52 protein-coding genes and 1 pseudogene are annotated in these 57,671 nt (G+C 54.1%); 20 read left to right on the top strand and 33 right to left on the bottom strand.

Annotated features, from left to right (window positions below; all coding sequences use genetic code 11):
• Positions 1-47: 47 nt before the first annotated feature.
• A complete protein-coding gene (locus ACOTXD_RS17235) occupies positions 48-983 on the top strand; it encodes a LysR family transcriptional regulator (RefSeq protein WP_003861115.1) in 936 nt (311 codons plus the stop codon).
• A 33-nt stretch (positions 984-1,016) separates the two neighbouring features.
• Here ACOTXD_RS17235 and gyrB read toward each other — a convergent pair whose 3' ends face one another.
• The 4 genes from gyrB to dnaA are packed head-to-tail and all read right to left on the bottom strand — an operon-like array spanning position 1,017 to position 7,029.
• Positions 1,017-3,428, bottom strand: a complete 2,412-nt coding sequence (gene gyrB, locus ACOTXD_RS17230) for a DNA topoisomerase (ATP-hydrolyzing) subunit B (RefSeq protein ID WP_003861119.1) — start codon at positions 3,426-3,428, stop codon at positions 1,017-1,019.
• 28 nt (positions 3,429-3,456) lie between these two features.
• The gene (gene recF / locus ACOTXD_RS17225) at positions 3,457-4,530 is read right to left on the bottom strand and encodes a DNA replication/repair protein RecF (protein ID WP_003861121.1); all 1,074 of its coding nucleotides are present in this window, start codon (positions 4,528-4,530) and stop codon (positions 3,457-3,459) included.
• A complete protein-coding gene (gene dnaN / locus ACOTXD_RS17220; RefSeq protein WP_003861122.1) occupies positions 4,530-5,630 on the bottom strand; it encodes a DNA polymerase III subunit beta in 1,101 nt (366 codons plus the stop codon). The genes recF and dnaN overlap by 1 nt, the downstream gene beginning before the upstream one ends.
• 4 nt (positions 5,631-5,634) lie before the next feature.
• Positions 5,635-7,029, bottom strand: a complete 1,395-nt coding sequence (gene dnaA, locus ACOTXD_RS17215) for a chromosomal replication initiator protein DnaA (RefSeq protein ID WP_003861124.1) — start codon at positions 7,027-7,029, stop codon at positions 5,635-5,637.
• A 358-nt stretch (positions 7,030-7,387) separates the two neighbouring features.
• Here dnaA and ACOTXD_RS17210 point away from each other — a divergent pair.
• The 10 genes and pseudogenes from ACOTXD_RS17210 to ACOTXD_RS17165 all read left to right on the top strand — a co-directional run.
• A pseudogene (locus tag ACOTXD_RS17210) lies at positions 7,388-7,438 on the top strand (hypothetical protein); the annotation flags it as partial.
• 228 nt (positions 7,439-7,666) lie between these two features.
• A complete protein-coding gene (rpmH, locus tag ACOTXD_RS17205; protein WP_000831330.1) occupies positions 7,667-7,807 on the top strand; it encodes a 50S ribosomal protein L34 in 141 nt (46 codons plus the stop codon).
• 16 nt (positions 7,808-7,823) lie between these two features.
• Positions 7,824-8,183, top strand: coding sequence for a ribonuclease P protein component (gene rnpA / locus ACOTXD_RS17200; protein ID WP_003861126.1), 360 nt, complete (start codon positions 7,824-7,826; stop codon positions 8,181-8,183).
• On the top strand, positions 8,147-8,404 hold the full coding sequence (gene yidD, locus ACOTXD_RS17195) for a membrane protein insertion efficiency factor YidD (protein WP_001307474.1): 258 nt from the start codon (positions 8,147-8,149) through the stop codon (positions 8,402-8,404). Before rnpA ends, yidD begins: the two co-directional genes overlap by 37 nt.
• 2 nt (positions 8,405-8,406) lie before the next feature.
• Complete coding sequence (yidC, locus tag ACOTXD_RS17190; protein ID WP_061856899.1) at positions 8,407-10,050, top strand: membrane protein insertase YidC; 1,644 nt, start codon at positions 8,407-8,409, stop codon at positions 10,048-10,050.
• 72 nt (positions 10,051-10,122) lie between these two features.
• On the top strand, positions 10,123-11,487 hold the full coding sequence (mnmE, locus tag ACOTXD_RS17185) for a tRNA uridine-5-carboxymethylaminomethyl(34) synthesis GTPase MnmE (RefSeq protein WP_003861139.1): 1,365 nt from the start codon (positions 10,123-10,125) through the stop codon (positions 11,485-11,487).
• 111 nt (positions 11,488-11,598) lie between these two features.
• Positions 11,599-12,774, top strand: coding sequence for an MFS transporter (locus ACOTXD_RS17180; RefSeq protein WP_047055140.1), 1,176 nt, complete (start codon positions 11,599-11,601; stop codon positions 12,772-12,774).
• On the top strand, positions 12,743-13,714 hold the full coding sequence (gene yidZ, locus ACOTXD_RS17175) for an HTH-type transcriptional regulator YidZ (RefSeq protein ID WP_048209827.1): 972 nt from the start codon (positions 12,743-12,745) through the stop codon (positions 13,712-13,714). Before ACOTXD_RS17180 ends, yidZ begins: the two co-directional genes overlap by 32 nt.
• Before the next feature lie 122 nt (positions 13,715-13,836).
• Positions 13,837-14,583: a 4'-phosphopantetheinyl transferase family protein gene (locus ACOTXD_RS17170; RefSeq protein ID WP_032608136.1), complete on the top strand. Its 747-nt coding sequence runs from the start codon at positions 13,837-13,839 to the stop codon at positions 14,581-14,583.
• Between the two features lie 36 nt (positions 14,584-14,619).
• Positions 14,620-15,186, top strand: a complete 567-nt coding sequence (locus ACOTXD_RS17165; RefSeq protein ID WP_003861147.1) for an NADPH-dependent FMN reductase — start codon at positions 14,620-14,622, stop codon at positions 15,184-15,186.
• A gap of 86 nt (positions 15,187-15,272) precedes the next feature.
• Here the strand turns inward: ACOTXD_RS17165 and adeP are convergent, their stop codons facing one another.
• A complete protein-coding gene (gene adeP / locus ACOTXD_RS17160; RefSeq protein WP_003861149.1) occupies positions 15,273-16,610 on the bottom strand; it encodes an adenine permease AdeP in 1,338 nt (445 codons plus the stop codon).
• A 165-nt stretch (positions 16,611-16,775) separates the two neighbouring features.
• On the opposite strand from adeP, the gene yieH reads away from it, so the two are divergent.
• Positions 16,776-17,441 carry a 6-phosphogluconate phosphatase gene (gene yieH, locus ACOTXD_RS17155; protein WP_003861151.1) on the top strand — a complete coding sequence of 222 codons (666 nt, stop codon included), beginning with the start codon at positions 16,776-16,778 and terminating at the stop codon, positions 17,439-17,441.
• Positions 17,442-17,535: 94 nt separating this feature from the next.
• Here the strand turns inward: yieH and phoU are convergent, their stop codons facing one another.
• The 24 genes from phoU to asnC form a co-directional block, all read right to left on the bottom strand.
• Entirely contained in the window at positions 17,536-18,261 is a 726-nt protein-coding gene (gene phoU, locus ACOTXD_RS17150) for a phosphate signaling complex protein PhoU (RefSeq protein WP_003861153.1), read from the bottom strand.
• A gap of 26 nt (positions 18,262-18,287) precedes the next feature.
• Complete coding sequence (pstB, locus tag ACOTXD_RS17145) at positions 18,288-19,061, bottom strand: phosphate ABC transporter ATP-binding protein PstB (protein WP_003861154.1); 774 nt, start codon at positions 19,059-19,061, stop codon at positions 18,288-18,290.
• A gap of 47 nt (positions 19,062-19,108) precedes the next feature.
• A complete protein-coding gene (pstA, locus tag ACOTXD_RS17140) occupies positions 19,109-19,999 on the bottom strand; it encodes a phosphate ABC transporter permease PstA (RefSeq protein WP_003861156.1) in 891 nt (296 codons plus the stop codon).
• The gene (pstC, locus tag ACOTXD_RS17135) at positions 19,999-20,958 is read right to left on the bottom strand and encodes a phosphate ABC transporter permease PstC (RefSeq protein ID WP_003861158.1); all 960 of its coding nucleotides are present in this window, start codon (positions 20,956-20,958) and stop codon (positions 19,999-20,001) included. Before pstC ends, pstA begins: the two co-directional genes overlap by 1 nt.
• Positions 20,959-21,085: 127 nt before the next feature.
• On the bottom strand, positions 21,086-22,126 hold the full coding sequence (gene pstS / locus ACOTXD_RS17130) for a phosphate ABC transporter substrate-binding protein PstS (RefSeq protein ID WP_022652104.1): 1,041 nt from the start codon (positions 22,124-22,126) through the stop codon (positions 21,086-21,088).
• A 246-nt stretch (positions 22,127-22,372) separates the two neighbouring features.
• Complete coding sequence (locus ACOTXD_RS17125) at positions 22,373-23,416, bottom strand: fimbrial protein (RefSeq protein ID WP_023315074.1); 1,044 nt, start codon at positions 23,414-23,416, stop codon at positions 22,373-22,375.
• Positions 23,413-25,944 (bottom strand): fimbria/pilus outer membrane usher protein, encoded by a 2,532-nt coding sequence (locus ACOTXD_RS17120; RefSeq protein ID WP_421766470.1) that lies wholly within the window; start codon positions 25,942-25,944, stop codon positions 23,413-23,415. The genes ACOTXD_RS17125 and ACOTXD_RS17120 overlap by 4 nt, the downstream gene beginning before the upstream one ends.
• A gap of 21 nt (positions 25,945-25,965) precedes the next feature.
• Positions 25,966-26,658, bottom strand: coding sequence for a fimbrial chaperone (locus ACOTXD_RS17115; RefSeq protein WP_073970499.1), 693 nt, complete (start codon positions 26,656-26,658; stop codon positions 25,966-25,968).
• An 81-nt stretch (positions 26,659-26,739) separates the two neighbouring features.
• The gene (locus ACOTXD_RS17110) at positions 26,740-27,303 is read right to left on the bottom strand and encodes a chaperone-usher fimbrial major subunit (RefSeq protein WP_061856902.1); all 564 of its coding nucleotides are present in this window, start codon (positions 27,301-27,303) and stop codon (positions 26,740-26,742) included.
• A gap of 447 nt (positions 27,304-27,750) precedes the next feature.
• Positions 27,751-29,580 (bottom strand): glutamine--fructose-6-phosphate transaminase (isomerizing), encoded by a 1,830-nt coding sequence (glmS, locus tag ACOTXD_RS17105; protein ID WP_023315070.1) that lies wholly within the window; start codon positions 29,578-29,580, stop codon positions 27,751-27,753.
• Between the two features lie 240 nt (positions 29,581-29,820).
• Positions 29,821-31,191 (bottom strand): bifunctional UDP-N-acetylglucosamine diphosphorylase/glucosamine-1-phosphate N-acetyltransferase GlmU, encoded by a 1,371-nt coding sequence (glmU, locus tag ACOTXD_RS17100; protein WP_023315069.1) that lies wholly within the window; start codon positions 31,189-31,191, stop codon positions 29,821-29,823.
• A gap of 138 nt (positions 31,192-31,329) precedes the next feature.
• Positions 31,330-31,749, bottom strand: coding sequence for a F0F1 ATP synthase subunit epsilon (locus ACOTXD_RS17095; RefSeq protein ID WP_003862360.1), 420 nt, complete (start codon positions 31,747-31,749; stop codon positions 31,330-31,332).
• A 20-nt stretch (positions 31,750-31,769) separates the two neighbouring features.
• The gene (gene atpD, locus ACOTXD_RS17090; protein ID WP_003862362.1) at positions 31,770-33,152 is read right to left on the bottom strand and encodes a F0F1 ATP synthase subunit beta; all 1,383 of its coding nucleotides are present in this window, start codon (positions 33,150-33,152) and stop codon (positions 31,770-31,772) included.
• Between the two features lie 31 nt (positions 33,153-33,183).
• Positions 33,184-34,047, bottom strand: coding sequence for a F0F1 ATP synthase subunit gamma (gene atpG / locus ACOTXD_RS17085; protein ID WP_003862364.1), 864 nt, complete (start codon positions 34,045-34,047; stop codon positions 33,184-33,186).
• Positions 34,048-34,098: 51 nt separating this feature from the next.
• A complete protein-coding gene (atpA, locus tag ACOTXD_RS17080) occupies positions 34,099-35,640 on the bottom strand; it encodes a F0F1 ATP synthase subunit alpha (protein WP_003862367.1) in 1,542 nt (513 codons plus the stop codon).
• A gap of 12 nt (positions 35,641-35,652) precedes the next feature.
• The gene (gene atpH / locus ACOTXD_RS17075; protein ID WP_003862369.1) at positions 35,653-36,186 is read right to left on the bottom strand and encodes a F0F1 ATP synthase subunit delta; all 534 of its coding nucleotides are present in this window, start codon (positions 36,184-36,186) and stop codon (positions 35,653-35,655) included.
• Positions 36,187-36,200: 14 nt separating this feature from the next.
• Positions 36,201-36,671: a F0F1 ATP synthase subunit B gene (gene atpF, locus ACOTXD_RS17070; protein WP_003862370.1), complete on the bottom strand. Its 471-nt coding sequence runs from the start codon at positions 36,669-36,671 to the stop codon at positions 36,201-36,203.
• Between the two features lie 48 nt (positions 36,672-36,719).
• Positions 36,720-36,959, bottom strand: coding sequence for a F0F1 ATP synthase subunit C (gene atpE / locus ACOTXD_RS17065; RefSeq protein WP_000429386.1), 240 nt, complete (start codon positions 36,957-36,959; stop codon positions 36,720-36,722).
• Between the two features lie 49 nt (positions 36,960-37,008).
• The gene (gene atpB, locus ACOTXD_RS17060; protein WP_003862373.1) at positions 37,009-37,824 is read right to left on the bottom strand and encodes a F0F1 ATP synthase subunit A; all 816 of its coding nucleotides are present in this window, start codon (positions 37,822-37,824) and stop codon (positions 37,009-37,011) included.
• Positions 37,825-37,832: 8 nt separating this feature from the next.
• Positions 37,833-38,213, bottom strand: coding sequence for a F0F1 ATP synthase subunit I (atpI, locus tag ACOTXD_RS17055; RefSeq protein ID WP_003862375.1), 381 nt, complete (start codon positions 38,211-38,213; stop codon positions 37,833-37,835).
• Between the two features lie 616 nt (positions 38,214-38,829).
• The gene (gene rsmG / locus ACOTXD_RS17050) at positions 38,830-39,453 is read right to left on the bottom strand and encodes a 16S rRNA (guanine(527)-N(7))-methyltransferase RsmG (protein WP_003862377.1); all 624 of its coding nucleotides are present in this window, start codon (positions 39,451-39,453) and stop codon (positions 38,830-38,832) included.
• A 107-nt stretch (positions 39,454-39,560) separates the two neighbouring features.
• Positions 39,561-41,450, bottom strand: coding sequence for a tRNA uridine-5-carboxymethylaminomethyl(34) synthesis enzyme MnmG (gene mnmG, locus ACOTXD_RS17045; protein WP_003862379.1), 1,890 nt, complete (start codon positions 41,448-41,450; stop codon positions 39,561-39,563).
• Between the two features lie 374 nt (positions 41,451-41,824).
• Positions 41,825-42,274 carry an FMN-binding protein MioC gene (gene mioC / locus ACOTXD_RS17040; RefSeq protein WP_003862381.1) on the bottom strand — a complete coding sequence of 150 codons (450 nt, stop codon included), beginning with the start codon at positions 42,272-42,274 and terminating at the stop codon, positions 41,825-41,827.
• Between the two features lie 90 nt (positions 42,275-42,364).
• Positions 42,365-42,823 carry a transcriptional regulator AsnC gene (gene asnC, locus ACOTXD_RS17035; protein WP_003862383.1) on the bottom strand — a complete coding sequence of 153 codons (459 nt, stop codon included), beginning with the start codon at positions 42,821-42,823 and terminating at the stop codon, positions 42,365-42,367.
• Between the two features lie 151 nt (positions 42,824-42,974).
• Here asnC and asnA point away from each other — a divergent pair, with 151 nt between their 5' ends.
• Entirely contained in the window at positions 42,975-43,967 is a 993-nt protein-coding gene (asnA, locus tag ACOTXD_RS17030) for an aspartate--ammonia ligase (RefSeq protein ID WP_003862385.1), read from the top strand.
• Here the strand turns inward: asnA and viaA are convergent, their stop codons facing one another.
• A complete protein-coding gene (gene viaA / locus ACOTXD_RS17025; protein ID WP_023315068.1) occupies positions 43,968-45,419 on the bottom strand; it encodes an ATPase RavA stimulator ViaA in 1,452 nt (483 codons plus the stop codon).
• The gene (ravA, locus tag ACOTXD_RS17020) at positions 45,413-46,909 is read right to left on the bottom strand and encodes an ATPase RavA (RefSeq protein ID WP_003862389.1); all 1,497 of its coding nucleotides are present in this window, start codon (positions 46,907-46,909) and stop codon (positions 45,413-45,415) included. Before ravA ends, viaA begins: the two co-directional genes overlap by 7 nt.
• A 222-nt stretch (positions 46,910-47,131) precedes the next feature.
• On the opposite strand from ravA, the gene kup reads away from it, so the two are divergent.
• The 7 genes from kup (at position 47,132) to rbsR (ending at position 55,080) form a co-directional block, all read left to right on the top strand.
• Positions 47,132-49,000 (top strand): low affinity potassium transporter Kup, encoded by a 1,869-nt coding sequence (gene kup, locus ACOTXD_RS17015; protein ID WP_003862390.1) that lies wholly within the window; start codon positions 47,132-47,134, stop codon positions 48,998-49,000.
• Between the two features lie 225 nt (positions 49,001-49,225).
• Complete coding sequence (gene rbsD / locus ACOTXD_RS17010; protein WP_003862392.1) at positions 49,226-49,645, top strand: D-ribose pyranase; 420 nt, start codon at positions 49,226-49,228, stop codon at positions 49,643-49,645.
• A gap of 7 nt (positions 49,646-49,652) precedes the next feature.
• Positions 49,653-51,158, top strand: a complete 1,506-nt coding sequence (gene rbsA / locus ACOTXD_RS17005; RefSeq protein ID WP_126501164.1) for a ribose ABC transporter ATP-binding protein RbsA — start codon at positions 49,653-49,655, stop codon at positions 51,156-51,158.
• A gap of 4 nt (positions 51,159-51,162) precedes the next feature.
• Entirely contained in the window at positions 51,163-52,128 is a 966-nt protein-coding gene (gene rbsC, locus ACOTXD_RS17000) for a ribose ABC transporter permease (RefSeq protein ID WP_003862395.1), read from the top strand.
• 27 nt (positions 52,129-52,155) lie between these two features.
• Entirely contained in the window at positions 52,156-53,046 is an 891-nt protein-coding gene (gene rbsB / locus ACOTXD_RS16995; protein ID WP_003862397.1) for a ribose ABC transporter substrate-binding protein RbsB, read from the top strand.
• Between the two features lie 108 nt (positions 53,047-53,154).
• Complete coding sequence (rbsK, locus tag ACOTXD_RS16990) at positions 53,155-54,084, top strand: ribokinase (protein WP_003862399.1); 930 nt, start codon at positions 53,155-53,157, stop codon at positions 54,082-54,084.
• Positions 54,085-54,087: 3 nt separating this feature from the next.
• A complete protein-coding gene (gene rbsR / locus ACOTXD_RS16985) occupies positions 54,088-55,080 on the top strand; it encodes a ribose operon transcriptional repressor RbsR (protein ID WP_072200116.1) in 993 nt (330 codons plus the stop codon).
• Here rbsR and mdtD read toward each other — a convergent pair.
• Positions 55,046-56,479 carry a multidrug transporter subunit MdtD gene (mdtD, locus tag ACOTXD_RS16980; RefSeq protein ID WP_003862403.1) on the bottom strand — a complete coding sequence of 478 codons (1,434 nt, stop codon included), beginning with the start codon at positions 56,477-56,479 and terminating at the stop codon, positions 55,046-55,048. The genes rbsR and mdtD overlap by 35 nt on opposite strands.
• Positions 56,476-57,183, bottom strand: a complete 708-nt coding sequence (locus tag ACOTXD_RS16975) for a FadR/GntR family transcriptional regulator (protein WP_003862405.1) — start codon at positions 57,181-57,183, stop codon at positions 56,476-56,478. The genes mdtD and ACOTXD_RS16975 overlap by 4 nt, the downstream gene beginning before the upstream one ends.
• Between the last annotated feature and the right edge of the window lie 488 nt (positions 57,184-57,671).

Genomic DNA, 57,671 nt, shown 5'->3' with positions numbered 1-57,671 from the left:
CCGATAAGTTTTCCCTTCATTGATGACCAAATTGATACAATTCATCCATGACCGATACGCTGAAAGATATTCCCGTTTTCGTTGCCTCCGTTGAGGCAGGAAGTTTTGCCCAGGCCGCCGTCCGTCTGCATTTGTCGCGCTCGGCGGTAGGAAAAAGCATTGCTCGTCTTGAAGAGAGGCTGGGGGTTCGTCTGTTTCATCGGACCACCCGCAGCCAGAGGCTGACCGATAACGGCGCGCTTTTTTATGAACGCTGCCTGCGCGCGCTGGAAGAGATCCGTGGCGCTGAATCGCAGCTTGAAACCGGAAAACATCAGGTCAGCGGTCGGCTGCGTGTTGCCATGCCGGTGCTGTTTGGTCGCCAGTGTATCGCCCCGCTGCTAATAGAGCTGGCGCAGGAGCATCCCGGGCTTGAGCTTGAAATGTCCTTTAGCGACCGCATCGTGGATCTTGTGGAAGAAGGGTTTGATATGGCGGTGCGCAATGGCACCCTGGCTGACAGCGCCGTGCTGGTCGCCAGAAGGCTGGGGGTGCACCGAATGGTTCTGTGTGCCGCGCCGGATTATCTGATTAAGAATGGCCAGCCGCAAAGCGTTGATGATTTACGCCAGTATACGGCCATTAACTACACGCGTGCGGGCAGAGTCTTACCCTGGCAGCTGATGGATTACGATGGCACGTCGCGCACGTTTATTCCCCGCTCATCCCTCAATATGGATGATTTGCAGGCGATCTGCGACGCGGCGCTGGCCGGCCACGGTATTGCATGGTTACCCTGCTGGATGGTCATCAAAGAAATTCATCAGGGAAATCTTGTCCCGCTCTTTAAGCAGGCCCCGGATGTACGCTTCGACGTTCATGCCGTCTGGCAGCAGACGCCACACCTGCCGCTAAGGGTAAGAATTGCCATAGATATGCTGGTCAAACGTTTACCGGCAGTGATGTCGCTGGAGTTTCCTGCGTCCATAAAAAAGCCGCGCTAAAGCGCGGCCAGTTATGTTGTCGTAAAGCGACGATTAAATATCGATATTCGCCGCCTTCAGGGCGTTCTCTTCGATGAAGGCGCGACGTGGTTCAACCGCATCGCCCATCAGGGTCGTGAACAGCTGATCCGCTGCGATTGCGTCTTTAACGGTGACGCGCAGCATGCGACGGCTTTCCGGATCCATGGTGGTTTCCCACAGCTGATCCGGGTTCATTTCGCCCAGGCCTTTATAACGCTGAATAGAGAGGCCACGACGGGACTCTTTCACCAGCCACTCCAGCGCCTGTTCGAAGCTGGCTACCGGCTGACGACGTTCGCCACGTTCGATAAACGCGTCGTCTTCGATCAGACCACGCAGCTTCTCGCCGAGGGTGCAGATACGGCGGTATTCCGGACCGGTAACAAACTCGTGCTCCAGCGGGTAGTCGGTATCGACGCCGTGGGTACGCACGCGAACAATCGGCTCGAACTGCTGCTCAGCGTTCTGCTGAACGTCGAACTTCCACTGGCTGCCGTGCTGCTCTTTCTCGTTCAGCTCGCTCACCAGGGTGTTCACCCAGCGGGTGACGGTCTGCTCGTTGCTCAGATCGGCTTCGGTCAGGGTCGGCTGATAAATCAGCTCTTTCAGCAGCGCTTTCGGATAGCGACGCTCCATACGGCCAATCATTTTCTGCGTGGCGTTGAACTCGGAGACCAGACGCTCCAGCGGCTCACCGGCCAGCGCTGGCGCGCTGGAGTTTGCGTGCAGGGTCGCACCATCAAGGGCGATCGCGATTTGGTACTGATCCATCGCGTCGTCATCTTTAATGTACTGTTCCTGCTTGCCTTTTTTCACCTTGTACAGCGGTGGCTGCGCAATGTAGACGTGGCCGCGCTCAACGATTTCCGGCATCTGACGATAGAAGAAGGTCAACAGCAGCGTACGGATGTGCGAGCCGTCGACGTCCGCATCGGTCATGATGATGATGCTGTGATAACGCAGTTTGTCCGGGTTGTACTCGTCGCGACCAATGCCGCAGCCGAGCGCGGTGATGAGCGTCGCCACTTCCTGAGAAGAGAGCATCTTGTCGAAGCGCGCTTTCTCAACGTTGAGGATTTTACCCTTCAGCGGCAGAATCGCCTGGTTCTTGCGGTTACGGCCCTGCTTTGCAGAACCGCCCGCGGAGTCCCCTTCCACAAGGTACAGTTCAGACAGCGCCGGGTCGCGTTCCTGACAGTCAGCCAGTTTGCCCGGCAGGCCTGCCAGGTCCAGCGCGCCTTTACGACGGGTCATTTCACGCGCTTTACGCGCCGCTTCACGGGCACGCGCCGCATCGATAATTTTACCCACCACGATTTTCGCGTCGGACGGGTTTTCCAGCAGGTATTCGCTCAGCAGTTCGTTCATCTGCTGTTCAACCGCCGATTTCACCTCAGAAGAGACCAGCTTGTCTTTGGTCTGTGAGGAGAACTTCGGATCCGGCACCTTCACGGAGACCACGGCAATCAGGCCTTCACGGGCATCGTCACCGGTGGCGCTGACTTTCGCTTTTTTACTGTAGCCTTCTTTGTCCATGTAGGCGTTCAGGGTACGGGTCATCGCCGCGCGGAAGCCCGCAAGGTGCGTACCGCCGTCGCGCTGTGGAATGTTGTTGGTGAAGCAGTAAATGTTTTCCTGGAAACCGTCGTTCCACTGCAAGGCCACTTCCACGCCGATACCGTCTTTTTCAGTAGAGAAGTAGAAGATATTCGGGTGAATTGGCGTTTTGTTCTTGTTCAGATACTCAACGAACGCCTTGATACCACCTTCGTAATGGAAGTGGTCTTCTTTGTTGTCGCGTTTGTCGCGCAGACGAATCGACACGCCGGAGTTCAGGAACGACAGTTCACGCAGGCGTTTCGCCAGAATGTCGTACTCGAATTCGGTGACGTTGGTGAAGGTTTCAAGGCTCGGCCAGAAACGCACCATGGTACCGGTTTTCTCGGTATCGCCCGTGACGGCCAGCGGCGCTTCAGGCACGCCGTGCTGGTAGATCTGACGGTGAATTTTGCCTTCGCGCTGGATAACCAGCTCCAGCTTCTGCGACAGGGCGTTTACTACGGATACGCCTACGCCGTGCAGACCGCCGGAAACTTTATAGGAGTTATCATCGAACTTACCGCCTGCGTGCAGAACGGTCATGATCACTTCCGCAGCAGATACGCCCTCTTCCGGGTGAATACCGGTTGGGATGCCACGGCCGTCATCGGTAACGGACACGGAGTTGTCCGCATGGATGGTGACCACGATGTCTTTACAGTGACCCGCGAGCGCTTCGTCGATAGCGTTATCTACCACCTCGAATACCATGTGGTGCAGACCGGTGCCGTCATCCGTGTCGCCGATATACATACCCGGGCGCTTACGCACCGCATCCAGCCCTTTCAGGACTTTGATACTGGAGGAGTCATAAGAATTCGACATCAACGTTTCTCGCTCATTTCAACTTGGGTTAATCCGTTATTTTACCCTTTTCCACGGTAAACATCTTCGAATTTTCGTCCGACATGTCCATAACGTGTTCAGCGCTAATGGCGCTGACGAAAACCTGCGACTGCGTGGCTTTCAGGCGGCTGGCAAGCAGCCCGCGCCGCGCGTCGTCAAGTTCCGAGGCAAAATCATCTATCAGGTACAGGCAGCGTCGCCCACTTTCGCGGGTGAGGAACTCCCCCTGCGCCAGGCGCAGCGCACACATCAGGAGCTTCAGCTGCCCGCGCGACAGCGTGTCTTCCACCGGCGCACCGTCGGCACGAATGCGGAAATCCGCCTTGTGTGGGCCGTGCGCGGTGTAGGTCAACATGCGATCGCGCTCGAAGCTTCTCTCTAACACCTCGGCATAGTCCGTCTCTTTCTCCCAGCCACGCTGGAAAGAGAAGGTGAGAGAGAACTCGGGTAAAAACTGTTTGCAGGTGTCGGCCATGTCTTCGGCGATACCTGCGCTGTATTCGGCACGCCAGCGGCTGATTTGTTCCGCTAGAGGGATGAGTTCCATGTCCCACGGACGCAGCTGGGCGTAGCGCGTGACCTGGCGCAATGCGGCGTTACGCTGTTTAAGCAGGCGCTTCAGGTTGCTCCAGGCGTTAAAGAAACCGGCTTCATTGTGAAAGCATCCCCAGTCGAGGAACGCTCTTCTGTATTTGGGGCCGCCGTTGAGTAAAGTAAACCCCTCGGGCGTAATCAGCTGCATCGGCATCAGCAGCGCCAGCTCCGCCACCTTGTGGCCATCGGTGCCGTCGATGCGCACCTTGCTGTCGCCCTGCTTGTCTTTGGTCAGGCCGATGGCGGTCTCCCGCTCCTCTCCCTGCAAACGCCCGTGCAGAACAAAAGAATCCTGCTCGTGGCGAATCACGCGACCAATCTGCAAACTGCGAAACGCCCGGCCGTGGCCGAGCGTATAGATGGCTTCCAGCACGCTGGTTTTGCCGCTGCCGTTCGCGCCAACCAGGAAGTTAAAGCCAGGGGATAAAGCGAGATCCGCGCTTTCGATATTGCGAAAGTCGCGGATCAACAGACGGGTGAGCGACATTACAGTCTCATTGGCATAACAACATAAGCAGCCGACTGTGATGCGGCATCTTCAATCTGTACGCTCGAAACGGAGTCAGTCAGCAGGATGCGAACGTTCTCGCATTTCAGTGCATTCAGCACATCCAGCACGTAGCTGACGTTGAAGCCGATTTCCATCTCAGCCCCGGCGTAGGTGACGTCCAGAATCTCTTCTGCCTCTTCCTGCTCCGGGTTGTTGGCGGTGATTTTGATCTGGTTTTCACTCACGTACAGACGTACGCCGCGGAATTTCTCGTTCGAGAGAATAGCGGCACGCGCAAACGCCTGCTTGAGGATGTCGCAACCCGCCTCCAGCGTTTTGTCCGGATTCTTCGGCAATACGCGGCGATAATCCGGGAAACGACCGTCTACCAGCTTCGATGTGAAGACAAAATCGCCCACGTGGGCACGAATATTGTTGCTGCCAATCTGCACGCGCAGTGGGGTATCGCCGCCGTCGAGCATGCGCATCAGTTCAATTACGCCTTTACGCGGTACGATCACCGAATGGTTTGGCAGTGAATCGCCAATCGGCATGGAACAGACCGCCAGACGGTGACCGTCGGTCGCCACGGTACGCAGCTCTTCACCTTCGGTTTCGAACAGCATGCCGTTTAAGTAGTAACGAACGTCCTGATGCGCCATGGAGAACTGCGTGGCTTCAATCAGACGCTTCATCGTCGCCTGCGGCAGGGTAAATTCAACTTCGCTCTGCCAGTCATCCAGGTTCGGGAAGTCCGCAGCGGGCAGCGTGGAGAGGGAGAAACGGCTGCGGCCAGAGCGCACCAGCATGCGGTCGCCCTCCAGCTGCACGGCGATTTCAGCGCCTTCCGGCAGCCCACGGCAAATATCAAAGAATTTACGTGCCGGAACCGTGGTCGCGCCCGCGTCGTGCGGCTGAGTCAGCGTAACGCGCGCGATCATTTCCATTTCCAGATCTGTACCGGTCAGCGACAGCGTACCGTCCGCGACCTGAAGCAGCAGGTTTCCAAGAATAGGCAGCGTAGGGCGGCCGCCTAATGGGCCACTCACCTGTTGCAGCGGTTTTAATAAATGTTCACGTTCAACGGTAAATTTCATAGCGTCACGATGATAATGTTCTGATTAAATTGGAAAAATCTTCTTTTATGTCGTGGCTTTCTTCGCGTAGCTGCTCGATCTTGCGACAAGCGTGCAGCACGGTCGTATGGTCACGGCCACCAAACGCATCACCGATTTCCGGCAGGCTGTGGTTGGTGAGCTCTTTTGCCAGCGCCATCGCCATCTGACGCGGACGCGCCACCGAGCGGGAACGACGTTTAGACAGTAAATCTGCCACTTTGATCTTGTAGTACTCAGCCACCGTCTTCTGAATATTGTCGATAGTGACCAGTTTTTCCTGCAAAGCCAATAAATCGCGCAGTGCTTCACGCACAAAATCGATGGTGATCGCACGACCGGTGAAGTTGGCGTTAGCGATAACGCGGTTCAGCGCCCCTTCCAGCTCACGCACGTTGGAACGCAAGCGCTTGGCAATAAAGAACGCCACTTCACCCGGCAGGCGAATGTCGTTCTCGTCGGCTTTTTTCATCAGGATCGCGACGCGGGTTTCCAGTTCCGGCGGCTCGATCGCCACGGTCAGGCCCCAGCCGAAGCGGGATTTGAGACGATCTTCAACGCCGTTGATCTCTTTTGGATAACGATCCGAGGTCAGAATGATCTGCTGATTGCCTTCCAGCAGGGCGTTAAAGGTATGGAAAAACTCTTCCTGCGACCGTTCTTTATTGGCAAAGAACTGAATGTCATCGATCAGCAGCGCATCAACGGAACGGTAGTAGCGTTTAAACTCTTCGATCGCATTGTTTTGCAGGGCTTTTACCATGTCCTGAACGAAGCGTTCGGAGTGCATATACACTACTTTGGCATTGGGCTTACGCGCCATAATGCCGTTGCCCACCGCATGCAACAGGTGCGTTTTACCGAGACCCGTGCCGCCATACAGGAACAGCGGGTTGTAAGCGCCACCGGGGTTATCGGCAACCTGGCGAGCCGCCGCGCGCGCCAGCTGGTTCGACTTACCTTCAACGAAGTTATCGAACGTGTGTTTCACGTTAACGTTAGAGCGGTAGGTAGGCTCAGCGGGGGCTGGAACGTTATCCCAGCCCTGACGAGCCGGTGCAACGCGAGGCGCTGGAGCGGGCGCCGCCTGTGCAGGGGCTGCCACATTGACAACTTCACGAACGGTTTGGGTGACCGGCTTTGTGCCCACTTCAAAACGCAGCTGTGGGGCATCTGACCCGCAGAAATCATTCAGCAGTCCATTGATGTTATTAAGGTATTTATCCCTTACCCAATCGAGCACGAAACGGTTTGGCGCATACAAAGCCAGCGTGTTATCGCTCAGTTCCGCCTGCAACGGGCGGATCCACATACTGAATTCTGTGGCTGGTAACTCATCCTGCAATCGGGCAAGACACTGCTGCCAAAGCGAAAGTGACACGGCGGACTCCACTCGAACAATAAAAGAAAACTATTGAATATTCATGATTGTTGGCGCACATCGACATGACCCCATCAGGGTGATGTGCGAACCGCTATCTGCGGTTATACACGCTATCGTTGATACAGCCTGAACGATGTTGTGTTTATGCCCGACCAGGATCGCTGGATCCCGATCGGGACCGCGGATCATAGCCTAAACTGAGCCAGAGATCTTCTGTTTCTCACAGATTCTTCCCGATTTATCCACAGGAAGATCCGGAATCGGGTAAGTGTAAACGATCCTGACGCGAGTGCCTCGCGATTTAGGCCGCATATTGGAAAATTTAATGAGCACAGACAATTTTTGGCTTAAATGATCTAACGAAGATCCTGGACGATCCTTGCGCTTTGTTGGCGAGCCCGTATAATCCTCGACCCGGCGCGTGATGCTCATCTTCCTGCGTCGTCCGTTGCTCATTTTCCACGCGAAATCGTGCGGAAATACGCGGGAAATAAGGAAAGAGAATTGACTCCGGAGTGTACAATTATTACAATCCGGCCTCTTTAATCACCCACGCTGAGGCGTTAGTCGTTCGAATCTCGTTCGGGTATACGCAAAAGTCAGTGAATTTATTCAAGTTTAGGTAGAAATCGCCATGAAACGCACTTTTCAACCGTCTGTACTGAAGCGCAACCGTTCTCACGGCTTCCGTGCTCGTATGGCTACTAAAAATGGTCGTCAGGTTCTGGCACGTCGTCGTGCTAAAGGCCGCGCTCGTCTGACCGTTTCCAAGTAATAAAGCTAACCCCTGAGTGGTTAAGCTCGCATTTCCCAGGGAGTTACGTTTGTTAACTCCCACTCATTTCACTTTCGTCTTCCAGCAGCCACAACGGGCTGGCACGCCGCAAATCACCATCCTCGGCCGCCAAAATTCGCTGGGGCATCCCCGCATCGGTCTCACAGTCGCCAAGAAAAACGTTAAGCGTGCGCATGAACGCAACCGGATTAAACGTCTGACGCGTGAAAGTTTCCGTTTACGTCAGCACGAACTGCCTTCAATGGATTTCGTGGTGGTGGCGAAAAAAGGGGTTGCCGACCTCGATAACCGTGCTCTCTCGGAAGCGTTGGAAAAATTATGGCGCCGCCACTGTCGCCTGGCTCGCGGGTCCTGATAGCCCTCATTCGGGTCTATCAACGCCTGATTAGTCCGCTACTCGGGCCACACTGCCGTTTCACGCCAACATGCTCAAGCTACGGAATTGAGGCATTGCGCAGGTTTGGAGTGATAAAAGGCAGTTGGTTGACGGTGAAACGCGTATTAAAATGCCACCCTTTACACCCAGGTGGAGACGACCCCGTCCCTCCAGGACCTTTTGATACCAGAGAACACTAACGATGGATTCGCAACGCAATCTTCTTATCATCGCTTTGTTGTTCGTGTCTTTCATGATCTGGCAGGCATGGGAGCAGGATAAAAATCCTCAACCCCAGCAGCAGACCACGCAGACCACGACCACCGCAGCGGGTAGCGCCGCCGACCAGGGCGTACCGGCCAGTGGCCAGGGGAAACAGATTACGGTTAAGACCGATGTGCTTGAGCTGACTATCAACACCCGTGGTGGTGATGTTGAGCAGGCGCTGCTGTTGACCTACCCGAAAGAACTGAAGTCTACCGAACCGTTCCAGTTACTGGAAACCACGCCTGAATTTATCTACCAGGCGCAGAGCGGCCTGACCGGTCGTGATGGCCCGGATAATCCGGCTAACGGTGCGCGTCCACTGTATAACGTCGAGAATGACACGTTTGTACTGGCTGATGGTCAGAACGAACTGGTTATCCCGATGACCTACACCGACGCGGCAGGCAACACCTTCACCAAAACCTTCACCCTGAAACGCGGTGAGTATGCGGTGAACGTGGGCTACAGCGTACAGAACGCCGGTGCGAAACCGCTGGAAATCTCTACCTTTGGTCAGCTGAAGCAGTCCATCAAACTGCCGTCTCACCGTGATACCGGAAGCAGCAACTTTGCGCTGCATACCTTCCGTGGCGCGGCTTACTCCACGCCAGATACCAAGTACGAGAAATACAAATTCGACACCATTGCCGATAACGAAAACCTGAACGTCAGCTCTAAAGGCGGTTGGGTCGCAATGCTGCAACAGTATTTCGCGACGGCGTGGGTACCGAATAACGACGGTACGAACAACTTCTATACCGCGAACCTCGGCAACGGTATTGCAGCCATCGGCTACAAATCTCAGCCGGTTCTGGTGCAGCCGGGTCAAACCGGTAAACTGGCAAGCACCCTGTGGGTCGGCCCGGAAATCCAGGACAAAATGGCTGCCGTTGCGCCGCACCTGGATCTGACCGTGGATTACGGTTGGTTGTGGTTCATCTCTCAGCCGCTGTTTAAGCTGCTGAAGTTCATCCACAGCTTCCTGGGTAACTGGGGCTTCTCCATCATCGTTATCACCTTTATCGTTCGTGGCATCATGTACCCGCTGACTAAAGCGCAGTACACCTCCATGGCGAAGATGCGTATGCTACAGCCGAAGATTCAGGCTATGCGTGAGCGTCTGGGCGATGACAAACAGCGTCAGAGCCAGGAGATGATGGCCCTGTATAAAGCAGAGAAAGTGAACCCACTGGGTGGTTGCTTCCCGCTGCTGATTCAGATGCCAATCTTCCTTGCGCTGTACTACATGCTGATGGGTTCCGTTGAGCTGCGCCACGCGCCGTTCGCCCTGTGGATCCATGACCTGTCCGCACAGGACCCGTACTACATCCTGCCGATCCTGATGGGCGTGACGATGTTCTTCATTCAGAAGATGTCTCCGACCACCGTGACCGACCCGATGCAGCAGAAGATCATGACCTTTATGCCGGTCATCTTCACCGTGTTCTTCCTGTGGTTCCCGTCAGGTCTGGTGCTGTACTATATCGTCAGCAACCTGGTGACCATCATCCAGCAGCAGCTGATTTACCGTGGTCTGGAAAAACGTGGCCTGCATAGCCGCGAAAAGAAAAAGTCCTGATTCGGTAACTTAACGCTAAAATAAGGGCGGTCGATTGACCGCCTTTTTTATTTGTATTGAACGAGAGCAACCATGAGCCATAACGACACTATCGTCGCCCAGGCAACCCCACCGGGACGCGGTGGTGTAGGCATTCTGCGTATCTCCGGCCTGAAGGCGCGTGAGGTGGCCGAAGCGGTGCTGGGTAAACTGCCAAAGCCGCGCTACGCTGATTATCTGCCGTTTAAGGATGCCGACGGCACACCGCTGGACCAGGGCATTGCGCTGTGGTTCCCCGGCCCAAACTCCTTTACCGGCGAAGATGTGCTGGAACTTCAGGGCCACGGCGGCCCGGTGATCCTCGACCTGCTGTTAAAACGTATTCTGACCCTGCCTGGCCTGCGCATTGCGAAGCCGGGTGAGTTCTCCGAGCGTGCTTTCCTCAACGATAAGCTCGACCTGGCGCAGGCCGAGGCGATTGCTGATCTGATCGACGCCAGCTCCGAACAGGCGGCCCGCTCCGCGCTGAACTCGTTGCAGGGCGCGTTTTCCGCACGCGTGAATCACCTTGTGGAAGCACTTACTCACCTGCGAATCTATGTCGAAGCGGCTATCGACTTCCCGGACGAGGAGATCGACTTCCTCTCAGACGGTAAAATTGAAGCACAGCTCAACCAGGTGATGAACGATCTCAATGCCGTCCGCGCCGAAGCGCGCCAGGGCAGCCTGCTGCGTGAAGGCATGAAGGTGGTCATTGCCGGACGCCCCAACGCTGGGAAATCGAGCCTGCTGAACGCCCTGGCGGGCCGTGAAGCGGCGATCGTCACCGACATAGCCGGCACCACCCGCGACGTGCTGCGCGAGCATATCCACATCGACGGCATGCCGCTGCACATCATCGACACCGCTGGCCTGCGCGATGCGAGCGATGAAGTCGAGCGTATCGGTATCGAACGCGCCTGGCAGGAGATCGAGCAGGCCGACCGCGTGCTGTTTATGGTGGACGGCACCACAACCGACGCCGTTGACCCGGCTGAAATCTGGCCAGACTTTATCGCCCGTCTCCCGGCTAAACTGCCGATCACCGTGGTGCGCAACAAGGCCGACGTTACCGGCGAAACGCTGGGCATCAGCGATGTGAATGGTCACTCACTTATTCGCCTGTCGGCCCGTACCGGTGAAGGCGTGGAAGCCCTGCGAAGCCATCTCAAACAGAGCATGGGGTTCGACACCAGCATGGAGGGTGGCTTCCTGGCGCGTCGTCGTCACTTGCAGGCGTTGGAAGAGGCGGCTCGCCACCTTGAGCAGGGTAAAGCCCAGCTGATCGGCGCGTGGGCCGGTGAACTGCTGGCGGAAGAGCTGCGTCTGGCGCAACAGAATCTGAGCGAGATCACCGGGGAGTTTACGTCGGACGATCTGCTTGGACGGATTTTCTCGAGCTTCTGCATTGGTAAGTAATTCACGTTAATACAGGGTGATTTCCTCCAGGGAAATCACCATTGTCCAAATGGCAACTCGCCTAATCCCCTTTCACCCCCTATCCTGCATGCCTGCATCTATGGGGGGTTTATGGCGCGTTTTCTGTTTTGTAGTTTCGCATTAGTTCTGCTTTATCCGTCCGGCATTGATATGTATCTGGTGGGGCTACCGCATATTGCCCGCGATCTGGGTGCCAGCGAGGCGCAACTGCACATCGCGTTTTCGGCCTACCTCGCGGGAATGGCGTCGTCGATGGTATTTGCCGGGAAAATCGCGGATAAAGCAGGCCGCCAGCCCGTCGCGATTACGGGTGCAGTTATCTTTGCGCTGGCATCAGTACTCTGTTCAGTGGCTCAGGAAAGCACAATGTTCCTGTCAGGACGTTTTATCCAGGGCATTGGCGCAGGCGGCTGTTACGTGGTGGCCTTTGCCATTCTGCGCGATACCTTGAGCGCCCAGCGCCGCGCCAAGGTGCTGTCGATGCTTAACGGCATTACCTGCATCATCCCGGTGCTGGCACCGGTTGTAGGCTACCTGATTATGCTTAAATTTCCGTGGCAGAGTCTTTTCTGGACCATGGCAGCCATGGGCGCCATCGTCTTTATCCTGTCCGTGACGGTGCTGAAAGAGACCCATCCCGGTTCGCAACAGCCATATCACACCGCAACCCTCCATCCGGCTGAAAAGCTGGTGAATCGCTTTTTCCTGAGTCGGCTGGCAATCACCACGCTTAGCGTGGCGGTGATCCTCACCTATGTAAACGTTTCCCCGGTGTTGCTGATGGAGACGATGGGCTTCGATCGCGGTGAGTATTCGTCGGTGATGGCGCTAACCGCGATGGTGAGCATGGCGGTTTCATTCTCAACGCCCTTTGCGCTCAACATCTTCCGCCAGCGCACGCTGATGCTCACCTCACAGACGCTGTTTCTCGCCGCAGGCGTGATCCTGGCGACCGCCACCTCACACGCTGTAATGCTGGTGGGCATTACTCTGATCTGCGCCGGATTCTCCGTCGGCTTTGGTGTGGCGATGAGTCAGGCGCTTGGCCCCTTCTCGCTGCGGGCTGGCGTGGCCAGCTCGGTGCTGGGCATTGCGCAGGTCTGCGGTTCTTCGCTATGGATTTGGCTGGCGGCGGTGATCGGCCTTAACGCGCTGAATATGCTGATCGGGGTTCTGATTGGCTGTAGCATACTCTGCATTACCTTACTTATGGTCATCCAGCCCGCGGCGCACTATGAAGAAGCCCATCAGCAGTCTCGATCTTAATCTTTTACTTTGCCTGCAACTTTTGTTGCAGGAGCGCAGCGTCACCAAAGCCGCGAAGCGGATGAACGTGACGCCGTCCGCGGTGAGTAAATCGCTGGCGAAGCTGCGCGACTGGTTCGACGATCCGCTGTTTGTGAAAACGCCTTTAGGGCTACTGCCCACGCCGCTGACGGTGAGTCTGGAAAAGGATTTGGCCGACTGGATGCAGATTGGCAACCAGATCCTCGATAAATTCCACCATAGCTCTCCAGGCGGGCTTAAGTTTGTGCTCGCCGCCGAAACACCGCTGATGCTGATCCGCTTTAATACCCTGCTGGAGCAGGTGAACGAGCGCTACCCACAGGCGACGGTGAAGCTGCGGCAATGGGATTACGATTCGCTGGACGCCATTACGCGCGGAGAAGTGGATCTGGGCTTCACCGGGCGTGAAACGCACCCTCGCTCGCGCGAACTGCTAAAGCTGATGCCGTGGTTTATCGACTACGAAATCCTGTTCAGTGACCGTCCGTGCGTGTATTTGCGCGAGGATCATCCCGCGCTCCAGGAAGCGTGGGATCTGGAGACGTTTCTGCGCTACCCGCATATCAGCATCTTCTGGGAACGCAGTGACACCTGGGCGCTCGACGAGGTGCTAAGGGAGATGGGCCGGGAGCGTAACATCGCCATGAGTTTGCCCGGTTTTGAACAGTCGATGTTTATGGCGGCCCAGCCGGATCACAACTACATAGCCACTGCGCCGCACTACTGCCATCACTACAACCAACTCCACCAGCGTAATCTGGTCTGTCTGCCCATTCCCATCGATGAGGCGCAGGCAGAAAAGCTCACCGTACCCTTCACGCTGATTTGGCATAAACGGAACAGCCATAATCCGAAAATCCTCTGGCTGCGTGAGACGATTAAAGCGCTGTATACCGCACCAGATCAGGTTTTTGCCTAAGATAATGTAAAGTTCGGTGCTCAGGCTTCTCTTATTTCCATTTACTGATTAAAACAGAAGCTAAGTTAAGCGATAATCATGTAACCGTTTAACCGACTACGACCATTATCAAGGAGCGAAAAATGGCTACGCACTTTGCACGAGGAACATTAACGGAAGGGCATCTCGTATCGGCCAGACTTTCTTCAGCCTGTCACAGTGAGGCGCTCAAACTACCTGAACACCGCAGGACGCGGTTTTTAGCTTCCAGAGCGCTCCTCGCAGAACTGCTTTTTATGCTCTACGGCACTAGCGAACTACCGGACATAATCACCCAGCCAGAAGGTCGCCCGGTTTTTGCGGACCCGGCACTCCCCCATTTTTCCATTGCGTACACCGGCAACATTGTTGGCGTCGCGCTGACGACTGAAGGTGATTGTGGCCTGGATATGGAGCTGCAACGCGTCACGCGTAGCTTCCATGGTGCTAACGCGCTCGATGAATACCCGCTCTCCAGCAATGAAAAGCTGTGGATACGTAACCAGAACGACCCTGTTGAAGCCAGAGCGCAGCTCATCACCCTTCGCCAGAGCATCCGCAAACTGAACGGCGCGGCGTCAGACGACGCCAGCCTGTTGCAGCTGCTCCCCGGCTCCGGACGCCTGCGCGCGACAAAAGCCTCGCTGGTAGAGGCGCTCAGCGACGCTGAGGACGTACTGATCTGGTCCGTTGCGGTGAGCCCCGCCATCGAACGGCTGAAAATCTGGGAATTTGACAGTATTCGCGGTTGGCGTAGTCTTCCGGATGTCCCTGAACGCGCCAACGAGCCCGCCGCGCGCCTGATGCGATTAACCAGTTTACCGGCAGAAAAAGCATACACCCATAGCTGATCCGTCCAGGGTCATCATGATGAAACAGGAGTAATCATGTCTGATACGTTGAAAGTTGTTACGTTACTGGGAAGCCTGCGCAAAGGTTCTTTTAACGGGATGGTTGCCCGTACGCTGCCGCAGCTGGCGCCTGCGGGAATGGAGATCAGTGCCCTGCCGTCCATTGGCGACATCCCGCTTTATGATGCTGACGTTCAGCAGGAAGAAGGGTTCCCGCAAAGCGTGGAAGCGATAGCCGAGCAGATCCGTCAGGCTGACGGCGTGGTGATTGTGACGCCTGAGTATAACTACTCGGTGCCGGGTGGTCTGAAGAACGCCATTGACTGGCTGTCCCGTTTACCGGAGCAGCCGCTGTCTGGTAAACCTGTGCTGATCCAGACCAGCTCAATGGGCGCCATTGGCGGCGCGCGCTGCCAGTATCACCTGCGTCAGATCCTGGTGTTCCTGGATGCGATGGTGATGAACAAGCCGGAATTTATGGGCGGCGTGATTCAGAACAAGGTCGACCCGCAGACGGGTGAAGTGGTGGATCAGAGTACGCGTGACCATCTCTCTGGCCAGCTGACCGCGTTTGGGGATTATATTAAGCGGGTGAAGGCGTAAGCCTTCGCCCTAACCCTCTCCCACAGGGAGAGGGAACTTTGCCCGTAGGTCAGGTAAGCGAAGCGCCACCTGACACCACCAGCATCTTAGTGTGAATCAATAAACACAATCTTCAGCACAAACAGCAGCGCAACAATAATCACGCACGGGCTGAGTTCGCGGAAGCGGCCGGTACCGATCTTCATCACGCAGTAAGAGATAAAGCCCAGCGCGATACCTTCGGTGATCGAGAAGCTGAACGGCATCATCACCGCGGTAATAAACGCCGGAACGGCTTCCGTCAAATCTTCCCACTTCACGCGCGCCAGGCTTGAGGTCATCAGCACGCCGACGTAAATCAGCGCGCCAGCTGCCGCGTATGGTGGCACCATCCCCGCCAGCGGAGAGAGGAAGATCACTAGCAGGAACAGCAGACCCACAACTACCGCCGTCAGGCCAGTACGACCGCCCACGGACACACCGGAAGAGGATTCAATGTAAGCGGTAACAGACGAGGTGCCGATGAAAGAGCCAGCGACGGACGAGATGCTATCCACATACAGCGCCTGCTTCATGCGCGGGAATTTGCCTTTTTCATCCGCCAGACCCGCTTTGTCGGTCACGCCAATCAGCGTACCGGAGGAGTCAAACAGGTTGACCAGCATGAAGGAGAAAATCACCCCGGCCAGACCCAGGTTCAGCGAGCCCGCCAGATCAACGTGGCCAATCACGGTAGAGACGCTTGGTGGCGCAGAGACGATACCGTTGTAATGTACGTCACCCAGCATCCAGCCCAGCAGCGTGGTCACAATGATAGAGACCAGCACCGCAGCATGGATGTTGCGCGACGCCAGGATCGCGATGATAAAGAAGCCCAGCACGCCCAGCAGCACGCTGTGAGAGGTCAGGTTACCAATGCTCACCAGCGTTTCCGGGTTCGCCACGATAACGCCAGCGTTTTTCAGCCCCATCATGCCGATAAACAGACCGATACCGCTGGTGATACCCACGCGCAGGCTCACGGGAATGTTCGCAATCATCCAGTAGCGCACGCGGAAGATGGTCAGCAGCAGCAGGCCGACCGCGCCCCAGAAAATAGCGCCCATCCCGACCTGCCACGGCAGGCCCATCGCCTGAACCACCACGAACGCAAAGAACGCATTCAGACCCATTGCCGGGGCCAGCGCCACGGGCAGATTAGCGAAAACGCCCATCAGGATGCTGCCAAGCGCCGCGATCAGACAGGTGGTCACGAAGACGGCGCTGGTGTCCATGCCAGCCACGCCCAGAATTTGCGGGTTAACGAAAACGATATAGACCATCGTCAGGAAGGTAGTAAAACCGGCGATCACTTCGGTGCGTGCCGTTGTGCCGTGCTCGCGCAGTTTGAACACGCGCTCAAGCAGCCCCTGACCAGACGTCTGGGTAGTGTGTTGTTGACTCATCATCAATTTCCGAACAAGGAGGGAAAATTCGTCGCTATCCTATACCAAAATGCGACAATAGTGGCGGTTACGGGATACTTTTTTCATTGATTTTGCTTATACGGCAACGATTGCGTCCCGGTGAACTGCCGTACGAAAACGTTAAACTTGTTAAAAGGGAAAGGCATGTCCGGAATTGAAGCGGTATTTTTCGACTGTGACGGTACGCTGGTCGACAGTGAGGTCATTTGTTCCCGCGCGTATGTCGCCATGTTCCAGGAATTTGGTATTACGCTCGATCTCGAAGAGGTGTTTAAACGCTTTAAGGGCGTGAAGCTGTACGAGATCATCGACATCATTAACGAAGAGCACGGGGTGGATCTGGCGAAAGCGGATCTGGAACCGGTGTACCGCGCCGAGGTCGCACGCCTCTTCGACGCCGAGCTGGAAGTTATCGCTGGCGCTAACACGCTGCTGGATGCGATGACGGTGCCGATCTGCGTGGTCTCTAACGGCCCGGTCAGTAAAATGCAGCACTCGCTCGGCAAGCTGAACATGTTGCACCACTTCCCGGAAAAACTGTTCAGTGGCTACGATATCCAGCGCTGGAAGCCGGATCCGGCATTGATGTTCCACGCGGCGAAGGCGATGAACGTCAACGTGGAGAACTGCATCCTGGTGGATGACTCGTCTGCGGGCGCGCAGTCGGGGATTGATGCGGGGATGGAGGTGTTTTACTTCTGCGCCGATCCGCACAACAAGCCGATCGATCATCCAAAAGTGACGACCTTTACCGATCTGGCGCAACTGCCAGCGTTGTGGAAGGCGCGCGGGTGGGATATTACTCGCTGAGTTTTCCCCTCACCCCGGCCCTCTCCCACAGGGAGAGGGAAAAAACCGAATGGTCCCCTCTCCCTGTGGGAGAGGGTTAGGGTGAGGGTAAAAATCACTCTTTCGGATCTTTGCCCGCCAGCAGCTTGTCCAGCTCGTCGCCGCCCACATGTCGGAAATCCTGCCCCTTCACGAAGTAGAAGATGTATTCGCAAATGTTCTGGCAGCGGTCGCCAATACGCTCGATTGAGCGCGCACAGAACAGCGCGGTGAGTACGCTTGGAATGGTACGGGAATCTTCCATCATGTAGGTCATCAGCTGACGCACTATGCCTTCGTATTCCTGGTCAACTTTCTTGTCTTCACGGTAGATACGGACCGCTTCGTCCAGATCCATGCGCGCGAAAGCGTCCAGCACGTCGTGCAGCATCTGCACGGTGTGGCGACCGAGAGACTCCAGACTCACCAGCAGCGGCTGGTGCTGCTGGGAGAATTTCTCCAGCGCGGTGCGGCAGATTTTATCCGCCACGTCACCAATACGCTCCAGCTCGGCGATAGTTTTGATGATCGCCATCACCAGACGCAGGTCGCTCGCCGTCGGCTGACGCTTCGCAATGATGCGCACGCAGGCTTCGTCGATGGCGACTTCCATCATATTGACGTTGTGGTCGCCTTCAATAACGCGCTTCGCCAGCTCGCTGTCCTGGTTGTGCATCGCCGTGATCGCATCAGAAAGCTGCTGCTCGACCATGCCGCCCATGGTCATCACCTGGGTGCGAATGCTTTCCAGCTCTGCGTTAAACTGGCCGGAAATGTGTTTATTAAGATTGAGGTTGTCCATGGTTTCTCCACATGCACTAAGGCAAATCAACCGTAGCGGCCAGTAATATAATCTTCGGTTTGTTTCTTCGCCGGACGGGTGAACAGCGCATCCGTATCGCTGAACTCAATCAACTCGCCCAGGTACATAAACGCCGTGTGGTCAGAACAACGTGCAGCCTGCTGCATGTTGTGGGTCACGATCACCACGGTGTAATCCTGCTTCAGCTCGGTGATCAGCTCTTCGATACGCCCGGTTGAGATCGGGTCCAGGGCTGAGCACGGCTCATCCAGCAGCAAGACTTCCGGGCGAATGGCGATACCGCGCGCAATGCACAGACGCTGCTGCTGACCACCGGAGAGAGAGTACCCGCTCTGGTGAAGTTTATCTTTGGTTTCGTTCCATAATGCGGCCTTGGTCAATGCCCACTGCACGCGCTCGTCCATATCCGCACGGGAGAGCTTCTCAAACAGACGCACACCAAAGGCGATGTTGTCATAGATCGACATCGGGAACGGCGTGGGTTTCTGGAATACCATCCCCACTTTCGCACGCAGCAGGGCGATATCCTGGGTATTGGTCAGGATGTTGTCACCGTCCAGGAGAATTTCACCTTCTGCGCGCTGCTCCGGATAGAGCGAATACATTTTGTTAAAGGTGCGCAGCAGCGTGGATTTACCACAGCCGGACGGACCGATGAATGCCGTTACCTGGTTCTTCGCGATATCCAGATTGATATTCTTCAGGGCATGGAATTTGCCGTAGTAGAAGTTCAAATCACGAACCTGAATCTTACCCGGGGCAGTATCAACCATACTCATTGACTCATTTCCTCATTCGGCGCCGCGAGCTGCCGCGCCGTAAAAATTTAACCGTGTTTCTTCTTCGCGAAAATGACGCGCGCCAGAATGTTCAGCAACAGTACGCAAAGGGTGATGATCAGCACCCCGGCCCAGGCCAGCTGCTGCCATTCCGCGAATGGGCTCATCGCAAATTTAAAGATCGTCACCGGCAGGTTGGCGATCGGCTGCATCATGTCCGTGCTCCAGAACTGGTTGGAGAGGGCGGTAAACAGCAGCGGTGCGGTTTCACCGGCGATACGGGCGATAGCCAGCAGGATACCGGTCATGATCCCCGAGACGGATGCTTTCAGGGTGATCGCCGAAATCATTTTCCATTTCGGCGTGCCCAGCGCGTAAGCCGCTTCACGCAGGCTGTCCGGCACCAGTTTCAGCATGTTTTCAGTAGTACGAATAACGATAGGCACCTGCAACAGCGCCAGCGCAATCACACCCGCCCAGCCGGAGAAGTGTTCCATTTGCGCCACCACGATGGTGTAAACAAACAGACCCACGACAATCGACGGGGCAGAAAGCAGAATGTCGTTAATAAAGCGGATGACTTCAGCGATCCAGGACTTGCGCCCATACTCCGCCAGATAGATACCCGCCATAATGCCCAACGGTGTACCGAAAACGGTCGCCCACAGGATCAGCAGGCCGCTACCCGCCAGGGCGTTTGCCAGACCACCGCCCGCCGTGTTCGGCGGCGGCGTCATTTCCGTGAACAGCGCCAGGGACATTCCATCGATGCCGCGGGTGATGGTTGACATCAGGATCCAGATCAGCCAGAACAGGCCAAACGCCATCGTCGCCATGGAAAGCGTCAGCGCAATGCGGTTTTTAATCCGGCGCTTTGACTGCATTTTGCGACGGGATTCCGCAAGCTGAGCGGTATTTTGCATATCGAGAGTCGCCATTAGCGTGCCCCCTCGTTTTTAGCCAGACGCATAATCATCAGCTTGGAGATAGCCAGCACAATAAAGGTGATAACAAACAGGATCAGGCCCAGTTCCATCAGCGCCGCGACGTGCAGCCCGGATTCCGCTTCGGCAAATTCGTTCGCCAGCGCAGAAGTAATACTGTTCCCCGGCATATAGAGCGAAGCGCTATCGAGCTGGTAGGTGTTGCCGATGATAAAGGTGACCGCCATGGTTTCACCGAGCGCGCGACCTAAGCCCAGCATAATGCCGCCAATCACTCCATTTTTGGTGAACGGAAGGACGATGCGCCAGATAACCTCCCAGGTGGTGCAGCCGATGCCGTAGGCGGACTCTTTCATCATCACCGGGGTTTGTTCGAAGACATCGCGCATGACCGCCGCAATGTACGGAATAATCATGATGGCGAGGATCACACCCGCCGCCAGAATGCCGATACCGAATGCCGGGCCGGAGAACAGCGCCCCCACAAACGGAACGGCAGAAAGCACGTTACCGACCGGCTCCTGGAAGTACGTTGCAAACAGCGGAGCAAAAATAAACAGGCCCCACATGCCGTAAACGATACTTGGGATGGCCGCCAGCAGTTCAATGGCGATACCCAGCGGACGCCGCAGCCAGCCTGGCGCCAGTTCCGTCAGGAACAAGGCAATACCGAAGCTCACCGGAACCGCAATTAGCAGGGCGATAAAAGAGGTCACCAGCGTGCCGTAAATCGGCACCAGCGCACCGTAAATATCGTTCGGCGCATCCCACTCTTTGGTCCACAGGAAGGCGAAACCAAATTTTTGAATGCTCGGCCAGGAGGAGAAAATCAGGGACACGATAATGCCGCCCAGCAGCAATAGCACAATCAGCGCAGCCAGTTTCACCAGCGCGCTGAAAATCATGTCACCTTTTTTACCCGGAGGGTTAAATGCAGGCTTGGTTGCAGCCATAAATTACTCTTCTTTATGAGACGTCTTACGAATATGCCCGGTGGCGCTGACGCTTACCGGGCCTACAGAGTAAACCGTAGGGCGGGATCGCTGCGCGCCACCCGCCATCTTCGTTAAAAATATCCTGTTAGTACAGCGCTTTACCGCTGCTGTCTTTCACGTTGGTTTTCCATGCAGCACGAATCTGCTCAACCACGCTGTCTGGCAGGCTGGCGTAATCCAGGTCATTAGCCTGTTTGCCGCCGTTTTTGTATGCCCAGTCGAAGAACTTCAGCACTTCTGCGCCCTGCTCTGGTTTCTTCTGCTCTTTGTGAACCAGAATGAAGGTGGTAGAGGTGATTGGCCACGCGTCTTCACCTTTCTGGTTAGTCAGGTCCTGAGCGAAGGATTTGCTCCAGTCAGCGCCTTTGGCGGCGTTGGCGAAGTTCTCTTCGGTCGGGCTAACCGGTTTGCCGTCGGCAGAAACCAGTTTGGTGTAGGCCAGATTGTTCTGCTTAGCGTAGGCGTACTCTACGTAGCCGATAGAGCCAGGCAGACGCTGTACGAAGGCTGCGATACCGTCGTTGCCTTTACCGCCCAGACCGGTTGGCCAGTTAACGGTAGAGCCGGAACCGACTTTAGATTTCCACTCTTCGTTCACTTTCGCCAGGTAGCTGGTGAACACGAAAGAGGTGCCAGAGCCGTCAGCACGACGAACCACCGCGATATTCTGCGAAGGCAGCTTAACGCCCGGGTTCAGCTTAGTGATGGCTTCGTCATCCCATTTTTTGATTTTGCCCAGGTAGATGTCACCCAGGGTTTTGCCGTCCAGCACCAGCTCGCCTGATTTCAGGCCAGGGATGTTAACAGCCAGCACAACGCCGCCAATCACGGTCGGGAACTGGAACAGGCCTTCCTGATTCAGTTTCTCATCAGACAGCGGAGCGTCGGATGCGCCGAAATCAACGGTATTCGCGGTAATTTGTTTTACGCCACCGGAGGAGCCGATACCCTGATAGTTGACCTTGTTACCGGTCTCTTTCTGGTAGGTATCCGCCCATTTGGCATACACCGGCGCAGGGAAGGTTGCACCAGCGCCAGTCAGGCTTGCTGCTGCGAAGGCAGAGAAAGCGCTCATCGATAAGGTCGCGGCGACAACAGTTGCGACAGTGGTACGCATAACTTTCATAATGTCTCCTGCAAGGATTTCGTAAATCATTGTTTAAGTGGCTACGATGAGCAAAATAGGACAAACAGGTGACAGATAAATGTACGAAATATGACAGTTTTATGACAATCAAGGCGTTGGATATAAGCCATTGAAAATGATAATTATATATTCAACCCCCTGCCATAAAATTGTCACAATAAGCATGTTTAGTCTGGTTCAAAAAGCGCAATATGACAACGGCTGTCATAAACAGCCGTTGACGAATCAGTTTTTAATTTCCATCGTAATGGTGGCAGTCGCGGTAAACGTTCCTGGCTCAGGCCTGGCTCCCGTCGCGCTCGCCGGCGCAGCAGAAAAATTAAACTCACCCGTCTCCACACCCAGTCGAGAACGGGTTCCCATGTCCGTTTCCATGCGTCCGCCGTTAACATCCACTTCTTGATTAAACTCGTCGTAGACCTTAATACCCACATCCTGGTTTGTTGTCTCAATCATGGTTGAAAACGCGCCTGCCTGGGTGGCATGGAGTGAAACTTCAACATCTTGCCCTGAGCTCATCCCAGTGCATCTTACCGACGCCTTGATGGGTATTTTCTTATCGGAAAGGCCAGTGCCCGCTACAGATGAAAATGAAGACGCAGAGATTTTACCAAAATCCACTTCAATGATTTGACCGCCGTTAACTTCACACTCCTGCGGCGCGGTAATATCCCCTTGAATAAAAACATCAGCCAGTTTATTGCCATAGTCGGTGGCTAATACACTAGAAGTATTAGCATACAGCGAAGCGAGTAACGTCAACGGAATAGTAACGGTGCCGATAAACGGTTCTTTGACATAAAAATAAATGGTTGCGTCGGAACCGCTTGTAAAGGTGGTCGTATTAAGGGAATTAACGCAGTTGTAATAACCACTGGGGTTGTTAGGCCGGTCCTCAAAGGGAACGTTGATATAACCGCGCCCCATGATCATGATCGACAATCCAACATCTAAATACTCATCTAATACATAGTATTGCACTTTATTTCGGCTGACGCTTTTCTGCAAGGCGGGGTTATCTTTGGCTGTAAAGTAAACATAGTTATAATCGCGATTACAGTGGCATACCCCTTCATACTGACCACCGTTATCTACTTGTTTGCTAATTGTCTGGCCAGCTTTATTCTGTGAGGCGCTGAGCGTAGTGCCGGAAAACGAAAGTATGCTGTGGTGTGTACCGCCTTTAGCTTCGCAATATGTATCCGCAGACCATGCGTGCTGGCACACTGCGCAGATGCACAGCACGATGATTAATTTAACGATATTCAATTTGATACTCCGTTATTAGCGCATGTTACCGGCAGTTGTAACAGCCCATTGTCCTTTGGCGCTTCGAGATGATACTCAACCTGGCAGATGGATTGACCAGTAATATTAAAACGGCCAACTAAGGACATTCCTGAAAGATAAAGCTCGCCGTTATCCCCCACAATCCCGGTTACCGTTCCCGTATCCAGATCGGCCGTCGCCATTGCGCCAAACGGCGCAGGTTTGCCGTTAGCCATAATGACGCTGAATAAAACGCGATAGCCGATGCGAGTTTTAAACGCTGCTTTCACTACCGCGCCGCGGGTAGGTACAAGATTAACAACGGTATTATCCAGTTCGACGTTAGCACGTGAAAAATAGTTGCTGTTAATCGCTATACGGTTTTCTTCGTAAGGATTAAGCTGCGTTTTGACGGTGTATCCACGCCAGTCCGTCGCTACCCCGGTCGTGTTTTCAACCGACAGGCCGCCCGCTCCTGGCGCTTCCACTAGCGCCACCGTTTCACCCAACTCCTGGGAAAAGGTCACGCCGTCGCGGTGAATCAGAATACCGCCACGCGCCCCGTAGTTTATACGCTGCGAATCCTGGCTATAGGCGTAGCTGCCATTTACCGATCCGTAGGTGCCGTCGTAGTTCAGGCTGGCATTGCTGCTATGGGTATTATTCGATGTATTCGTCCAGGACTCCTGCACGCTATACGCCAGATTGTGGCCTTCCAACAGAGTGCCGCCGATCCCGGCCTGCATGCTACTGTCGTTATGATTATTCTGGGTCATGGAGTAGTTAACGTAACTCCCTTCCAACCAGCCAGAGAGCGGCAAAGAAACCGTGAACATAAAAATATGTTCGCTATCGGTGTAGTCGTCGCTGTGGCTGCCGCTGGAATAGCGGTTGATCGAGTCGGTATAATTCCATGTCAGGTTCCATGATATCTGCCGCCAGTTATTGCTGTAACCAAGCTGAAGCAGACGCTCGACCTCATCGGTGTGCCAGTACTGCTGACGGCTCAGCGTCAGGTAGAAATTTCCCCGATCGGGCCCCAACGATTGGGTCCAGGTACCTTCCAGGCGACTACGCCGGTTTCCCATGTTCCAGAAATCAGAAACATCATTCTGGCGAGATGCCCACTCGGTTAGTGAATAAAAGCCTTCTGTAGAGTACCGGTATCCTACGAGACGAAAATTGGTATCTGTATCATCAAATCGTTTGGAATAGAGGAAACGGTATGATTGCCCTTTTTCCTCGTCGCCATTGTCAAAAGACGAGCGAGCCTGGGTTATATCTAGCGACATCGCACCCAGCGCACCCATATCCTTCCCCATCCCTATAGCTGCGGAGGCATAATCTTGCGCAACCTGCGTTCCACCGTAGAGCGTTAATCCCCACGGCATCCCGTGTAATACCTGCGCCTGTAACACATCGGGTGTAAAGCCGCTCTCAGCGCGCATTTCACCGACGCTGACATCAACGTCGGCCTGTCCTTCGCGTTTCAGTATTGCCAGAGAAGCGTAAGGCTGTGTAAAACGCTGCTCGCTGCCGTCTTCCTCTTTGATTGTTACGTCCAGATCGCCGCCACCGCTGGTGGTATTCAGATCGGTGATTTCAAACGCGCCCTGCGGTACCGCCGACTGATAGATCACATAGTTATTCTGGCGGATCGTCACGGTCGCGTTGCTTTTTGCGATACCGCGCACTATCGGCGCAAAGCCATTCTGACTGGACGGTAGCATGTCGTCATCGGTATAGAGTCTGACGCCGCGGATCTGCGTACTGTCAAAGATGTCGCTTGCGGTCCAGGTATCGCCAACCATGATCTGGCTGCGTAGCGCGGCGATATCTCGCTGCACATAGCTGCTGATGGAGTGGTACTCAGCGCTGCCTGCTGTCGAATTCACTGTGCTGTAGTTGCGAAGCCGCCAGGACCCGAGATTAAGACCATTGCGCAAATTCAGGTAGTAGCTGTCATCCTCCTCAGAATCATAATTTGATCGAAGAGTATGCGAACCGGAAAAGTCATAGTTGGTCATCAAGGCGTTAATGCCTTCATCCCATCGCGAGGGACTAATATAATCATACGCCGCTGAATCAAGATAAATTTGTGGAATGGAGATGTTCAACACCAGCTTGTTGCCGTCGAATAGCCAGCGTGATCCCTCCACCAACGGAGCGGGGTTGACGCAGGCGGTGCTATCCACTCCACGCAGCGTTTTCAACGCCTCAACCTTTACGCCGTAAGATATAAGGACATCATTGATAGCGACGTAGCAAGGATGGAGTTCGTCCTCGGGAGCATCCTGCACAAACGTCACTTCCTTACGTTCAAAAAATTTGCCGTTAATGAATACATCAACTTTATAGCTGCCAGGGGGAAGCGCGTTGGAACGGTTAAATTGACGAATATCGACATCGACCGGATGATCGATTTCCAGAAGTTTCGGGTTAAACAGGCTGTCCTGTGCTAATGACTGAACAGGAATGCTCAGACATAACCCCGATATCATGGCAATGCAGTGACGTAAGCCAATCATTAAGACATCCCTATCAGAATATTAAAGCACCTGTTTTACTGGGTTGCTGACGGCGCCGTAATCATTAATAAAACGCCAAACAAGCGTATGGCCTGCACTTCCTGGTGGTAATGTCAGCGAGAGTTTTTCAAAGGGTTTGATCATATTGACTGGTATGTCTTTACCATCAACTGATACATCCATGATATTGATATGGATAGGATTATTATTCTGAACAATAAGTTGCCGACCTTGTTTTGACCATGCGACGTTCGCTACCGCCTTCTCAGGGATTAACGTAATAGCCGCCGGTCGCCAGAACAGTTTGATACGTGTCTTAATCGCAATTTCCAGCGAGCTGGTCTCTTTTTTACTGCTGGATGGCGGAATATTTTTTATGTTCAGCCAAAAAACGGATTCGCGATCGGTGGGCAACGTCCCGGCCATTTTAAGTACGCGTAAGACCTTTTCCTGCATTGGCTCAAGCCTGGAAACGGGTGGTATGACGGTAAAAGGCGGTTTATGTTTATCTTCTTTGTCAAAGGGGTCGACCCAGGTTTGTATCAGGTACGGCAGATCGCTCTCTTTGTTGTAAATCGATATGGTGGCATCAGGACTATCAGCCAAAAAAATGACGCGCGTGCCGCCGACAATGATGCCTGCACAGGCTATTGACGAGCTGAGACACAATGTCGCAGCCATGAATGTTTTAAATAAACGTGTAAAAGCAACCATACAGCCTCTCATTAGTTGACGCCCTTAAAATGTTTATTATTAGCAACGCGAATAAGGGCGTCTTTTAACTAATAAATGTAATTATTTCACATATTCAACGGTGAACTGAGAGTCAGCGTTAGCTGTACCTGGCGTTACGGTCGTAGAGGTTGCAATATAACGTGCAATGAATTTTAAATCGGCCTTAGCATCCACAATATCAGTTGTGGCAGAATCTTTGTATAACTCAACCTGAGAGTTGTCTGCGCGGTTATAGATACGAATCGCTACGCCCGTTGCAGTGACCGCGTCGCCTGTACCCGTAAAGTCGCCTGGCGTGCCTGTTTTTGCCGGGTTACCTATCGCCAGATCGCCATTGCCAGCTTCAGTACCGTCAAATCGAACCGATGCCTTGGTATAGGTTGGCGGGCATTTCTCCAGGCTGATAGTGAATTGCGTTGGTGCGGAGGTGCTGCCTACACCGTTGAATGCCGTTTTACTGACTTTACCTAAATCAACGTTTTGTTCTTTCGTAACGGTGGTAATTTCACAAGCGCTATCAATGATCTCACCACGGAAATGTACAGTACCGTCAGATGCCAGAGCAGCACCAGATAATATGGATGAAGACAAGATTATTGCGCTGGCGATAGCATTTAGTTTCATGACAACCCCTATTAATTTTATATCGATGACATTTATTTATTAACCAAATAAAATGATTAAATTTGAAGCGGCGTAATATTACGATCCTAAAAACGCCTCTGACAAATAAGTTTTCCAGCTTGTAATATTTTATTTTAAGAAGGATGAATGAAATGTATCAGATTCAATCATGTTATAAATATCAGCCACAAACAATAAATGCGATATCTACTGGCAGGAGGATTATTTTAGGAATATATTAATATCTTAATAATAAACAATTATTATTTGATCATTTTTGCAACAGCACAAGTCCAAAAAACGGAGAGCGAGAAAAATGTAACCACATGTTTTACATGAAACATTTTACGCCATAGGGTACACAAGAAAGTAAAAATGAGGCGTGTAAAGAAGTAGCAACAAATAAAAAGGCTGCCACGCAAATGGCAGCCTTTTTACAGGAAGTGATTACTCTACGGTAACCGATTTAGCCAGGTTACGTGGCTGGTCTACGTCGGTGCCTTTGATCAGCGCGACGTGATAAGCCAGCAGTTGCAGCGGTACGGTGTAGAAGATCGGCGCAATCACCTCTTCCACATGCGGCATCTCGATGATGTGCATGTTGTCGCTGCTGGCGAAACCGGCATCTTTATCCGCAAAGACGTACAGAACACCACCACGGGCGCGCACTTCTTCGATGTTAGATTTCAGTTTTTCCAGCAGTTCGTTGTTAGGTGCCACCACGATAACTGGCATATCCGCATCGATCAGCGCCAGCGGGCCATGCTTCAGCTCGCCTGCCGCATAGGCTTCAGCGTGAATATAAGAGATCTCTTTGAGCTTCAGTGCGCCTTCCAGCGCAATCGGATACTGATCGCCACGCCCCAGGAACAGGGAGTGATGTTTGTCAGAGAAATCTTCAGCCAGCGCCTCAATGCGTTTGTCCTGAGACAGCATCTGCTCAATACGGCTCGGCAGCGCCTGAAGGCCATGCACGATGTCGTGTTCAACGGAAGCATCCTGGCCTTTCAGACGCGCCAGTTTCGCCACCAGCATCAGCAGAACGGTCAGCTGAGTAGTAAACGCTTTGGTGGAAGCCACGCCGATTTCGGTACCCGCTTTGGTCATCAGCGCCAGATCGGATTCACGTACCAGCGAAGAGCCCGGCACGTTACAAATGGCCAGCGAGCCGAGGTAACCCAGTTCTTTAGACAGACGCAGCGCCGCCAGGGTATCGGCCGTTTCGCCAGACTGAGAAAGGGTGATCATCAGGCTGTTACGACGCACCGCAGATTTGCGATAGCGGAACTCAGAGGCGATTTCCACATCACACGGCACACCCGCCAGGGATTCAAACCAGTAGCGCGAGACCATACCGGAGTTGTAAGAGGTACCGCAGGCCACGATCTGAATGTGCTCGACTTTGCTCAGCAGTTCGTTGGCATTGGCGCCCAGCTCGCTCAGATCCACTTCACCATGGCTGATGCGACCAGTCAGGGTGTTTTTAATGGCGTTTGGCTGTTCGTAGATCTCTTTCTGCATGTAGTGACGGTAAGCACCTTTGTCGCCCGCGTCGTATTGCAGGTTTGATTCGATCTCCTGACGCTTAACCTGCTCGCCTTTTGTGTCGAATACGGTCACGCTGCGACGTGTCACCTCGGCAATGTCTCCCTCTTCCAGGAAGATAAAGCGACGGGTAACCGGCAGCAGCGCCAGCTGGTCGGAAGCGATAAAGTTTTCACCCATGCCCAGACCAATCACCATCGGACTACCGGAACGCGCGGCCAGCAGCGTGGACGGGTCGCGGGAATCCATGATCACCGTACCGTAAGCACCACGTAGCTGAGGGATAGCGCGCAGCACCGCATCACGCAGTGTACCGCCCTTTGCCAGCTCCCAGTGCACCAGGTGAGCAATCACTTCGGTGTCGGTTTCAGAGACGAAGGTATAGCCGCGCGCTTTCAGTTCTTCACGCAGCGGTTCGTGGTTTTCGATAATGCCGTTATGCACGACCACGATGTGTTCAGACACATGCGGGTGTGCGTTGCCTTCAGATGGCTCACCGTGGGTCGCCCAGCGGGTATGCGCAATACCGGTGCCACCGTGCAGCGGATGTTCTTCCGCAGCCTGGGCCAGCATCTGCACTTTACCGAGACGGCGCAGACGGGTCATATGACCTTCTGCATCAACGACAGCCAGCCCGGCTGAGTCGTAACCACGGTATTCCAGACGACGTAAACCTTCGAGAAGGATTTCAGCAATATCACGCTGCGCAACTGCGCCAACAATTCCACACATAGTTATATTTCCTGATTATGGCGTTATGCCATGCGTTGTCGCTGACCTGTATTTGCCCTTTCCGGGCGCCCCGAGCCTTGTAGAGAGTGGGGTTATTTTTATGGGTACTGCTTGTGGGGGGAGGATTATGTTATCCCCTCACCCCGGCCCTCTCCCCAAAGGGGCGAGGGAGAAAAACACCGCACCGAACAATCCCCTCTCCCCTGTGGGGAGAGGGTTAGGGTGAGGGGTATAAATCCGTTACTTCTGCTTCACCGGGCGTTTCCAGCCCTGCTTGCTGACCTGCGGAACGCGGCTTAACACCAGCTCGTTCTCGGCCACATCGCGCGTAACGGTTGTCCCGGCGGCAATGGTCACGCCTTTGCCCACGGTAACAGGCGCCACCAGCTGGGTATCGGAGCCTACAAACACGTCATCACCAATGATGGTTTTAAACTTATTGGCGCCGTCATAGTTACAGGTAATCGTCCCTGCACCAATGTTTACGTTGTCGCCAATTTCCGCATCGCCCAGATAGGTCAGATGACCCGCTTTAGAGCCCTTACCCAGACGCGCTTTTTTCATTTCCACGAAGTTACCTACGTGAGCACCTTCCAGCAGCTCAGCGCCTGGGCGCAGACGCGCAAATGGGCCAATCGTACAGGCCGCCTCAAGATGGGCATCTTCCACCACGCTGTACGGGCTGATTTCGCAGTCGTCACCGATCGCGCTGTTTTTAATCACACAGCCGGTGCCGATTTTGACGCGGTTGCCCAGCGTGACGTTACCTTCCAGGATAACGTTAGTATCTATTTCAACGTCGCGCCCGTGGGTCAGCGTGCCACGCAGATCGAAACGCGCCGGATCGCGCAGCATAACGCCCGCGAGCAACAGCTTTTCTGCCTGCTCGGACTGGTAAATACGCTCAAGACGGGAAAGCTGGAGACGGTTGTTTACCCCGTCCGTTTCGCTGATACGCGCCGGATGAACGGCAGCAATCTCACGCCCTTCCTGGTAAGCCATCGCAATGATGTCGGTGATGTAGTATTCACCCTGCGCGTTGTTATTGTTGAGTCTGGACAGCCAGCGCTTCATATCCGCACCGTTCGCAATCAGGATGCCGGTGTTGATCTCCTGAATCTGGCGCTGTTCGTCAGTGGCATCTTTATGCTCAACAATCCCCGTCACGTTGCCGTTTTCACGCGTAATGCGGCCATAGCCGGTTGGATCGTCCAGCACGACGGTCAACAAACCGATGCCACCCTGCGGTTTGGCTTCACGCAGGCGGGTGAGGGTTTCAACGGAGATCAGCGGGACGTCGCCGTAGAGCATCAGGATATCTTCATCATCAGCGAAGAAGGGTGCAGCCTGCTGCATTGCATGACCCGTACCCAGCTGTTCTGCCTGAAGCACCCAGTTGAGATTGTCGTCACGCAGCGTTTTTTTCAGCAGATCGCCGCCATGTCCATAAACCAGATGCACCTGGCTGGCGCCTAATTCATTCGCTGCATCAATAACATGCTGAACCATTGGCTTTCCTGCCAGCGTGTGGAGCACTTTAGGCAGATCGGAATACATGCGGGTACCTTTGCCTGCGGCAAGGATCACCACGCTCATCGCACTGTTTAACATACGCATCCTGACGGTAGTTTGTGTGAGAAGTAAAAACGTTTGATGCTTAAAATTCTACATCTTTTTCATCATGAATTAAGGCCGAAAAAAAAAGCCAGCCTGGGATCCAGACTGGCTTTTGTGCTTTTCAAGCCGGTGTTACATCGCTTTTTTGGTCAACTCGATAACGCGCAGTTTCGCGATCGCTTTGGCCAGCTCCGCAGACGCCTGAGCGTAATCCACGTCACCATGAGAGCTGTTAATGTGCTCTTCAGCCTTACGCTTCGATTCCAGGGCTCGCGCTTCGTCGAGATCCTGGCCACGAATAGCGGTATCGGCCAGAACGGTCACACTGCCTGGCTGCACTTCAAGAATGCCGCCGGACAGATAGATAAACTCTTCATGACCGAACTGTTTAACGATGCGGATCATACCAGGCTTAATGGCGGTGAGCAGCGGTGCGTGACCCGGGAAAATACCCAGTTCACCTTCACTACCCGTTACCTGGATTTTCTCGACCAGACCAGAGAACATTTGTTGCTCTGCGCTGACGACGTCCAGGTGGTAAGTCATTGCCATATCACCCTCCGATTAAGGCGTTAAAGTTTTTTGGCTTTTTCCACGGCTTCTTCGATGGAACCAACCATGTAGAACGCCTGCTCTGGCAGGTGATCGTATTCGCCTTCCATGATGCCTTTAAAGCCACGGATGGTGTCTTTCAGGGAAACGTATTTACCTGGAGAACCGGTGAATACTTCCGCAACGAAGAACGGCTGGGACAGGAAGCGCTGGATCTTACGCGCACGTGCTACCACCAGTTTGTCTTCTTCAGACAGTTCATCCATACCCAGGATGGCGATGATGTCTTTCAGTTCCTGATAACGTTGCAGCAGGGACTGTACGCCACGCGCGGTGTCGTAGTGCTCCTGGCCAACAACCAGTGGATCCAGCTGACGGCTGGTGGAGTCCAGCGGGTCAACGGCCGGGTAGATACCCAGAGACGCGATCTGACGGCTCAGTACCACGGTTGCATCTAAGTGAGCAAAGGTGGTGGCTGGAGATGGGTCAGTCAAGTCATCCGCAGGTACGTATACCGCCTGAACGGAGGTGATAGAACCAGTTTTGGTAGAGGTGATACGTTCCTGAAGAACACCCATCTCTTCCGCAAGCGTAGGCTGATAACCTACCGCTGAAGGCATACGACCCAGCAGTGCAGATACTTCAGTACCGGCCAGGGTGTAACGGTAGATGTTATCAACGAACAGCAGAACGTCACGGCCTTCGTCACGGAACTTCTCAGCCATCGTCAGGCCAGTCAGCGCAACGCGCAGACGGTTTCCTGGTGGCTCGTTCATCTGGCCGTAAACCAGGGATACTTTATCCAGAACGTTGGAGTCGGTCATTTCGTGGTAGAAGTCGTTACCCTCACGAGTACGTTCACCTACGCCCGCAAACACGGAGTAACCGGAGTGCTCGATCGCGATGTTACGGATCAGCTCCATCATGTTTACGGTTTTACCTACACCCGCACCACCGAACAGACCGACTTTACCGCCCTTCGCGAACGGACACATCAGGTCGATAACTTTGATGCCGGTTTCCAGCAGTTCCTGAGAGCTGGACAGCTCTTCGTAGGAAGGTGCCGCGCGGTGGATAGCCCAACGCTCTTCTTCACCGATGTCGCCTTTCATGTCGATTGGTTGACCCAATACGTTCATGATACGACCCAGTGTTGCTTTACCTACCGGGACTTCGATCGGGTGCTCAAGGTCTTTTACTTCCAGACCACGACGCAGACCGTCGGAAGAACCCATGGCGATGGTACGCACGATACCGCCGCCGAGCTGCTGCTGAACTTCCAGCACCAGGCTCTCGTTACCATTCTGTACCTCAAGCGCGTCGTACACGCGTGGTACGGCGTCCTGAGGGAACTCGACGTCCACCACGGCGCCGATTACCTGGACAATCTTTCCAGTAGCCATCTTGAATCCTCTACGTAATTCGTAAACCTGGTTAAACCGCGGCGGCCCCCGAGACGATCTCGGTGAGTTCCTGAGTAATGCTGGCCTGACGAGCTTTGTTGTAAACCAACTGCAGCTCTTTAATCAGGCTGCCGCCATTATCGGTCGCGGCTTTCATCGCCACCATTCGTGCGGCCTGCTCGCTGGCCAGGTTTTCTACAACGCCCTGATAAACCTGAGATTCAACGTAACGACGCAGCAGGGTATCCAGCAGCGGTTTCGGATCGGGTTCATACAGGTAATCCCAGGCTTTCTGTTTCAGCTCGTCATCTTCTGATGCCGGTAACGGCAGCATCTGAGTGAGCGTAGGCACCTGAGACATGGTGTTAATAAATTTGTTGCTGACAACGTACAGTCTGTCCAGACGGCCTTCATCGTAGGCCTGCAACATCACTTTAACCGGGCCGATCAGTTCGGACAGGGACGGGTTATCACCCATACCGGTCACCTGAGCGACAATGTTGCCACCAACGGAGTTAAAGAAAGAGACGCCTTTAGAGCCAATCAGTGCCAGATCGCACTGAACGCCTTTATCGGACCAGCCTTTCATATCCGCCAGCAGTTTTTTGAACAGGTTAATGTTCAAGCCGCCACACAGACCACGGTCAGTCGACACCACCAGGTAGCCCACGCGCTTAACGTCGCGTTCTTCCAGGTAAGGGTGCTTATATTCCAGATTACCGTTTGCAAGGTGACCAATCACTTTGCGCATGGTCTCTGCATAAGGACGGCTGGCCGCCATGCGATCCTGCGATTTACGCATTTTGGAAGCGGCGACCATCTCCATCGCTTTAGTGATCTTTTGCGTGTTCTGGACGCTTGCGATCTTACTACGTATCTCTTTTGCGCCGGCCATGAGCTTCTCCTCAATGCCAGACGGCTTGTCCTGAGACAAGCCGCCGGACGATTACCAGGATTGGGTTGCTTTGAAGGAATCGAGGATAGCTTTCAGCTTGCCTTCGATTTCGTCGTTATAGCCACCGGTCTGGTTGATCTCTTGCATCAGCGGAGCGTGATCACGGTCGACGTAAGCCAGCAGAGCGGCTTCGAAGCTACCGATTTTCGCCAGTTCCACATCTTCGAGGTAACCGCGTTCAGCCGCGAACAGTACCAGGCCCTGCTGAGCAACAGACATTGGCGCGTACTGTTTCTGCTTCAGCAGCTCGGTCACTTTCTGACCGTGGCTCAGCTGTTTACGGGTTGCTTCGTCCAGATCGGATGCGAACTGAGAGAACGCAGCCAGTTCACGATACTGTGCCAGCGCGGTACGGATACCACCGGACAGTTTCTTGATGATCTTGGTCTGAGCAGCACCACCCACACGGGATACGGAGATACCCGGGTTAACCGCCGGACGAATACCGGAGTTAAACAGGTTGGTTTCCAGGAAGATCTGACCATCGGTAATGGAGATTACGTTGGTCGGAACGAACGCAGAAACGTCACCCGCCTGGGTTTCAATGATCGGCAGGGCGGTCAGAGAACCTGTTTTACCCTTCACTTCACCTTTGGTGAAGTTCTCGACGTATTCCGCGTTAACGCGGGAAGCACGCTCCAGCAGACGAGAGTGGAGGTAGAATACGTCGCCCGGGAATGCTTCACGTCCTGGTGGACGACGGAGCAGCAGGGAAACCTGACGATAAGCAACAGCCTGTTTAGACAGGTCATCGTATACGATCAGCGCATCTTCACCGCGGTCACGGAAGTATTCGCCCATTGCGCAACCGGCGTATGGTGCCAGGTATTGCAGTGCAGCAGATTCAGACGCGGTTGCTACCACAACGATGGTGTTAGACAGTGCGCCGTGCTCTTCCAGTTTACGAACCACGTTGGAAATGGTGGACGCTTTCTGGCCGATAGCCACGTACACACATTTGATGCCGGAATCACGCTGGTTGATGATGGCGTCGATTGCCATCGCGGTTTTACCGGTCTGACGGTCACCGATGATCAGTTCACGCTGACCACGACCGATTGGGATCATGGCATCAACGGACTTATAACCCGTCTGTACTGGCTGATCAACAGACTGACGGTCGATAACGCCTGGTGCGATAACTTCGATTGGGGAGAAGCCATCGTGCTCAACCGGACCTTTACCGTCGATTGGCGCACCCAGGGTGTTAACAACGCGACCCAGCAGGCCACGGCCAACCGGCACTTCAAGAATACGGCCAGTACACTTAACCTTCATGCCTTCGGCGAGGTCAGCGTATGGACCCATCACAACGGCACCTACGGAGTCGCGCTCCAGGTTCAGTGCGATAGCGTAACGGTTACCCGGCAGGGAAATCATCTCACCCTGCATACAATCGGCCAGGCCGTGGATGCGGATAACACCGTCACTTACAGAAACAATAGTACCTTCGTTGTGAGCTTCACTCACAACATTGAACTGAGCAATGCGCTGCTTGATCAGTTCGCTGATTTCGGTGGAATTCAGTTGCATGCTCCAGTCCCCTTAAGACTGCAAGACGTCTGCAAGGCGCTCAAGACGGCCGCGTACGCTGCCATCAATGACCATATCACCCGAGCGGATGATTACGCCTGCCATTACAGACTTATCGATTTTGCAATTCAGCTTAACTTTGCGTGACAGACGTTTTTCCATCGCGGCGGTGATTTTCGCAAGCTGTTCGTCACTCAGTTCAGTCGCGGAAGTTACTTCAACTTCAGCGGTAGCTTCACTAAGGGCACGTAAGTGCTCAAACTGCTCGAGAACATCCGGGAGCACACGGAGACGACCATTTTCCGCCATCACCTTAATCAGGTTCTGGCCGTTGGCATCCAGTTGCTCTCCGCACACGGCGATAAACGACGCGGCGAGGGTTTCAGGCGCTAACGCACCAGAAAGCAACTCGGCCATTTGTTCGTTTTTCGTCACCTCAGCGGCAAACGCCAGCATATTCTGCCAGCGATCGACATTTTGGTGTTCGACAGCAAAGTCAAAAGCTGCTTTGGCGTAGGGGCGAGCTACCGTAACAAATTCAGACATCAGCCCCTCCCTCCTTACAGTTCAGCGACAAGTTTGTCCACGATGTCGCTGTTAGCAGCTTCATCCACGGAACGTTCGATGATCTTCTCGGCGCCAGCAACAGCCAGAATCGCAACCTGCTTACGCAGTTCTTCACGAGCACGTTTACGCTCAGCTTCAATTTCAGCCTGAGCCTGTGTCACGATCTTAGTACGTTCCTGTTCTGCTTCAGCTTTGGCTTCGTCCAGGATCTGAGAACGGCGTTTGTTAGCCTGTTCAATGATTACCTGAGCTTCAGCTTTCGCTTTTTTCAGCTGGTCTGTCGCGTTGGCCTGTGCAAGGTCCAAATCTTTCTTAGCGCGTTCTGCGGAAGCCAGACCGTCAGCAATTTCTTTCTGACGTTTTTCGATGGCAGCCATTAAAGGCGGCCATACATACTTCATGCAGAACCAGACAAAGAGAATAAACGCGATGGCCTGGCCGAGGATTGTTGCGTTCATGTTCACAGCACAATACCTCTTAAATTTCTGTGGCTTGGGGTTTTAAAACAACTACTACGCGACAGCAAACATCACGTACAGACCCAGACCTACAGCGATCATTGGGATTGCATCCACCAGACCCATAACGATAAAGAACTGAGTACGCAGCAGAGGAATCAGATCAGGTTGACGCGCTGCGCCTTCCAGGAATTTGCCCCCGAGGATGCCGATACCGATCGCAGCACCGATAGCCGCCAGACCCATCATCACAGCGGCAGCCATGTACAGCAGATCCATATTCAGGTTTTCCATGACAGTCTCCAGTTTGTTTCAATTAAAACGTAGTAGTGTTGGTAAAAAATCAGTGCTCTTCAGACGCCATCGACAGATAGACGATCGTCAGAACCATGAAGATAAAGGCTTGCAGCGTAATGATCAGGATGTGGAAAATGGCCCATGGCACATTCAGAATCCACTGTGACCACCACGGCAGAAGACCCGCGATCAGAATGAAAATCAGCTCACCCGCATACATGTTGCCGAACAGTCGCAGACCCAGTGAAACAGGTTTGGACAGCAGGCTAACGCCTTCCAGAATCAGGTTGACCGGAATAAACGCCCAGTGGTTGAACGGCTGCAAGGTAAGCTCTTTCACAAAGCCGCTTACGCCTTTCATTTTGATGCTGTAGAACAGAATGAGGATAAATACGCCCAGCGCCATCGACAGGGTGATGTTCACGTCGGCAGACGGAACCACGCGCAGTGCAGGCAGGCCGAGTACGTGCTCACCGATCCAAGGTAAGAAATCGATAGGCAGGAGGTCCATCAGGTTCATCAGGAAGACCCAAACGAACACGGTCAGGGCCAGCGGAGCAATCAGTTTGCTCTTACCATGGTACATATCTTTCACGCTGCCATGGACGAAGCCGATGATCATCTCGATGAACGTCTGGAATTTCCCTGGAACACCGCTGGTCGCCTTTTTAGCAACGCTGCGGAACATGGCCAGGAACAGAAGACCCAAAACCACCGAGAAGAACATGGAGTCGATGTTGATCGTCCAGAAGGTGGCCGGGGGGTTATGTGGATCCACCAGCGAGAATGTACGCAGGTCCAGCTGAAGGTTATTCAGATGGTGACCTATGTAATCCTGCGGCGTCATATTTTCTGAAGCCATGATGCCTTTTACCCTTTGTTATTGATTACAGCTGGAGCCAGAACTTGTACCACCAGCACCAAAACCCACGTTGCTATCAGCGGCATGAATACCACTTTCAAAACCGCCAGCGCCATCACCAGTAGAGCAAAGGTCAGCAACACCTTACACACTTCGCCGAGAGCGAAGGACCAGGCCACGCGGCCTTTGGCAGGTGTATGCGCCTGATGACGCCAGGCAAAAATCATAAACAACACGTTTGGCAGAACCACCGCCAAACCTCCGCACGCGGCGGAGATGCCCCAGAAGGGGTCTTTGAGGCTAAACAGCAGTCCACTTGCTATCACAGCCAGAAACTGAATGAACAGAAGCTTACGAGCAACGTTTCTACTCAAGAGCGACACAGACATCACGTTTTTACTCCTGCTCCCTTCGAGGTATGCCGCGTGTCGTATAAAACGTCCTTTAAGGCTCAGAGTCAAGCATCAAAAAGCGGTCAAATTATACGGTGCGTACCCGTGATTTCAAACATTAAGTAGCGAAAAGGTGAATAAATGTTTAAATATTTTTCCCCAGTCCTATTTTTCAACTTTTGACCCAAGCGTTGACCTTCAGGCAAAACTGCAAACAGCGCGGAAACGTTGGTGATAAAGCGTGCACGAGATCACAAAATACACATTTGCGATAAAATGGTATTTATCAAAGACGTAAAACGATTAATTTCATCTGCATGAAATTAAAGCAAAAAAACCGCAACTATTTTTAAAACAGAGCCGTATACAACAAAAACCTTTTATTGACATTCTTAATAAATATTTAACATTCCATTCTTGTTGCTTTTACCCACTTTTAGCAGACTGATAATTTCATGGTTGACTATCCTCTGAGTGAACGAATCACGTCAGGTTAACCATAAGAAAATCCATGGTAACAACAAGGTTAAATTAACGACGACCAAATCAGACTGAATGTGCTGCTTTTTAACACGATCAGAACAGCACAAATTCCACATTTTTTATTAATTTTTTAAAAAGTGTTTGGCTTAATTATCACCAGATGACGCTCACCTTCGAGCTGAGGGATCTGGAGTTTCTCAATAGATTCGACAACAAAACCGTCCGGAAGCTGCTCGATTTCGTCCCCCGGAAGTTGCCCTTTCAGCGCATAAAAACGCCCCTTCTCCGCTGGCAGGTGTTTGCACCAGCTCACCATGTCATTGAGTGAGGCAAACGCGCGGCTGATAACACCGTCAAACGGTGGCTCTGCCGGGAACTCCTCTACCCTGCTCTGTACGGGCGTAATGTTTTCCAGCTTCAGCTCATGCTGAACCTGGCGTAAAAAGCGTACGCGCTTGCCCAGGCTGTCCAGCAGCGTGAAATGACTCTCCGGTCGAACAATAGACAACGGAACGCCCGGCAAGCCCGGACCGGTGCCCACATCGATAAAACGTTCACCGTTCAGATACGGCGCCACGACGATGCTATCGAGAATATGGCGAATCAGCATCTCGTTGGGATCGCGTACGGAGGTGAGGTTGTACGCTTTATTCCATTTGTTCAGCATATCGACATAGGCCACCAGCTGATTTTTCTGGTGATCGGTGAGCGAAATACCTGCCTGTTCCAGCAGACGAGAGAGTTTATTGAGCACGGTGGATACCTGTTGAGAAACTTAAGTGGCGGGTGGCGCTTCGCTAACCCGCCCTACGGGTTCAGTAGGCCCGGTAAGCGCAGCGCCACCGGGCTATTTACAGAGCATTACGCGCTACGGCGCAGCATGCCCTGCTTTTTCAGCCACACCAGCAGAATCGAAATCGCGGCAGGTGTGACGCCAGAGATACGTGAGGCCTGGCCAATCGACACAGGTTTGTGATCGTTCAGCTTAGCGATCACTTCGTTGGAAAGGCCCGTCACCTGACGGTAGTCCAGCATTTCCGGCAGCAGCGTGTTTTCGTTGCGCTGCTGTTTTTCGATCTCATCCTGCTGACGCGCGATGTAGCCTTCGTACTTCACCTGAATTTCGACCTGCTCGGCAGCTTCAGCGTCTTCAAGGCCCGGTGCGAACGCCGTCAGTTTGACCAGATTCTCGTAGGTGACTTCAGGACGGCGCAGCAGATCTTCCCCACTGGCTTCGCGCGACAGCGGTGCTGTTAAGTGAGCATTCACTTCAGCAGCAGTTTCCGCCTGCGGATTCACCCAGGTGGTTTTCAGGCGCTGACGTTCCTGTTCAATGCGCTCCAGCTTCTCGTTGAAGCGCGCCCAGCGCTCGTCATCCACCAGACCCAGCTCGCGGCCCACCTCGGTCAGACGCAGATCGGCATTGTCTTCGCGCAGCATCAGGCGATATTCCGCACGAGAAGTAAACATGCGGTACGGTTCTTTGGTCCCCAGCGTGCAGAGATCGTCGACCAGAACGCCCAGGTAAGCCTGAGAACGCGCCGGTGCCCAGCCCTCTTTCTCGGCAGAGAAGCGAGCGGCGTTCAGACCGGCCAGCAGCCCTTGCGCGGCAGCTTCTTCGTACCCGGTGGTGCCGTTAATCTGGCCTGCGAAGAACAGACCCTGAATGAATTTGCTTTCCAGCGTCGGCTTCAGGTCACGCGGATCGAAGAAATCGTACTCAATAGCGTAGCCAGGACGAACGATCTTCGCGTTTTCCATGCCCTGCATTGAACGCACAATCTGCATCTGCACGTCGAACGGCAGGCTGGTGGAGATGCCGTTCGGGTAAATTTCGTTAGAGGTCAGCCCTTCCGGTTCGAGGAAGATCTGGTGCTGATTACGATCGGCAAAGCGCATCACTTTGTCTTCGATCGACGGGCAATAACGCGGGCCAATCCCTTCGATCACACCAGCATACATTGGGCTGCGATCGAGATTATTGCGGATCACGTCATGGGTTTTTTCATTGGTGTGCGTGATGTAGCACGGCACCTGCTGCGGATGTTGCGCCGCATTGCCCATGAACGAGAACACCGGCATCGGGTTATCGCCGTGCTGCTGTGCCAGCACGCTGAAATCAATGGTGCGCGCATCAATACGCGGCGGCGTGCCGGTTTTCAGGCGGCTTACGCGCAGCGGCAGCTCACGCAGACGACGAGATAACGGAATTGACGGCGGATCGCCAGCACGACCACCGCTGTAATTGTCCAGACCAATATGGATTTTACCGTCCAGGAATGTCCCGACCGTCAGCACCACCGCTTTTGCGCGGAATTTGAGACCCATTTGGGTCACGGCACCAACAACACGATCGTTCTCCACGATAAGATCTTCTACCGCCTGCTGGAAGATCATCAGGTTCGGTTGGTTTTCCAGCGCGGTGCGCACAGCCTGACGGTAAAGCACACGGTCTGCCTGTGCACGGGTGGCGCGAACAGCCGGACCTTTACTCGCGTTTAGTATCCTAAACTGGATGCCTGCATGATCGATCGCTTTCGCCATCAGGCCGCCAAGTGCATCCACTTCTTTTACCAGGTGTCCTTTCCCAATGCCGCCAATCGCCGGATTACAGGACATTTGTCCCAGCGTGTCGATATTGTGTGTCAAAAGCAGGGTCTGCTGACCCATTCGCGCTGCGGCCATTGCGGCCTCAGTGCCTGCGTGACCCCCGCCAATGATGATGACGTCAAAAGGATCCTGATAAAACATGGTGGTCTGCCTCGTGTAAAGCGGTATGAAAATGGATTGAAGCCCGGGCCGTGGATTCTACTCAACTTTAGTCTTTCGAGAAAGCATTGGGATCCTGGGCTATTAAAAAGAAGATCTTTTTATTTAGAGATCTGTTCTATTGTGATCTCTTATTAGGATCGCAGACCTTTGTGGATAAGTCCGATCCCATAAATAAGATCATGCAGTTAGGAAGAATCGTTTGCTGTGAATGATCGGTGATCCTGGACCGTATAAGCTGGGATCAGATCGCCACTTTATACACAGGTCAAAAACTAAACCAACGTTGTTATTTGGATAACTACGGCTTAATACGAGCTTTTAACCAGAGTTATCCACATCTGATCGCACGATCTTTAATCGTTTTTGAGTAAATTTTTCCATTCCGCGAGCCAGATCTCGGCTGGATCTTCGGGAATATCATGATCGAGGATATTGATCTTCAGCGTTTCACCCAGCTGTTTTGCTCCGCAGGCGGTCACCGCAGCTTCTACTTTCTCTATGGCGCCACAGAAAGTGTCATATTCACGGCTGCCGATCCCCACAGCGCCAAACCGGACGTTTGACAGATCGGGCTGTTGTTCCAGCAGTTCGTCATATAAAGGTTGCAGGTTATCTGGCAGATCGCCCGCGCCGTGCGTGGAGGTGATCAGCAGCCAGACCCCGTCAGTCGGGAGATCTTCCAGCAGCGGTCCGTGCAGCGTTTGTGTAGAAAAGCCCGCGTCTTCCAGCTTCTCAGCCAGATGTTCCGCTACATATTCCGCACCGCCCAGGGTGCTGCCGCTGATAAGAGTAATGTCCGCCATTGATCGCTCGCTCAGATAAAGAGGCGGCCATTGTACGCTGTGAACGAGCTGGGATCTACCTGTGGAAAATGTGGGAATGAAATTGCCCGATCACGGGCGGATAGTACGCATGATCGGGTTTTGCAGGGAGATCAGTGTTTCAGTGGACTGAATTTCATCGATTGTTTGGATCTTGTTGATAAGTACCTGCTGGAGGGCGTCAATGGATCGGCACATGACCTTTATAAAGATGCTGTAGTGCCCGGTGGTGTAGTACGCCTCGGTGACTTCATCCAGCGCGTTCAGTTTCTCCAGCGCGGAGGGGTAATCTTTGGCGCTTTTCAGAATAATGCCAATGAAGCAGCAGACGTCGTAGCCGAGTTGCTTCGGGCTGACATCAATGCGTGCGCCGGTGATGATCCCGGCCTGCTTCATTTTCTCTACGCGAACGTGAATGGTCCCCGGGCTGACGCCAAATTGTTTCGCCAGTTCGGCATACGCGGTGCGTGCGTTGGCCATGAGCGCTTCCAGAATGCCGCGGTCCAGATTGTCGATCTGATAATTTTCCATAGGTTTTTCTTATGAAGATTAATGATTCCTTCTATTCTAGCGTCTTATTTTAACGAATCAAAAGTGAAGGAGGCTTTTTGTTAATGAGTTATTGAATTAAGCGCCTGTTCTGTTGCTTAATCAGTATCAACAGGACGCAGGAGTATAAATAATGAAAACCGCTTACATCGCAAAACAACGCCAGATCAGTTTCGTTAAATCCCATTTTTCCCGCCAGCTGGAAGAGAAGCTTGGCCTTATTGAAGTTCAGGCGCCGATTCTGAGCCGCGTGGGTGACGGGACGCAGGATAACTTGTCTGGTTGCGAAAAAGCGGTACAGGTAAAAGTGAAAACACTGCCAGACGCCCAGTTCGAAGTGGTTCATTCCCTGGCGAAGTGGAAGCGTCAAACCCTGGGACAACACGACTTCAGCGCGGGCGAAGGGCTTTACACGCACATGAAAGCCCTTCGCCCCGATGAAGACCGTCTCTCCCCAATTCACTCTGTCTACGTTGACCAGTGGGACTGGGAGCGCGTAATGGGTGACGGCGAGCGCCACGTTGGCACGCTGAAGTCTACCGTTGAGGCGATCTACGCCGGGATCAAAGCGACCGAAGCGGCCGTAAGCAAAGAGTTTGGTCTGGCACCGTTCCTGCCGGAAACGATCCACTTTGTTCACAGTCAGGAATTGCTGAGCCGTTTCCCGGATCTGGATGCCAAAGGCCGTGAACGCGCGATTGCCAAAGAGCTTGGCGCGGTATTCCTGATCGGCATTGGCGGAAAATTGTCTGATGGTAAACGTCACGACGTCCGTGCGCCGGATTACGATGACTGGAGCACAGTGGGCGAAAGCGAATATGCTGGTCTGAATGGCGATATTCTGGTCTGGAACCCGGTTCTGGAAGATGCGTTTGAACTCTCTTCAATGGGGATCCGCGTGGATGCTGAAGCACTGAAGCGTCAGCTGGCCGTGACCGGTGATGAGGATCGTCTGCAACTGGAATGGCACCAGGCGCTGCTGCGCGGTGAAATGCCGCAGACCATCGGCGGTGGTATTGGCCAGTCTCGTCTGACCATGCTGCTGTTGCAACTGTCCCATATCGGTCAGGTGCAGTGTGGGGTCTGGCCGCAGCAGGTACGTGAGAGCGTAGGTTCTCTTCTTTAATTAACGTCGCCAGCGTCTGAGCAGGCGGCTACGCAACCCGGTATCAAAGCGCCAGATATGATCGAAGATGCGCATGATGCCGGGTTTTCCATGTGCAGACATCGCCACGGCATGGAAACGGTGCTGGTGCACGCGCTGCATCTCCTTCACTTTATTCACGACCTCGTCCGGCAGCCGCTGGGCAATAAAATCGGAAATCACCACCGCATCCGCGTCGTACCAGTCACCGCCCTGCATGCGCTCAATGATACTGCGAAAACAGCTGGCCAGATCGGTGCCGCCGCGAAAGCGCTGGCTTAAAAAGCGGATCGCCTGCTCCAGCCCCTGCGGGCTGGTCAGTTCATACCCCACCACTTCGCTGGAAAAGAGCATGATGTAGCAGCGACGACGATCGGCGAGCGCCACGCGCATCAGGGCCAGGCAGAACGCTTTTGCGCACTGTTCATTAAAGCCCCCCATCGATCCGGACGTATCGACGCAAACAATGAATGGGCCGCGCGGTTGCTCATCAAAATCCTGGTGCACCACCGGACGCTGGCTGATCTTCTCGCGCCAGGCTTCGCCATGCAGTCGATAGGTAATGAGCTGTTTTTCCACCAGCCGACGATAAAACTCATACTCCAGTTCGGTCATTCCCAGCGTGCTGAGTTCCGTAGGCAGCAGACGCAGGATGTCATCGCTTTGCTGTAACCCGTCCACCTGCTCCGGTACGGTGGAGGGCTCGCGTACCAGCGTTCGGAAGGTCTCCATCGGCGCATCTTTCTTTGGGACCGACCGGGCCTCCCGGGAGCGGCCGAGCTGTTCTGCGAGCTTCATCAGCTCCGGCTGTTGCGCCAGAAAGTCGCCGTACTTCACGATCAGCTGATAATCGCCCCGCTTTAACTGGCCGGCACTCATATCCCAGAGTCGACCAGCGGCGTTTTCATTCTCCACCAGCACCTGTTCTAACTGGCCGCTCAGGGTCATTCGCTCCTGGACCTCACTGAGCAACTGTTCGCGCTCTTCGTCCAGCAACTGCTGATTGAGGGCCGTGGCCTGGACCACAAGGCTCAGTCGCCAGCGCTGTAAAAACAGCGTATGCAGGGCGGGAGTGAAGCTGGGGTTGTCCGTGACCAGCGCTCTGGCCTGGCTGGCAAACGGGGAGTGAACGTTATCAAGCAGCGTCAGAGTTTGCTGTAGCTGGGCAATAAACTGCGGCGTTGAAAGCCGCTGGCACTGCTGGTAACCAGCCACTTCCTCTGTCAGTTCCGGCGGGACTTCCGTCTCCTTAAACCGCTGGCGCAGGTTATCGCGCCAGCGGGGAAGATCGTCCGTCATTGCTTTTCGGAGCTTCGGGAATTTTTCAAAGAAGGCCGCCAGCTGCGGTGAAGCGAGCAGGGTAATGACGACCTCTTCGATCAACCCTTCCTCGCTAACCGCCAGCATGACGTTAAGCGTGTCCAGCGTTAGCATTGACGCGCCTGTTTAATCTGCGCGCTGACATCCTGCAAGCTGGCTTCAATGCGACCTAACCAGTCGCTATGGATAAAGAGGCATTTCTGCTGCTCGCTGAAGCGGGTGTGCTGCTGATGCCATTCGTTATCCAGCGCGTCGAGCTGCTGTTTGATCTCCTCCGGCACAGTGTCGGAGGCCGTGCCCGGCAGAGCCAGGCGCGATCCCTGAAGGCTGACGTCGCGGATCACAAGGTGCTGGCTGCTGTCGACTTCCATCGACAACGGCTGTGCAAAGCCGATACCGTTGAGTTTACCGCGGATCTCACCGCCCTTATCCAGCCACTGAACCAGCGCAACGCGTTCGATAGTCACATGCACAACCTGCATATCATGAAGCTTCAGCGGCTGCTGAAGAAGAAGCGTGAGCGAGGCGTCAGTCAGCCCGGCTGGCAGTTCGTAGTGCGGTTTACGGGCAAACATCCCGCCAAGACGGTTCACCTTCAGCGCGGTTTTGTCACTTTGCTGCTGCTGGAGCTGAAGGCGACGTTGAGCAATCGCCCCCAGTTGATTAAGCATGGATTGCTGACCCCACGCGTGTCCGGTCATCAAAACGTCCAGCTGCTGCTGCATCAGATTCATCCCTTCTGCGTCATGCCACAGGCAGTCTTTCAGCAGGATCAGATCGATGGGAGCGACAGCATCGCGGCCGCTAAACAGCGCGCTTGCCTGGAGCAGACGAATGGCTTTTTTCCAGCGACGATCGGAGACGTACGGCGCGGAGGGCAGTAAATCAAGCTGCTGGCGCAGCATGAAGATCAGCTCAAAAACGGGATCAGGCAGTTTTATCTTGCCGATCTCCTCCTGCCACTGGTGGTATTCCTCGTCCGTGACCTGCAATGACGCTGCCACCGGATTTTCGTTTTCATCCTGCTGGCTTACCAGCATAGAACGGAAGTTTGATTTATCCTGGACTTTATCCAGCCACAGGCGGATCAACATACGGTCATACAGCGCTTCCAGGCTGCTGTCGGCTTCGGGCAATTCGTTTGACGCGGCCACCAGCAGGCGCATGGGGATCTTCTCTTCGCTGGCGCCGTTGCGGAATCGGCGTTCGTTAATTGCCGTCAGCAGGGTATTCAGAATGGCCGGGCCGGCTTTCCAGATCTCATCAAGAAAGACGATTTCCGCTTCCGGGAGATAGCCCGCCGTCAGACGTTCATAGCGTCCCTCATCTTTTAGCGCCTGAATGGAGAGTGGGCCGAAAACTTCTTCCGGCGTGGAGAAGCGCGTCATCAAATACTCGAATGCGCGCGCGTTCTGGAAAGCGAATTTGAGGCGGCGTGCGATCAGACTTTTGGCAATGCCCGGCGGCCCCAGCAGAAACACGCTTTCCCCGCTCAGCGCCGCCAGTAAACAGAGGCGAATGGCGTGGCTACGCTCGTAAAGGCCTTTTTCCAGCGCACTGCTGAGACGGGAAATTCTTTCTGCTAATAAATGTGAGTGAGCCATAATAGTTTTGCATCCTTTCGCCGTCGTGGCGGCTAATTGAAGCGAGTATAGACGTTTCGGTCTGGCCTGGTAATAGGCTGAAGTGCGGCGCTATTTTCTTTGCGCTACATTAATGTGGCTGCATTTAGGGGTACGATTTTGCATTGAATCGTGCATACTGTGCGCTTTTTGTGGGCCAAGGGACTAAGCACACATTTGTTATTCAAACGAAAAGACTAGTCTATGAGCACTGATAATAAGCAATCATTACCCGCAGTAACGCTTGCGGCGATCGGGGTTGTCTACGGTGATATCGGCACCAGCCCGCTTTATACGCTTCGTGAATGTCTGTCCGGTCAGTTTGGTTTTGGTGTAGAGCGTGACGCCGTATTTGGTTTCCTCTCGCTCATCTTCTGGCTGCTGATCCTGGTGGTCTCCCTTAAGTATCTCTCTTTCGTTATGCGGGCTGATAACGCGGGCGAGGGCGGTATTCTGACCCTGATGTCCCTTGCCGGGCGCAATACGTCTGCAAGAATGACCTCCGTGCTGGTCATCATTGGCCTGATTGGCGGCAGCTTCTTCTATGGAGAAGTCGTGATTACGCCGGCGATTTCGGTAATGTCGGCCATAGAGGGGCTGGAGATTGTCGCGCCACAGCTTGATACTTGGGTGGTGCCACTCGCTATTATCGTGCTGACGTTGCTGTTTGCTATACAAAAACACGGTACCGGGCTGGTGGGTAAGCTGTTCGCGCCTATTATGCTGGCCTGGTTCCTGATCCTGGCGGCGCTGGGCTTACGCAGTATTATCGCCAACCCGGATGTCCTGCACGCGCTGAACCCATTGTGGGCGGTGCATTTCTTCCTGGAATATAAAGTGGTGTCGTTTGTGGCGCTGGGCGCGGTGGTACTTTCCATTACCGGTGTTGAAGCGCTGTATGCGGATATGGGCCACTTCGGGAAACTCCCTATTCGCGTCGCATGGTTTAGCGTGGTCTTGCCTTCACTGGTGCTGAATTACTTCGGTCAGGGCGCGCTGCTGCTTGCACACCCTGAAGCGATTAAAAACCCGTTCTTCCTGCTGGCGCCGGACTGGGCGCTGGTTCCGATGCTGATCCTGGCGACGCTGGCGACGGTCATTGCCTCTCAGGCTGTCATTTCCGGCGTATTCTCCCTGACGCGTCAGGCCGTGCGGTTGGGTTATCTCTCCCCAATGCGCATTATCCATACCTCAGAGATGGAGTCTGGCCAGATCTACATTCCGTTCGTCAACTGGCTGCTCTACTTCGCGGTGGTGATTGTCATCGTCAGCTTTGAGCACTCCAGTAATCTGGCGGCGGCGTACGGTATCGCGGTAACCGGAACGATGGTGTTGACCTCTATTCTCTCCACCACCGTGGCGTACCGTAACTGGCACTGGAATAAGTTCCTCGTGGGGCTGATCCTGGTTGGCTTCCTCTGTATCGACGTGCCGCTGTTTTCTGCGAATCTCGACAAGATTGTCTCCGGTGGCTGGCTGCCGCTGACGCTGGGTCTGGTGATGTTTATTGTGATGACGACGTGGAAGAGCGAACGTTTCCGCCTGCTGCGTCGTATGCATGAGCACGGTAACTCTCTGGAGGCGATGATTGCCTCGCTGGAGAAATCCCCACCGGTGCGCGTGCCGGGCACGGCGGTGTATATGTCTCGCGCGCTGAACGTAATCCCGTTTGCGCTGATGCATAACCTCAAGCACAACAAAGTGCTGCACGAGCGCGTGATCCTGCTGACGCTGCGTACTGAAGATGCGCCGTACGTTCACAACGTGCGTCGCGTACAGATTGAACAGCTGTCGCCAACCTTCTGGCGCGTGGTGGCAAGCTACGGCTGGCGCGAAACGCCGAACGTGGAAGAGGTGTTCCACCGCTGCGGTCTGGAAGGCCTGAGTTGCCGCATGATGGAGACGTCGTTCTTTATGTCCCACGAGTCGCTGATCATCGGCAAGCGCCCATGGTATCTGCGCCTGCGCGGCAAGCTGTATCTCATTCTGCAACGTAACGCCCTGCGTGCGCCTGACCAGTTTGAGATCCCGCCTAATCGCGTGATTGAGCTGGGCACGCAGGTCGAGATTTAAGACTCCGTGCGGGCTGATGCCCTCACCCCGACCCTCTCCCACAGGGAGAGGGCGCAACCATAAAAAACGGTAACCTGACGGTTACCGTTTTGCATTTACCTCCTCTGCATTTCACTTAGCGAAACGTTTCGACGTTGATCACAAATCCGTTACGTCATGATGGTTTTCTGAACACTTCTGCGGCTACACTGTTTTTAGCGAAACGTTTCGCTAGTGGAGCAAAAAATGAAGAAAGGCACAGTACTCAACTCAGAAATCTCATCGGTGATTTCCCGTCTTGGGCATACCGATACGCTGGTGGTTTGCGATGCAGGCTTACCGGTTCCGCGCAGCACAACCCGTATCGATATGGCGTTAACGCAGGGCGTACCCTCGTTCATGCAGGTACTGGAAGTGGTCACCGCGGAGATGCAGGTTGAGGCGGCCATTCTCGCCGCGGAAATCAAACAACATAATCCGCAACTCCACGAAACGTTGCTCAGCCACATTGAGCAACTGCAACAGCACCAGGGAAACACCATAGAAATTCGTTACACAACGCACGAGCAGTTCAAACAACAAACCGCAGACAGTCAGGCGGTGATTCGCAGCGGGGAGTGTTCCCCGTATGCGAATATCATTCTCTGTGCTGGCGTCACCTTCTGAGGCCATCATGGACGCATTACTGCAACTCAAAGGGATCGATAAATTGTTCCCGGGCGTAAAAGCCCTCTCCGGCGCGGCGCTGAACGTCTATTCCGGGCGCGTCATGGCGCTGGTGGGCGAAAACGGCGCCGGCAAATCCACCATGATGAAAGTGCTGACCGGTATCTACCAACGCGATGCCGGTTCGCTGCTGTGGCTGGGTAAAGAGACCACCTTCAACGGCCCTAAATCCTCTCAGGAAGCGGGCATCGGCATCATCCACCAGGAGCTGAACCTGATCCCGCAGCTCACCATTGCGGAGAACATCTTCCTCGGCCGTGAGTTCGTGAACCGGTTTGGCAAAATCGACTGGAAAACCATGTATGCCGAAGCGGACAAACTGCTGGCGAAGCTGAATCTGCGCTTTAAGAGCGACCGACTGGTGGGCGACCTTTCCATCGGCGATCAGCAGATGGTGGAAATCGCGAAGGTGCTGAGCTTCGAGTCGAAGGTCATCATTATGGATGAACCGACCGACGCCCTGACCGATACCGAAACCGAATCCTTGTTCCGCGTGATCCGTGAGCTGAAATCCCAGGGCCGCGGCATTGTCTATATCTCACACCGCATGAAAGAGATCTTCGAAATCTGCGACGACGTCACCGTCTTTCGCGACGGGCAGTTTATTGCCGAGCGCGAAGTAGCAACCCTGACCGAAGATTCGCTGATCGAAATGATGGTGGGACGTAAGCTCGAAGATCAGTATCCACATCTGGAGAAAGCGCCGGGTGAGATCCGCCTGAAGGTGGATAACCTCTGCGGACCGGGCGTGAATGACGTCTCCTTTACCCTGCGCAAGGGCGAGATCCTTGGCGTCGCGGGCCTGATGGGGGCGGGGCGTACTGAACTGATGAAAGTGCTCTATGGCGCACTGCCGCGCACCAGCGGCTACGTTACCCTTGACGGTCATGAAGTGGTCACCCGCTCGCCGCAGGACGGGCTGGCGAATGGCATCGTCTATATCTCTGAAGACCGTAAGCGCGACGGCTTAGTGCTGGGCATGTCGGTAAAAGAGAACATGTCCCTGACTGCGCTAGGCTATTTCAGCCGCAGCGGCGGCAGCCTGAAACACAAAGATGAGCAGCAGGCGGTCAGCGATTTTATCCGTCTCTTTAACGTTAAAACCCCATCGATGGAGCAGGCGATTGGCCTGTTGTCCGGCGGTAATCAGCAGAAAGTGGCGATTGCCCGCGGGTTGATGACGCGCCCGAAAGTACTGATCCTCGATGAGCCCACCCGCGGCGTGGACGTGGGCGCGAAAAAAGAGATCTATCAGCTGATTAACCAGTTCAAGGCCGACGGTCTGAGCATCATTCTGGTCTCTTCCGAGATGCCAGAAGTATTAGGCATGAGCGATCGCATTATCGTCATGCATGAAGGGCATCTCGGCGGTGAATTCACTCGCGAGCAGGCCACCCAGGAAGTTCTGATGGCTGCCGCTGTGGGCAAGCTTAATCGCGTGAATCAGGAGTAAGAAGATGACTACCCAGGCTGTTTCTGGTCGCCGCTATTTCACAAAGGCATGGCTGATGGAACAAAAATCGCTGATTGCCCTGCTGGTGCTGATCGCGATTGTCTCGACCATGAGCCCGAACTTTTTTACCGTCAATAACCTGTTCAACATTCTTCAGCAGACCTCTGTCAACGCCATTATGGCGGTGGGGATGACGCTGGTGATTTTGACCTCGGGTATCGATCTGTCCGTCGGTTCCCTGCTGGCCCTCACCGGCGCGATCGCCGCGTCGATTGTCGGTATTGAGGTCAACGCGCTGGTGGCCGTTGCCGCTGCGCTGGCGGCAGGTGCGGCAATTGGCGCCGTAACCGGCGTAATTGTGGCGAAAGGTCGCGTTCAGGCGTTCATCGCCACGCTGGTGATGATGCTGCTGCTGCGCGGTGTGACCATGGTGTACACCAACGGCAGCCCGATTAATACCGGCTTTACCGATAACGCCGATCTGTTTGGCTGGTTCGGTATCGGTCGCCCGCTGGGTGTCCCGACCCCGGTCTGGATCATGGCTATCGTTTTCCTGGCGGCGTGGTACATGCTGCACCATACCCGTCTGGGTCGTTATATCTATGCGCTGGGCGGTAACGAAGCGGCAACGCGCCTGTCCGGTATCAGCGTTAATAAAGTCAAAATTATCGTTTACTCCCTGTGCGGCCTGCTGGCGTCTCTGGCGGGCATCATCGAAGTGGCGCGCCTCTCTTCCGCACAGCCAACGGCGGGTACGGGCTATGAGCTGGATGCCATCGCGGCAGTGGTTCTGGGCGGTACGAGCCTTGCGGGCGGTAAAGGTCGCATTGTTGGGACATTGATCGGCGCACTGATCCTCGGTTTCCTGAATAATGGTTTGAATTTGTTAGGTGTTTCCTCCTATTACCAGATGATCGTTAAGGCAGTGGTGATTTTGCTGGCGGTACTGGTAGACAACAAAAAACAGTAACTGACGACACTACAGGACATCTTAGATATGAACATGAAAAAACTGGCTACCCTGGTTTCTGCTGTCGCGCTGAGCGCAACCGTAAGTGCTAACGCCATGGCGAAGGACACCATCGCGCTGGTTGTCTCTACCCTGAACAACCCGTTCTTCGTCTCCCTGAAGGATGGCGCGCAGAAAGAAGCAGATAAACTGGGCTACAACCTGGTGGTGCTGGATTCTCAGAACAACCCGGCGAAAGAGCTGGCTAACGTTCAGGACTTAACCGTTCGTGGCACCAAAATCCTGCTGATCAACCCAACCGATTCCGACGCGGTCGGTAATGCCGTGAAGATGGCAAACCAGGCGAAGATCCCGGTAATCACCCTTGACCGTCAGGCAACGAAAGGGGATGTGGTCAGCCACATTGCGTCTGATAACGTACTGGGCGGAAAAATCGCCGGCGACTACATCGCGAAGAAAGCCGGTGAAGGCGCGAAAGTGATTGAGTTGCAGGGTATCGCCGGGACTTCCGCGGCCCGTGAACGTGGTGAGGGTTTCCAGCAGGCTGTAGCGGCGCACAAATTCAACGTGCTGGCGAGCCAGCCGGCAGACTTCGACCGTACAAAGGGTCTGAACGTCATGCAGAACCTGCTGACCGCGCATCCTGATGTGCAGGCGGTATTCGCACAGAACGACGAAATGGCGCTCGGTGCGCTGCGTGCGCTCCAGACTGCGGGTAAATCAGATGTGATGGTTGTCGGATTTGACGGCACGCCGGATGGTGAAAAAGCAGTAAATGATGGCAAACTGGCTGCGACCATCGCTCAGCTGCCTGAGCAGATTGGCGCGACAGGCGTGCAAACTGCCGATAAAGTGCTGAAGGGCGAAAAAGTTCAGGCCAAATATCCTGTTGACCTGAAACTGGTCATTAAGCAGTAAAGGCGATTCAGGCAGTCGCTGGCTGCCTGAGGGACACCAAATAAAAGAAAAGTGTGGCATACGCCACCGGGTAATACCGGTGGCGCTCTCAGATGGACACCTCAATACATGAAAACCGCAGGCAACCTCGTCGTCCTTGGCAGTATCAATGCCGATCACATTCTTAACCTTGAAACGTTCCCCACTCCGGGCGAAACCGTCACCGGCAATCAGTATCAGGTGGCGTTCGGCGGTAAGGGCGCAAACCAGGCGGTTGCCGCCGGACGCAGCGGGGCGAATATCGCGTTTATCGCCTGTACGGGTGATGACGATACCGGCGAGCGCGTACGCAAACAGCTCGCAAGCGACAACATCGACATCGCACCCGTCAGCGTGGTTGCAGGGGAATCTACCGGCGTGGCGCTGATTTTCGTCAATGCGGAAGGTGAGAATGTCATCGGTATTCATGCAGGGGCTAATGCCGCGTTAACGACTGAACGCGTCGAAGCGCAGCGTGGAATCATCGCCGGAGCGGAAGCCCTGCTGATGCAGCTGGAGTCACCGGTTGAAAGCGTGCTGGCCGCTGCGAAAATTGCGCATGAAAATCATACCTCTGTCGTACTTAACCCGGCACCTGCCCGTGTATTATCAGACGAGCTGCTGGCGCTGGTGGATATTATCACCCCGAACGAAACCGAAGCGGAAAAGCTGACGGGTATCCGTGTCGAAAATGATGACGATGCAGCGCGTGCCGCGCTTGCGCTGCATGATAAAGGCATCGGCACCGTGATCATCACCCTCGGCAGCCGTGGGGTGTGGGCTAGCGTCAATGGCGAAGGTCGTCGCGTGCCGGGCTTTAAGGTCAAAGCCATTGATACCATCGCCGCAGGAGACACCTTCAACGGTGCGCTGGTAACGGCGCTGCTGGAAGGAAAAGCAATGGATGACGCGATCCGCTTCGCGCATGCCGCCGCTGCGATCGCGGTGACGCGCAAAGGCGCTCAGCCTTCTGTTCCATGGCGTAAAGAGATTGATGAATTCTTAAGTCAGCAGGGGTAACGCTTGGCCACAATGAAAGATGTCGCCCGTATGGCGGGCGTTTCTACCTCGACTGTTTCCCACGTTATCAATAACGATCGCTTCGTCAGCGAGGCGATTCGGGAGAAAGTTGACGCTGCAATTAAAGAACTCAACTATGCGCCGTCTGCGCTGGCCCGCAGCCTGAAGCTCAACCAGACGCGCACCATCGGCATGCTGATCACGGCCAGTACCAACCCTTTTTATTCTGAACTGGTGCGCGGCGTGGAGCGCAGCTGCTTCGAGCGCGGCTACAGCCTGGTGCTGTGTAATACCGAAGGCGATGAGCAGCGCATGAACCGTAACCTGGAAACGCTGATGCAAAAACGCGTCGACGGGCTGCTGCTGCTCTGTACCGAAACGCATCAACCTTCGAAAGAGATCATCCAGCGCTACCCTTCTATTCCCACGGTGATGATGGACTGGGCGCCGTTCGACGGCACCAGCGATCTGATCCAGGATAACTCGCTGCTGGGCGGCGATATGGCGACTCAGCATCTGATCGATAAAGGTCATACCCGCATTGCCTGTATTACCGGCCCGCTGGATAAAACCCCGGCGCGCTTGCGTCTGGAAGGCTATCTTTCGGCCATGGAACGTGCGGGGCTTGCCATTCCTGATGGCTATTGCATCACCGGCGATTTCGAATTTAACGGTGGATTTGAAGCAATGCAGAAACTGCTGGCGCAAGAGCCGCGCCCGCAGGCGGTGTTTATCGGTAATGATGCGATGGCATTCGGAGCTTATCAGGCGCTTTATCAGGCGGGATTACGTGTCCCGGACGACATGGCGATCGTCGGTTACGATGATATCGAACTGGCGCGCTACATGACGCCGCCGCTGACCACCATCCATCAGCCGAAAGATGAACTGGGCGAGCTGGCCATCGATGTGTTGATCCACCGCATGGCCCAGCCCACGCTGCAACAGCAACGTTTGCAGCTTACTCCTGTTCTGATGGAACGCGGTTCGGTTTAGCCTTCTCTTTGTGACGCTCTTTAATCAGGTTCCGGCCGTCTTTTGGTTTTAACAACATAAAGACCACCGCCGATACCACGGTAAGCGCGCCCATGGTGATAAAGGTATAGTGGAACTGCTCAACGGTATTAGTACCGTCAAACCCTTCATAAAACCGCAGTACCGCCGCGCTTACGGCAACCCCGAGGCTGATCGACAGCTGTTGAGTGACCGCCAGTACGCTGTTGCCGCTGCTGGCATTCTCGTCGGTGAGGTCCGCAAGGGTGATGGTGTTCATCGACGTAAACTGCGTCGACATGGCCATACCCAGCACAAACAGCGGCAGGATCAGCATCCAGATTGGTAACGCCGCAGATTGCAGAGAGAACTGCGCAATCATCAATCCGATAAAGATCGTCACGCCAACCAGCGTCTTACGATAGCCAAACCAGCGCAGCACCTGCGTGACCGTCGATTTTGCCAGAATCGAGCCCATCGCCGTGGGCGCCATCATGCAGCCAGCAATCAGGGCCGGATAGCCGAAACCGACCTGGAGCATCAGCGGCATCAGGAACGGTACGCAGCCCGTGCCCAGACGCGAGGCAATATTGCCCGCGATCCCGACGGAAAACGTTCGGGTGTTAAACAGAGATAAAGAGATAAGCGGTGTCGGATGGCGACGCGCATGACGTATATATAGAAGGAACAGCAGAATCCCGCTAAGGATGACGGCCAGCGCCAGCCACGTCGCTACGATTTTCTCGCCAAACAGCTCCATCCCGCTGGAGAACAGGACCAGGCTCAGGCCAAACAGGAAGAAGCCGCCCATATCGAAGCTGCGTCTTGGCGTGGTGAAGTTCGGCATATATTTACGGGCATAAATCAGCCCTGCCACACCAATCGGAATATTAATCAGGAAGATCCAGTGCCAGCTTGCCCAGGTCACCAGTACGCCACCGAGAACCGGGCCAAGTATCGGGCCGACCAGCCCCGGCATAGTCACAAAGTTGAGCACCGGGAGCAGTTCGCTGCGCGGATAGGCGCGCAATAACGCCAGACGCGCGACGGGCATCATCATCGCGCCGCCTATCCCCTGTAGAACGCGGAAGATAACCAGTTCCGTCAAAGAGGTGGAGAGGGCGCAAGCCAGAGAACCGAGGGTGAACAACGTCACCGCCAGCATGAATACTTTACGCGTGCCGAAACGATCGGCCAGCCAGCCGCTGACCGGAATAAGCATCGCCACCGTCAGGGTGTAGCTGATGATGGCGGATTGCATCGCCAGCGGGGAGCGGTTAAGGCTTTGGGCTATGGCGGGAAGGGCGGTATTGAGGATAGTGGCATCAAGTGCCTGCATAAAGAACGCCATGGCTGCAATCCACGGCAATCCGGCCATACTGCGTGCTTTTTTCTCTGTCATTTATTTACCTGCTGGTGGGTTGGCGCGGCCAGCAACGCCTGGCACGCACTCAGGGCTCGCTGCCCGTCGCTCTCCTGAATGGCATCGACTATCGCCTGATGCAGATCCAGCTTCACCACCTCATCCTGTGTGATAGAGGTAAAGTAAGTGTGGTACACAGAATGGAATAAAGAAGCAAAGGAGGTCAGGAAAGGATTTCCGCTCATATTATAGATATGTTCATGCCAGGCCATATCGACCGCTATCCAGCGCTCGCGGTTAAAGTGCTTTTTCAGATCCACCATCTCTTCCATCAAAGTATTGAGCTGCGCTTTTTGCTCTGCTGTGCCGAGCGTGGCGGCAAGCAGACAGGCCTGAGGTTCAAGACTGCTGCGCATGACCAGAAAGTGATCGACGACCTGATTAAAGTTATCTTCGGTCATCCACCAGGTGAGCAACTCCTGATCGAGAAAGTTCCAGTTTCCCTGAGGCATAACGCGGGTGCCAATGCGCGGGCGTGGAAGCACCATCCCTTTCGCCGTTAATGTTTTTACCGCTTCGCGAACGGCTGTACGGCTAACGCCAAACTGATCTCCCAGCTCCATCTCGCTGGGCAGGATGCTACCTGGAGCATATTTACCCGCTAAGATCAGCTGCGCCAGTTTCTCTGCCAGCACATAGGACAGGTTTTTTTGAGCTGCCAGCTGTTGTGCGCTTAATGGCATCGCTTTTATTCCTTAGATATTGATGCGGCTAATTATGCCATCTCAGGTGTGATTGTGGTTGCAGATACATCAAATAGAACAATTTGTAGCTGGATCTCATCGCTTTTGGTGAAAAAAAACACGGTCAGAAATTTTTTTTAAATTTCCTCTTGTCACTTCAGAAGAACTCCCTATAATGCGCCTCCACTGACACGGAACAACGGCACACACGCCGCCGGGTCAGCAGAGAAAAGCAAAACAAACGCTTGACTCTGAAGCGGGAAAGCGTAATATGCACACCCCGCGCCGCAGCGAAAACGAAGCGGCACTGCTCTTTAACAATTTATCAGACAATCTGTGTGGGCACTCAAAGTGACATGGATTCTTAATGTCCTCGGACACTAAATGAATACCAAGTCTCAACGAGTGAACACGTAATTCATTACGAAGTTTAATTCATTGAGCATCAAACTTTTAAATTGAAGAGTTTGATCATGGCTCAGATTGAA

Origin of the sequence: Enterobacter cloacae complex sp. CDL013 (genome assembly GCF_049238805.1) — a bacterium.
Classification (GTDB): Bacteria; Pseudomonadota; Gammaproteobacteria; order Enterobacterales; family Enterobacteriaceae; genus Enterobacter; species Enterobacter hormaechei_C.
This window is presented reverse-complemented; position numbering and strand designations above follow the sequence as displayed.

What these genes read in the sequence shown, in the direction of transcription:
- mnmG (WP_003862379.1), bottom strand. Translation starts at nt 41,450, where the DNA reads ATGTTTTATCAGGATCCTTTTGACGTCATCATCATTGGCGGGGGTCAC.
- rbsA (WP_126501164.1), top strand. Translation starts at nt 49,653, where the DNA reads ATGGACGCATTACTGCAACTCAAAGGGATCGATAAATTGTTCCCGGGC.
- ACOTXD_RS17110 (WP_061856902.1), bottom strand. Translation starts at nt 27,303, where the DNA reads ATGAAACTAAATGCTATCGCCAGCGCAATAATCTTGTCTTCATCCATA.
- yidZ (WP_048209827.1), top strand. Translation starts at nt 12,743, where the DNA reads ATGAAGAAGCCCATCAGCAGTCTCGATCTTAATCTTTTACTTTGCCTG.
- viaA (WP_023315068.1), bottom strand. Translation starts at nt 45,419, where the DNA reads ATGCTAACGCTGGACACGCTTAACGTCATGCTGGCGGTTAGCGAGGAA.
- ravA (WP_003862389.1), bottom strand. Translation starts at nt 46,909, where the DNA reads ATGGCTCACTCACATTTATTAGCAGAAAGAATTTCCCGTCTCAGCAGT.
- atpB (WP_003862373.1), bottom strand. Translation starts at nt 37,824, where the DNA reads ATGGCTTCAGAAAATATGACGCCGCAGGATTACATAGGTCACCATCTG.
- glmS (WP_023315070.1), bottom strand. Translation starts at nt 29,580, where the DNA reads ATGTGTGGAATTGTTGGCGCAGTTGCGCAGCGTGATATTGCTGAAATC.
- asnC (WP_003862383.1), bottom strand. Translation starts at nt 42,823, where the DNA reads ATGGAAAATTATCAGATCGACAATCTGGACCGCGGCATTCTGGAAGCG.
- kup (WP_003862390.1), top strand. Translation starts at nt 47,132, where the DNA reads ATGAGCACTGATAATAAGCAATCATTACCCGCAGTAACGCTTGCGGCG.
- mdtD (WP_003862403.1), bottom strand. Translation starts at nt 56,479, where the DNA reads ATGACAGAGAAAAAAGCACGCAGTATGGCCGGATTGCCGTGGATTGCA.
- atpH (WP_003862369.1), bottom strand. Translation starts at nt 36,186, where the DNA reads ATGTCTGAATTTGTTACGGTAGCTCGCCCCTACGCCAAAGCAGCTTTT.
- atpG (WP_003862364.1), bottom strand. Translation starts at nt 34,047, where the DNA reads ATGGCCGGCGCAAAAGAGATACGTAGTAAGATCGCAAGCGTCCAGAAC.
- adeP (WP_003861149.1), bottom strand. Translation starts at nt 16,610, where the DNA reads ATGAGTCAACAACACACTACCCAGACGTCTGGTCAGGGGCTGCTTGAG.
- pstC (WP_003861158.1), bottom strand. Translation starts at nt 20,958, where the DNA reads ATGGCTGCAACCAAGCCTGCATTTAACCCTCCGGGTAAAAAAGGTGAC.
- pstA (WP_003861156.1), bottom strand. Translation starts at nt 19,999, where the DNA reads ATGGCGACTCTCGATATGCAAAATACCGCTCAGCTTGCGGAATCCCGT.
- yidC (WP_061856899.1), top strand. Translation starts at nt 8,407, where the DNA reads ATGGATTCGCAACGCAATCTTCTTATCATCGCTTTGTTGTTCGTGTCT.
- phoU (WP_003861153.1), bottom strand. Translation starts at nt 18,261, where the DNA reads ATGGACAACCTCAATCTTAATAAACACATTTCCGGCCAGTTTAACGCA.
- pstS (WP_022652104.1), bottom strand. Translation starts at nt 22,126, where the DNA reads ATGAAAGTTATGCGTACCACTGTCGCAACTGTTGTCGCCGCGACCTTA.
- ACOTXD_RS17120 (WP_421766470.1), bottom strand. Translation starts at nt 25,944, where the DNA reads ATGATTGGCTTACGTCACTGCATTGCCATGATATCGGGGTTATGTCTG.
- rbsK (WP_003862399.1), top strand. Translation starts at nt 53,155, where the DNA reads ATGAAAACCGCAGGCAACCTCGTCGTCCTTGGCAGTATCAATGCCGAT.
- ACOTXD_RS17170 (WP_032608136.1), top strand. Translation starts at nt 13,837, where the DNA reads ATGGCTACGCACTTTGCACGAGGAACATTAACGGAAGGGCATCTCGTA.
- ACOTXD_RS16975 (WP_003862405.1), bottom strand. Translation starts at nt 57,183, where the DNA reads ATGCCATTAAGCGCACAACAGCTGGCAGCTCAAAAAAACCTGTCCTAT.
- rbsB (WP_003862397.1), top strand. Translation starts at nt 52,156, where the DNA reads ATGAACATGAAAAAACTGGCTACCCTGGTTTCTGCTGTCGCGCTGAGC.
- recF (WP_003861121.1), bottom strand. Translation starts at nt 4,530, where the DNA reads ATGTCGCTCACCCGTCTGTTGATCCGCGACTTTCGCAATATCGAAAGC.
- rbsC (WP_003862395.1), top strand. Translation starts at nt 51,163, where the DNA reads ATGACTACCCAGGCTGTTTCTGGTCGCCGCTATTTCACAAAGGCATGG.
- asnA (WP_003862385.1), top strand. Translation starts at nt 42,975, where the DNA reads ATGAAAACCGCTTACATCGCAAAACAACGCCAGATCAGTTTCGTTAAA.
- atpI (WP_003862375.1), bottom strand. Translation starts at nt 38,213, where the DNA reads ATGTCTGTGTCGCTCTTGAGTAGAAACGTTGCTCGTAAGCTTCTGTTC.
- atpE (WP_000429386.1), bottom strand. Translation starts at nt 36,959, where the DNA reads ATGGAAAACCTGAATATGGATCTGCTGTACATGGCTGCCGCTGTGATG.
- yidD (WP_001307474.1), top strand. Translation starts at nt 8,147, where the DNA reads ATGGCGCCGCCACTGTCGCCTGGCTCGCGGGTCCTGATAGCCCTCATT.
- ACOTXD_RS17115 (WP_073970499.1), bottom strand. Translation starts at nt 26,658, where the DNA reads ATGGTTGCTTTTACACGTTTATTTAAAACATTCATGGCTGCGACATTG.
- ACOTXD_RS17165 (WP_003861147.1), top strand. Translation starts at nt 14,620, where the DNA reads ATGTCTGATACGTTGAAAGTTGTTACGTTACTGGGAAGCCTGCGCAAA.
- gyrB (WP_003861119.1), bottom strand. Translation starts at nt 3,428, where the DNA reads ATGTCGAATTCTTATGACTCCTCCAGTATCAAAGTCCTGAAAGGGCTG.
- ACOTXD_RS17095 (WP_003862360.1), bottom strand. Translation starts at nt 31,749, where the DNA reads ATGGCAATGACTTACCACCTGGACGTCGTCAGCGCAGAGCAACAAATG.
- rbsD (WP_003862392.1), top strand. Translation starts at nt 49,226, where the DNA reads ATGAAGAAAGGCACAGTACTCAACTCAGAAATCTCATCGGTGATTTCC.
- mnmE (WP_003861139.1), top strand. Translation starts at nt 10,123, where the DNA reads ATGAGCCATAACGACACTATCGTCGCCCAGGCAACCCCACCGGGACGC.
- ACOTXD_RS17235 (WP_003861115.1), top strand. Translation starts at nt 48, where the DNA reads ATGACCGATACGCTGAAAGATATTCCCGTTTTCGTTGCCTCCGTTGAG.
- yieH (WP_003861151.1), top strand. Translation starts at nt 16,776, where the DNA reads ATGTCCGGAATTGAAGCGGTATTTTTCGACTGTGACGGTACGCTGGTC.
- glmU (WP_023315069.1), bottom strand. Translation starts at nt 31,191, where the DNA reads ATGTTAAACAGTGCGATGAGCGTGGTGATCCTTGCCGCAGGCAAAGGT.
- rpmH (WP_000831330.1), top strand. Translation starts at nt 7,667, where the DNA reads ATGAAACGCACTTTTCAACCGTCTGTACTGAAGCGCAACCGTTCTCAC.
- dnaN (WP_003861122.1), bottom strand. Translation starts at nt 5,630, where the DNA reads ATGAAATTTACCGTTGAACGTGAACATTTATTAAAACCGCTGCAACAG.
- pstB (WP_003861154.1), bottom strand. Translation starts at nt 19,061, where the DNA reads ATGAGTATGGTTGATACTGCCCCGGGTAAGATTCAGGTTCGTGATTTG.
- atpD (WP_003862362.1), bottom strand. Translation starts at nt 33,152, where the DNA reads ATGGCTACTGGAAAGATTGTCCAGGTAATCGGCGCCGTGGTGGACGTC.
- mioC (WP_003862381.1), bottom strand. Translation starts at nt 42,274, where the DNA reads ATGGCGGACATTACTCTTATCAGCGGCAGCACCCTGGGCGGTGCGGAA.
- atpA (WP_003862367.1), bottom strand. Translation starts at nt 35,640, where the DNA reads ATGCAACTGAATTCCACCGAAATCAGCGAACTGATCAAGCAGCGCATT.
- ACOTXD_RS17180 (WP_047055140.1), top strand. Translation starts at nt 11,599, where the DNA reads ATGGCGCGTTTTCTGTTTTGTAGTTTCGCATTAGTTCTGCTTTATCCG.